Source organism: Kribbella sp. NPDC056951 (assembly GCF_042674205.1).
GTDB lineage: Bacteria > Actinomycetota > Actinomycetes > Propionibacteriales > Kribbellaceae > Kribbella > Kribbella yunnanensis.
Map to the genome: position 1 here is coordinate 112,688 of NZ_JBHUQZ010000001.1, position 57,472 is coordinate 170,159.

52 protein-coding genes (2 of these 52 cut by a window edge) are annotated in these 57,472 nt (G+C 67.5%); 34 read left to right on the forward strand and 18 right to left on the reverse strand.

Annotation, left to right across the window (positions count from 1 at the left end; translation table 11 throughout):
• Positions 1-992 carry the end of a BTAD domain-containing putative transcriptional regulator gene (locus ACFTSF_RS00570; protein ID WP_380151790.1) on the forward strand. Its footprint begins 1,678 nt before the window's first position, so only the last 992 of its 2,670 coding nucleotides appear in the window; the start codon falls outside the window, past its left edge; the stop codon is at positions 990-992.
• On the opposite strand, the gene ACFTSF_RS00575 is transcribed toward ACFTSF_RS00570, so the two are convergent.
• On the reverse strand, positions 989-1,120 hold the full coding sequence (locus tag ACFTSF_RS00575) for a hypothetical protein (protein WP_380151791.1): 132 nt from the start codon (positions 1,118-1,120) through the stop codon (positions 989-991). The genes ACFTSF_RS00570 and ACFTSF_RS00575 overlap by 4 nt on opposite strands.
• A 207-nt stretch (positions 1,121-1,327) precedes the next feature.
• Here ACFTSF_RS00575 and ACFTSF_RS00580 point away from each other — a divergent pair, with 207 nt between their 5' ends.
• Positions 1,328-2,302 (forward strand): helix-turn-helix domain-containing protein, encoded by a 975-nt coding sequence (locus ACFTSF_RS00580; protein ID WP_380151792.1) that lies wholly within the window; start codon positions 1,328-1,330, stop codon positions 2,300-2,302.
• A gap of 21 nt (positions 2,303-2,323) precedes the next feature.
• Here ACFTSF_RS00580 and ACFTSF_RS00585 read toward each other — a convergent pair whose 3' ends face one another.
• The gene (locus ACFTSF_RS00585; RefSeq protein WP_380151794.1) at positions 2,324-5,908 is read right to left on the reverse strand and encodes a S8 family serine peptidase; all 3,585 of its coding nucleotides are present in this window, start codon (positions 5,906-5,908) and stop codon (positions 2,324-2,326) included.
• 153 nt (positions 5,909-6,061) lie between these two features.
• Here ACFTSF_RS00585 and ACFTSF_RS00590 point away from each other — a divergent pair, with 153 nt between their 5' ends.
• The 7 genes from ACFTSF_RS00590 (at position 6,062) to ACFTSF_RS00620 (ending at position 13,236) form a co-directional block, all read left to right on the forward strand.
• On the forward strand, positions 6,062-6,838 hold the full coding sequence (locus tag ACFTSF_RS00590) for a PrsW family intramembrane metalloprotease (RefSeq protein ID WP_380151795.1): 777 nt from the start codon (positions 6,062-6,064) through the stop codon (positions 6,836-6,838).
• Positions 6,839-7,146: 308 nt separating this feature from the next.
• On the forward strand, positions 7,147-7,770 hold the full coding sequence (locus tag ACFTSF_RS00595; protein WP_344160867.1) for a PAS domain-containing protein: 624 nt from the start codon (positions 7,147-7,149) through the stop codon (positions 7,768-7,770).
• Positions 7,754-8,881 (forward strand): aminotransferase class I/II-fold pyridoxal phosphate-dependent enzyme, encoded by a 1,128-nt coding sequence (locus ACFTSF_RS00600; RefSeq protein ID WP_380151796.1) that lies wholly within the window; start codon positions 7,754-7,756, stop codon positions 8,879-8,881. Before ACFTSF_RS00595 ends, ACFTSF_RS00600 begins: the two co-directional genes overlap by 17 nt.
• Positions 8,878-9,981, forward strand: a complete 1,104-nt coding sequence (locus ACFTSF_RS00605; protein WP_380151797.1) for an ornithine cyclodeaminase family protein — start codon at positions 8,878-8,880, stop codon at positions 9,979-9,981. The genes ACFTSF_RS00600 and ACFTSF_RS00605 overlap by 4 nt, the downstream gene beginning before the upstream one ends.
• 211 nt (positions 9,982-10,192) lie before the next feature.
• Positions 10,193-11,455 carry an extracellular solute-binding protein gene (locus ACFTSF_RS00610; protein ID WP_380151799.1) on the forward strand — a complete coding sequence of 421 codons (1,263 nt, stop codon included), beginning with the start codon at positions 10,193-10,195 and terminating at the stop codon, positions 11,453-11,455.
• 3 nt (positions 11,456-11,458) lie between these two features.
• Positions 11,459-12,415, forward strand: a complete 957-nt coding sequence (locus ACFTSF_RS00615; protein WP_380151800.1) for a carbohydrate ABC transporter permease — start codon at positions 11,459-11,461, stop codon at positions 12,413-12,415.
• Entirely contained in the window at positions 12,412-13,236 is an 825-nt protein-coding gene (locus ACFTSF_RS00620) for a carbohydrate ABC transporter permease (protein ID WP_344160882.1), read from the forward strand. The genes ACFTSF_RS00615 and ACFTSF_RS00620 overlap by 4 nt, the downstream gene beginning before the upstream one ends.
• Positions 13,237-13,239: 3 nt before the next feature.
• Here the strand turns inward: ACFTSF_RS00620 and ACFTSF_RS00625 are convergent, their stop codons facing one another.
• Positions 13,240-13,941, reverse strand: a complete 702-nt coding sequence (locus ACFTSF_RS00625) for a GntR family transcriptional regulator (protein ID WP_344160885.1) — start codon at positions 13,939-13,941, stop codon at positions 13,240-13,242.
• A gap of 126 nt (positions 13,942-14,067) precedes the next feature.
• On the opposite strand from ACFTSF_RS00625, the gene ACFTSF_RS00630 reads away from it, so the two are divergent.
• On the forward strand, positions 14,068-14,985 hold the full coding sequence (locus tag ACFTSF_RS00630) for a glycoside hydrolase family 16 protein (protein WP_380151801.1): 918 nt from the start codon (positions 14,068-14,070) through the stop codon (positions 14,983-14,985).
• Positions 14,986-15,243: 258 nt separating this feature from the next.
• Here ACFTSF_RS00630 and cysS read toward each other — a convergent pair whose 3' ends face one another.
• Positions 15,244-16,671 carry a cysteine--tRNA ligase gene (gene cysS, locus ACFTSF_RS00635; RefSeq protein ID WP_380151802.1) on the reverse strand — a complete coding sequence of 476 codons (1,428 nt, stop codon included), beginning with the start codon at positions 16,669-16,671 and terminating at the stop codon, positions 15,244-15,246.
• An 81-nt stretch (positions 16,672-16,752) separates the two neighbouring features.
• On the opposite strand from cysS, the gene ACFTSF_RS00640 reads away from it, so the two are divergent.
• The 3 genes from ACFTSF_RS00640 (at position 16,753) to ACFTSF_RS00650 (ending at position 19,149) form a co-directional block, all read left to right on the forward strand.
• On the forward strand, positions 16,753-17,250 hold the full coding sequence (locus ACFTSF_RS00640) for a SigE family RNA polymerase sigma factor (RefSeq protein WP_380151803.1): 498 nt from the start codon (positions 16,753-16,755) through the stop codon (positions 17,248-17,250).
• A complete protein-coding gene (locus ACFTSF_RS00645) occupies positions 17,247-17,918 on the forward strand; it encodes a hypothetical protein (RefSeq protein WP_380151804.1) in 672 nt (223 codons plus the stop codon). The genes ACFTSF_RS00640 and ACFTSF_RS00645 overlap by 4 nt, the downstream gene beginning before the upstream one ends.
• Before the next feature lie 112 nt (positions 17,919-18,030).
• Entirely contained in the window at positions 18,031-19,149 is a 1,119-nt protein-coding gene (locus ACFTSF_RS00650; protein ID WP_380151805.1) for an endonuclease, read from the forward strand.
• A gap of 142 nt (positions 19,150-19,291) precedes the next feature.
• Here ACFTSF_RS00650 and ACFTSF_RS00655 read toward each other — a convergent pair whose 3' ends face one another.
• A complete protein-coding gene (locus tag ACFTSF_RS00655; RefSeq protein WP_380151806.1) occupies positions 19,292-21,745 on the reverse strand; it encodes an AAA family ATPase in 2,454 nt (817 codons plus the stop codon).
• A gap of 187 nt (positions 21,746-21,932) precedes the next feature.
• Here ACFTSF_RS00655 and ACFTSF_RS00660 point away from each other — a divergent pair, with 187 nt between their 5' ends.
• The 11 genes from ACFTSF_RS00660 (at position 21,933) to ACFTSF_RS00710 (ending at position 33,458) form a co-directional block, all read left to right on the forward strand.
• Positions 21,933-22,991 carry a hypothetical protein gene (locus ACFTSF_RS00660; protein ID WP_380151807.1) on the forward strand — a complete coding sequence of 353 codons (1,059 nt, stop codon included), beginning with the start codon at positions 21,933-21,935 and terminating at the stop codon, positions 22,989-22,991.
• A gap of 93 nt (positions 22,992-23,084) precedes the next feature.
• Positions 23,085-24,128, forward strand: a complete 1,044-nt coding sequence (locus ACFTSF_RS00665; RefSeq protein ID WP_380151808.1) for a hypothetical protein — start codon at positions 23,085-23,087, stop codon at positions 24,126-24,128.
• A complete protein-coding gene (locus ACFTSF_RS00670) occupies positions 24,129-25,175 on the forward strand; it encodes a hypothetical protein (protein ID WP_380151809.1) in 1,047 nt (348 codons plus the stop codon).
• Positions 25,172-26,221, forward strand: a complete 1,050-nt coding sequence (locus tag ACFTSF_RS00675; RefSeq protein WP_380151810.1) for a hypothetical protein — start codon at positions 25,172-25,174, stop codon at positions 26,219-26,221. Before ACFTSF_RS00670 ends, ACFTSF_RS00675 begins: the two co-directional genes overlap by 4 nt.
• Before the next feature lie 99 nt (positions 26,222-26,320).
• A complete protein-coding gene (locus ACFTSF_RS00680; RefSeq protein ID WP_380151811.1) occupies positions 26,321-27,367 on the forward strand; it encodes a hypothetical protein in 1,047 nt (348 codons plus the stop codon).
• Positions 27,367-28,425 (forward strand): hypothetical protein, encoded by a 1,059-nt coding sequence (locus ACFTSF_RS00685; RefSeq protein WP_380151812.1) that lies wholly within the window; start codon positions 27,367-27,369, stop codon positions 28,423-28,425. The genes ACFTSF_RS00680 and ACFTSF_RS00685 overlap by 1 nt, the downstream gene beginning before the upstream one ends.
• Before the next feature lie 43 nt (positions 28,426-28,468).
• The gene (locus ACFTSF_RS00690) at positions 28,469-29,488 is read left to right on the forward strand and encodes a hypothetical protein (RefSeq protein WP_380151813.1); all 1,020 of its coding nucleotides are present in this window, start codon (positions 28,469-28,471) and stop codon (positions 29,486-29,488) included.
• Positions 29,488-30,510 carry a hypothetical protein gene (locus ACFTSF_RS00695; RefSeq protein WP_380151814.1) on the forward strand — a complete coding sequence of 341 codons (1,023 nt, stop codon included), beginning with the start codon at positions 29,488-29,490 and terminating at the stop codon, positions 30,508-30,510. The genes ACFTSF_RS00690 and ACFTSF_RS00695 overlap by 1 nt, the downstream gene beginning before the upstream one ends.
• Before the next feature lie 2 nt (positions 30,511-30,512).
• Entirely contained in the window at positions 30,513-31,523 is a 1,011-nt protein-coding gene (locus ACFTSF_RS00700) for a hypothetical protein (RefSeq protein ID WP_380151815.1), read from the forward strand.
• On the forward strand, positions 31,523-32,563 hold the full coding sequence (locus ACFTSF_RS00705; RefSeq protein ID WP_380151816.1) for a hypothetical protein: 1,041 nt from the start codon (positions 31,523-31,525) through the stop codon (positions 32,561-32,563). The genes ACFTSF_RS00700 and ACFTSF_RS00705 overlap by 1 nt, the downstream gene beginning before the upstream one ends.
• A gap of 118 nt (positions 32,564-32,681) precedes the next feature.
• A complete protein-coding gene (locus tag ACFTSF_RS00710) occupies positions 32,682-33,458 on the forward strand; it encodes a siderophore-interacting protein (protein WP_380151817.1) in 777 nt (258 codons plus the stop codon).
• On the opposite strand, the gene ACFTSF_RS00715 is transcribed toward ACFTSF_RS00710, so the two are convergent.
• A complete protein-coding gene (locus ACFTSF_RS00715; RefSeq protein WP_380151818.1) occupies positions 33,455-34,171 on the reverse strand; it encodes a hypothetical protein in 717 nt (238 codons plus the stop codon). The two genes, ACFTSF_RS00710 and ACFTSF_RS00715, sit on opposite strands and share 4 nt — an antisense overlap.
• A 16-nt stretch (positions 34,172-34,187) precedes the next feature.
• Here ACFTSF_RS00715 and ACFTSF_RS00720 point away from each other — a divergent pair, with 16 nt between their 5' ends.
• The 5 genes from ACFTSF_RS00720 to ACFTSF_RS00740 all read left to right on the forward strand — a co-directional run bounded on the left by ACFTSF_RS00720 (position 34,188) and on the right by ACFTSF_RS00740 (position 39,706).
• Positions 34,188-35,087, forward strand: a complete 900-nt coding sequence (locus ACFTSF_RS00720) for an aminoglycoside phosphotransferase family protein (RefSeq protein ID WP_380151819.1) — start codon at positions 34,188-34,190, stop codon at positions 35,085-35,087.
• 12 nt (positions 35,088-35,099) lie between these two features.
• Positions 35,100-35,558 (forward strand): group II truncated hemoglobin, encoded by a 459-nt coding sequence (locus ACFTSF_RS00725; protein ID WP_344160939.1) that lies wholly within the window; start codon positions 35,100-35,102, stop codon positions 35,556-35,558.
• 97 nt (positions 35,559-35,655) lie between these two features.
• On the forward strand, positions 35,656-36,810 hold the full coding sequence (locus tag ACFTSF_RS00730; protein WP_380151820.1) for a glycine betaine/L-proline ABC transporter ATP-binding protein: 1,155 nt from the start codon (positions 35,656-35,658) through the stop codon (positions 36,808-36,810).
• Between the two features lie 65 nt (positions 36,811-36,875).
• Positions 36,876-38,753: an ABC transporter permease subunit gene (locus ACFTSF_RS00735; protein ID WP_380151821.1), complete on the forward strand. Its 1,878-nt coding sequence runs from the start codon at positions 36,876-36,878 to the stop codon at positions 38,751-38,753.
• Positions 38,750-39,706, forward strand: coding sequence for an ABC transporter substrate-binding protein (locus ACFTSF_RS00740; protein WP_380151822.1), 957 nt, complete (start codon positions 38,750-38,752; stop codon positions 39,704-39,706). Before ACFTSF_RS00735 ends, ACFTSF_RS00740 begins: the two co-directional genes overlap by 4 nt.
• 333 nt (positions 39,707-40,039) lie before the next feature.
• Here ACFTSF_RS00740 and ACFTSF_RS00745 read toward each other — a convergent pair whose 3' ends face one another.
• Positions 40,040-41,389: an FAD-binding protein gene (locus ACFTSF_RS00745; RefSeq protein WP_380151823.1), complete on the reverse strand. Its 1,350-nt coding sequence runs from the start codon at positions 41,387-41,389 to the stop codon at positions 40,040-40,042.
• Positions 41,390-41,558: 169 nt separating this feature from the next.
• Positions 41,559-41,846 (reverse strand): hypothetical protein, encoded by a 288-nt coding sequence (locus ACFTSF_RS00750; protein ID WP_344160954.1) that lies wholly within the window; start codon positions 41,844-41,846, stop codon positions 41,559-41,561.
• Positions 41,847-41,977: 131 nt separating this feature from the next.
• On the opposite strand from ACFTSF_RS00750, the gene ACFTSF_RS00755 reads away from it, so the two are divergent.
• Positions 41,978-42,574: a ParA family protein gene (locus ACFTSF_RS00755; protein WP_344160957.1), complete on the forward strand. Its 597-nt coding sequence runs from the start codon at positions 41,978-41,980 to the stop codon at positions 42,572-42,574.
• 93 nt (positions 42,575-42,667) lie between these two features.
• On the opposite strand, the gene ACFTSF_RS00760 is transcribed toward ACFTSF_RS00755, so the two are convergent.
• From ACFTSF_RS00760 to ACFTSF_RS00780, 5 genes are all read right to left on the reverse strand, one after another.
• A complete protein-coding gene (locus ACFTSF_RS00760; RefSeq protein ID WP_344160960.1) occupies positions 42,668-43,879 on the reverse strand; it encodes an ROK family transcriptional regulator in 1,212 nt (403 codons plus the stop codon).
• A gap of 19 nt (positions 43,880-43,898) precedes the next feature.
• Positions 43,899-44,741 (reverse strand): oxygenase MpaB family protein, encoded by an 843-nt coding sequence (locus ACFTSF_RS00765; RefSeq protein ID WP_380151824.1) that lies wholly within the window; start codon positions 44,739-44,741, stop codon positions 43,899-43,901.
• Positions 44,742-44,767: 26 nt separating this feature from the next.
• Complete coding sequence (locus ACFTSF_RS00770) at positions 44,768-46,417, reverse strand: PHP domain-containing protein (RefSeq protein WP_380151825.1); 1,650 nt, start codon at positions 46,415-46,417, stop codon at positions 44,768-44,770.
• Positions 46,418-46,626: 209 nt separating this feature from the next.
• Positions 46,627-47,190, reverse strand: a complete 564-nt coding sequence (locus ACFTSF_RS00775; protein ID WP_380151826.1) for a GNAT family N-acetyltransferase — start codon at positions 47,188-47,190, stop codon at positions 46,627-46,629.
• A 25-nt stretch (positions 47,191-47,215) separates the two neighbouring features.
• Entirely contained in the window at positions 47,216-48,529 is a 1,314-nt protein-coding gene (locus ACFTSF_RS00780) for an XRE family transcriptional regulator (protein WP_380151827.1), read from the reverse strand.
• 229 nt (positions 48,530-48,758) lie between these two features.
• Here ACFTSF_RS00780 and ACFTSF_RS00785 point away from each other — a divergent pair, with 229 nt between their 5' ends.
• A complete protein-coding gene (locus tag ACFTSF_RS00785) occupies positions 48,759-48,932 on the forward strand; it encodes a hypothetical protein (RefSeq protein WP_380151828.1) in 174 nt (57 codons plus the stop codon).
• Between the two features lie 375 nt (positions 48,933-49,307).
• Here ACFTSF_RS00785 and ACFTSF_RS00790 read toward each other — a convergent pair whose 3' ends face one another.
• Positions 49,308-50,333, reverse strand: coding sequence for a GNAT family N-acetyltransferase (locus ACFTSF_RS00790; RefSeq protein WP_380151829.1), 1,026 nt, complete (start codon positions 50,331-50,333; stop codon positions 49,308-49,310).
• Positions 50,334-50,371: 38 nt separating this feature from the next.
• On the opposite strand from ACFTSF_RS00790, the gene ACFTSF_RS00795 reads away from it, so the two are divergent.
• Positions 50,372-50,956: a hypothetical protein gene (locus tag ACFTSF_RS00795; RefSeq protein ID WP_380151831.1), complete on the forward strand. Its 585-nt coding sequence runs from the start codon at positions 50,372-50,374 to the stop codon at positions 50,954-50,956.
• Here ACFTSF_RS00795 and ACFTSF_RS00800 read toward each other — a convergent pair.
• Positions 50,949-52,403: an MDR family MFS transporter gene (locus ACFTSF_RS00800; protein ID WP_380151832.1), complete on the reverse strand. Its 1,455-nt coding sequence runs from the start codon at positions 52,401-52,403 to the stop codon at positions 50,949-50,951. The genes ACFTSF_RS00795 and ACFTSF_RS00800 overlap by 8 nt on opposite strands.
• Before the next feature lie 72 nt (positions 52,404-52,475).
• Between ACFTSF_RS00800 and ACFTSF_RS00805 the strand changes: the two genes are divergently transcribed.
• A complete protein-coding gene (locus ACFTSF_RS00805; RefSeq protein WP_380151834.1) occupies positions 52,476-54,563 on the forward strand; it encodes an NACHT domain-containing protein in 2,088 nt (695 codons plus the stop codon).
• Here the strand turns inward: ACFTSF_RS00805 and ACFTSF_RS00810 are convergent.
• Positions 54,541-55,683, reverse strand: coding sequence for an MFS transporter (locus ACFTSF_RS00810; RefSeq protein ID WP_380151835.1), 1,143 nt, complete (start codon positions 55,681-55,683; stop codon positions 54,541-54,543). The two genes, ACFTSF_RS00805 and ACFTSF_RS00810, sit on opposite strands and share 23 nt — an antisense overlap.
• 55 nt (positions 55,684-55,738) lie before the next feature.
• Between ACFTSF_RS00810 and ACFTSF_RS00815 the strand changes: the two genes are divergently transcribed.
• Complete coding sequence (locus tag ACFTSF_RS00815) at positions 55,739-56,491, forward strand: AraC family transcriptional regulator (protein ID WP_380151836.1); 753 nt, start codon at positions 55,739-55,741, stop codon at positions 56,489-56,491.
• On the opposite strand, the gene ACFTSF_RS00820 is transcribed toward ACFTSF_RS00815, so the two are convergent.
• Both ACFTSF_RS00820 and ACFTSF_RS00825 read right to left on the reverse strand, forming a co-directional pair.
• Complete coding sequence (locus ACFTSF_RS00820; protein ID WP_380151837.1) at positions 56,464-57,069, reverse strand: TetR family transcriptional regulator; 606 nt, start codon at positions 57,067-57,069, stop codon at positions 56,464-56,466. The genes ACFTSF_RS00815 and ACFTSF_RS00820 overlap by 28 nt on opposite strands.
• Positions 57,062-57,472, reverse strand: the final stretch of a protein-coding gene (locus ACFTSF_RS00825; RefSeq protein WP_380151838.1) for an AMP-binding protein. Its footprint extends 1,155 nt past the window's final position; only the last 411 of its 1,566 coding nucleotides appear in the window; its start codon lies off the right edge, out of view; its stop codon occupies positions 57,062-57,064. Before ACFTSF_RS00825 ends, ACFTSF_RS00820 begins: the two co-directional genes overlap by 8 nt.

Here is a 57,472-nt window from a genome sequence, read left to right on the forward strand (position 1 = left end):
AGGTCGACGACAGTCAGGCTCTGTGGCGACTTGCCGACCACTACCGCCGGGGCGCAGTCGAGGCGGACCGGGTGATTGCTCCGGAGCGCTCGCCGGTGAACGGCGACCAGATCGGTCCGTTGGGTTTGAAGGACCGCGACGAGGCCAGTGCGTGGGTCGATGCCGAGGCCGACAACTTGCTGGCCACTCAGCGGCTGGCCATGGAACGCGGCTGGCACGACATCGTCTGGCACCTTGCCTACGGGTTGGTGGTGTTCCAGAGCTGGCGTGGGCAGGACACGTTGACTGCGGAGATGTGGGCGAACGCACTGACCGTCGTACCGGAGTTGGATGACGCGGCGGATCAGTCGATGGTCCACCGCTACTACGGCCGCAGCCGCGGACTGTTGGGGGAGCGTGACGAGGCGTTGTCGCATCTGGAGCAGGCCCTGGTCTACGCAGCCCGCAGCGGTCGGCCGACCGAGCATGCGGCCTGTTTGCAGATGCTGGCCGGCGCACTGTGCAACCAGGACGACTACGAGGCCGCACTGCCCTATGGGCTTGCTCAGCTGGAGCTGTACAAGACGTTCGGCAAACAGCGCTGGCTTGCTGACTCGTACAACATCGTCGGCTGGATCCACGCCAAGCTCGGCCACTACGAAGAGGCGCGGGCAGCCTGCCTGGCGTCGCTTGAGATCTTCGAGCAGACCGGCGACCACGACAGCCGGGGTGATGTGCTGGACTCGCTCGGCACGGCAGCGCTGGCGGCCGGTCGGTTCGACGAAGCACTGGTCGCGTTCGAGGACGCGCTCAGGTCGTACGAGCAGGTCGGCAACGTGCGTCAGATAGCCGAGACCCGGGACCACATCGGCGACGTGCACCACGCCCGCGGCGACCTGGCTGAGGCACGAACGGCATGGCAGGACGCCCTGACGGCGTACAGCGATCAGGGTCGTGAGCAGCAGGCCGAGAGCGTGCGAGTGAAGCTGACCGCTCTCGACGCCGAGCGCTAGACGCGATTGCGGCGGTGGCGGCCGGTGGGTGCGGTCGGGCGGAGGTCGGGTGCGCCGAGGAGCATCCACAGGGCTAGCAGGGCCGCGCTGATGAGACCGGCGATGCCGGCCAGGTCGGTCAGGCTCATGAGTTTCTCTTTCCGATGGCGGGACGACTCGGGCGGCGGCGAGGTCCGCATACAACTGACGGGAAGTGACGTGAGCTCACTCTTCTCGTGATGGCATAGGAGTGCCGTGGCTGATCGGTGTCAGCAAAGATTTGATCAAAGCCGCGCGGAAAACGGTCGCCGTGGGCGTGGGTGGACTGGTTAGCTGGGATCTGCGGAGGTGAATCGATGCAGGACGGCTTGTTGCTCGACGCCCGGGAGGAACGGGCATACCGGCTGCTCGTCGGCTTGTCGGCCGCGCGTTCCGTCGAGCTGGCGGAGGTGGCCGAGCTGTCGCCGCAGGAGGCCGTCGAGGTGCTGCAGCGGCTGCAGGCGAAGGGGCTGGTCGCGGTCAGCCAGTCCGCTGACGAACCGGTGTTTCGCGCGCTGCCGCCGGATGTCGCGCTCGGGACCACGCTGTTGCGTCGCCAGGAGTCCCTCGAAGCGGCTCGCAAGACGGTGGCCGTGCTGAGCGAGGAGTTCCGGGCCAGCGCGAGCCGGCGCGACGCACACCATCTGGTCGAGGTCGTCGTCGGTGCCGCGGCACTGCGCGAGCGGCTCCGGGACCTGCAGGAGTCGGCCCGCGAGGAGATCCTCTGGTTCTGCCGAGCGAACCCACTGGCCATGCAAGGAGCAGAGAACACCGAGGAGTACGGCGCTCTGTCCCGCGGCGTGCGCTATCGCGCGATCTACGAGCGGGCGCTGCTCGAGACACCCGGTGAGCTCGACACCATCGCCGAGGGCATCAGCTGGGGTGAGGAGGCCAGGACACTGCCCACTCTGCCGGTCCGGCTCGCCATCGTGGACCGTGCCACCGCAGTCTGCCCGCTGGTCCGAGACGACGAGCTAGGCATCGGCGAACCCACTGCGGCGGTGATCAGTCGCGGCCAGCTGCTCGACGCAGTCCTGGCGCTCTTCGAGAGTCACTGGGAGATGGCCACTCCGGTGACGATGCACACGGCCGAGCAGACTGGGGTTCTCGACGACCACGAGCGCTTCCTGCTCTCACTCCTCGTCGCGGGCGTCCCCGACAAGTCGATCGCCTCGCAGCTCGGGATCAGTCGCCGTACCGTCCAGCGCCGCCTGGACCGTCTCATGTCGCTCGCCGGTGTGGACACCCGCACCGGCCTGGCCTACCAAGCCGCCAAACGCGACTGGCTCTGACCAGGCCGGTTGCGAGCCTGACTACTTGATGCCGTACGCCTTGATCACTGTCTGAGTGATCTTGGTGCCATTAGTACCGGTTGCCTGGATCTTCAGGGACACCGTGTTGCGGGCGCCGGTGACGACGGCGAGGTACTGGCCGAAGGCGCCGACCACGGGGAGCCGCTGCCAGGACTTACCTTCGTCGTACGACGCCCACGCCTGCAGACCCTTCGTCTTGGGCGCATCGAAGCCCAGGACGTGCGTGCGCGGTGCGCGGCCGTTCAGGTCGGTGGGTGCCTTGTAGCCGACCTGCAGCAGCGACAGCGGGGTTGCCTTGTCCTCTGCGGTCTTGGCCGAGCGGAACTCCCAGCTGGTCTGAGTACGCGTGCCCCAGAGCCATTCACCCTCCGGGTCGTCCCGCTCGGTGCTGAGGTCCAGCCGGTACGACGCGTCGCCGCTGGAGGTGATCACGTCCTGCCACGCATCAGGCAGGTCGGCGATCTTCGTACCGTTCCGCGACAGCACCGCGGAGGCCGCAGTGGTCTCGCCGACCGTGTAGTGCCCGTCTGAGTCGACGAAGGACGGGATGCGCAGCGAGAGCCGGTCACCTGTCCTCGTGGAGACCACACCAGGCGCAGCGGCCGGCCTGACGACCGGACCGAACCACGTCTCGTTCGACGTACCGGTGCGGTAGCTCTTGGGCTGCTCGGCCATGCCGCCGCGAAGCGGGTTCATGTTGTCCCAGGTCCAGAGGTGGTGGACCCGGTGCTGCCAGAGCGAGTCACCGGAGGTCACCCACTCCTCACGGACCTTCGGCGTCTGGACGAACCGCTGGTAGTCGTTCCACGAGTAGTCCTGCCACGGACGCCAGCCGAACCGCTGCTCCTTGGCCCAGCCGAAGCCGCCGTTGTCGTTGTAGCGCGTGGTGACGCGGGCGGAGTTCTGCGCGGTCACCTGGTAGGTGATCTTGCTGGGGATCGATCCGGTCGACACCTGCTGTACGTCGTACAGATACGGGCTCGACGTGGTCAGCGTGACATCGATGCTCGCGTGGCCGCGCCGGGCGCGGTCGATCAGCTTCTGACCGTTGCCGGCCGTGGTGACCATCGCCGGGATCGGTTCCCGATCACCCAGCGGTCGCCAGACTGTCCATGCGCCCTGTCCGGCTGGCCGGACCAGGATGATCGCAGCCGCTCCAGCGGCAGCCGCTGCTGCGATCTGGTCCTGCTCACTCACGTCGTCCCGAGTGGGCTCGACCACCAACGCACCCTTGGCTGCCTTGAGCACGAGCGGGAACCGACGCTTGCCTTCGTACGACGGCGACTGGTGCAGCAGGTTGATGTCGACGCCGGGCAGCGAGGTCTGAACCATCGGTGCAACCAGTTGCCAGCGCGACGAGAACTCGAACTTGCCGTCGGCGACCGGCTTGGTCGGCGTCACGTTCACCTGCTGCACCGTGCTGAAGTGCATCACCCCGTGGCTGATCGAACGGCCGTTGGGGTACTCGCGATGCACGTAGTAGCTGAGGATCGACTGCTGCTCGGACGGCTTCGGCGTCTCGATCGTGATCGGCACCGCCTTGCGCGCGTCGATGACGATCTCCCTGTCCTGGTCGACCAGGACGTTCGGATCGGTGAAGAGACTGACCTGCTCGCGCTCCGGGTCGTAGTTCTCGACCAGCGAGTGCAGCAGGTACGTGCCCTCTTCGATCTCAGCCTGGTAGGTCTGGCCGTCGCCGATCCACGCCAGTACGTCGGAACGCGAGTTGCTGCCGTAGAGCGAGATGACCGGGACTCCGGTCGGCTTGCCGTCCAGTCCGACCGCCCGCAGAGTCACCGTGTGCTTCGGACCCTGCTTGAACGCGCCAACCGCAGTGTGGGTGAGCACTCCGCCCGGTCCGGTCGCTGTCACCCAGCCACTGTGCAGACCGCGCTCGAGCTTCGCGGTGTCCAGGTTCAGTGAGACGTCGGTGCTTCCGTGCGCCGGGACGGTCACTGTGGCGGGGAGGCCGAACGCATCGGTCTCGGCCTTGCCGTTGTCGAGGTTGGTGACGGTTGTGGACAACGCCAGCGTGATCGGTGCGGCGCTGTCGTTCCGGTAGGTGATCTGCTTGCTGGTTCCGGTCAGGCCGAAGTCGGCCACACCGGTGGCGAACACCTGCTGGGCAACCGCACGCGTCAGGTCGACCCGCCCGGCACCCTGCTGGTAGGCGGTCTGGTTTGCCTGCGTCTTCGAGGTGCTGGCCAGCGCGTTCTTGAGCTGGTCCGCCTTCCAGTCCGGGTGCTGCTGCGCGAGCAGCGCCGCAGCACCGGCCACGTGCGGCGTGGCCATCGACGTACCGGAGGCGGCTGTGTAGAGGTTGTCCACCGGGTTGCCCATGGCGGTGCCGGCTGCGCGGGCCGCAACGATCTCCACACCCGGTGCGGTGATCTCCGGCTTCAGTCCGCCGTCATCGATCCGCGGTCCGCGGCTGGAGAAGTCGGCCAGCTTGTCGGTGCGGTCGACGGCTCCGACAGTGAGCGCAGAGGCCGCTGAGCCCGGCGTACCGACCGTCTCTTCGCTCGGGCCGTCGTTGCCGGCCGCGACGACGAACAGCGTGCCGGTGCGGGCTGAGATGTCGTTGACGGCCTGGCTCATCGGGTCGGTCCCGTCGGTGGGCCCACCGCCGAGGCTCATGTTGACCACCTTGGCGCCTTTCGCGGCCGCCCACTCCATGCCGGCGATGATCCACGAGTCGTACCCGATGCCGTCGTCGTTGAGCACCTTGCCGATCAGCAGGTCCGCCTGCGGCGCGACGCCCTTCCGGGTACCGCCTGCGCCCGCGCCCGTGCCGGCGATCGTCGCGGCGACGTGCGTGCCGTGCCCGAAGTGGTCGACCGGTCCGGTCGCGCTGTTGGAGAAGTCCTCGGACTCCTTCACCTTCCCGGCCAGATCGGGGTGCTGCGCATCCACACCCGTGTCCAGTACGGCGACCTGTACGCCGGAGCCCTGGTAGCCCGCCTTCCACGCATCCGGCGCACCGATCTGCGGCACGCTCTTGTCCAGCGTCGGACGCACCTTGCCGTCCAACCACACCTTGCTCACACCGCTGCTGAGCGACCGTGCGCCAGCAAGTGACTTCCACAGCTGCGGGAGCTCACCCTTGGCCGCCGACACCGCAGCGCCGCCGATCGAGTCGAGCTGCCGAGTGGTCGTCGTACCGGCGAGTGCGGAGGAGGCGCGGGCTCCCCCGGCGTACTTGACGATCAACGGGAGCTGCTGTGCGGACGAGTCGCCGTACCCGTCCCGGATCAGCTCGTCCACGTCGAACAGGTCGACGTCGAGAACGCCGGTGGAGATGTATGGGACTGCGTCACTCGGCAGCACGCGCAGTCCACCGTCCGCCTCGACGGTGTGGAAGGCCACGCGTTCGCGGCCCGGTCCGGGCTGGACACTGGCCGCCTTCTTGCCGTTACCGGCGTCGGTGACCGAGACGACGTCACCGGTGATCAGGGTGACGGAGCTGGTGGTGGGCTGGACACTTCCGCGCCGGGGTGGTGACCCCGCGCTGGCAGGCGCCACCGTGACCGCGCCGAGGGTCAGCACCGCGGCGAGGGTGACCGCAGGGATCCGTGGTGAGGGCATGGGCAGGTCTCCTCGTTCGGAGTTCAGTAGTTCACAGGCGTGGGGACGGCCTGTTCCGTTGAGTTTGCAATCTCGTCACGGTGATCCGCTCTGTCCATCACTGCCGCCTGTGCGACATGGCGCAAGGACGCCAGCAACCGGCACCATCAGCACATGAGTGCGATTGCGGTCCGCAAGTGGGCATGGTTGGGGACTCTGCTGGTCGGGGCGGCGCTGTACTTCGCCGTCCTCGCAGTGCTTGCCGACACCAACAATCCGAACCTGTTCCCGACGATGATCCTGCTCGGGGCACTGGTCGTCCCGCTGACGTTCGTGACGTTCGCAGCGGGCCGGTCCGGGCGGTGGCTGATCGACGGGCCGACGCTGGGCGGGTGTCTGCTGTTCGGCGGAGTGGTGGGCGTAGTGGTCGCCGGACTGCTCGAGTACGACGCCATGCGCCGCCTGGGCACGTTGCCGATGCTCGGGGTCGGGCTGATCGAGGAGGCGGCCAAGCTGGTCGTCCCGGCCATCCTGGTGGTGTTCTTCGGGCACCGCTACCGCAACTCGATCGGGCGCGGCATCGTCATCGGAGTCGCGGTCGGCACCGGGTTCGCCGTACTGGAGACCATGGGCTACGCCTTCGTCGCCCTGCTGCAGTCCGGCGGGAACGTAGGCGCTGCCGAGCAGACCCTGTTCGTCCGCGGCCTCCTGTCACCGGCAGGCCACGCCGCCTGGACCGGTCTGAGCTGCTGGGGTCTGTGGCGCTTTGTGAGCGCCCCGAGCGGCAAACACCTCGCCGGGTTCGCCGGCATGTACGCCCTCGCCGTAGCCCTCCACACCGCCTGGGACGGCATCGGCGGCGTCGTCACCTACGCCGTGGTCGGCGTCATCTCCATCACCCTCCTCCTCATCGGCCTCCGCCGAGCCCAACGAGCCGACGCGACCGCCTAACCTCCCCCGCCCAGCCGATCCGCCTCCCACCCGGCGATCCGCCGAGAGTGAGGACCTTGCAGCCGACTGAAAGCAGTCTGCCGCCGGATATCGATTACCTGCCGCAATCTCCCTTCACTCGCCGCCAGCCCGTCGGTTCTCGCCCGGCGACCGAAGCCACCGTGCGAGTGTGAGGAGTCGGTCGGTGAGTGTGAGGACCCGGTCGTGGTTAAGCGTTTTCCGGCGGCACGGTGGGCACAGTCGATGCACGCCGGATGGCGGTGCGGGAGGGGTCGACAGGTCGTCCAGATTGGACATATTGTCCAGGTGTGACGCCTGAGCAGATTGCGCCTGTCGGTGAGGTGCTGGCGCGGTTGTTGTCGCCACATGCCGAGGTGGTGCTGCACGACTCGGTGACGGATCGGATCGCGATGATCTGGAATCCGCTGTCGGGGCGGGAGCCTGGGGATCCGTCGTTGCTCGGCGAGCTCGATGAGCTGGCCGAGAGCGGGCGTGATGCGTACGGGCCGTATCCGAAGGTGCTGCCGGATGGGCGTCGGCTGTCGAGTGTGAGCGCCGTACTGCGAGACGAGGACGGTACGGCGGCCTACGTGCTGTGTGTGAATGTGGATCGGACTGCGTTCGAGACTGCGAGTCGGTTGCTGGCTGCTTTTGCCGCACCGGCGTCCGGACAGCCGCGGGTGTTCTTTGAGCACGACTGGACCGAGAAGCTGAATGAGCTCGTGGCCGGCTACGTGCAGGAGCGCGGTGTGCCGGTGGAGCGGTTGAGTCGGGCTGACCGGGTGGAGCTGCTCGGTCGGCTGGATGTGGCTGGAGTGCTCAGTCAGCGGCGGTCGGTGCCGACGGTGGCGCGGGCGCTGCAGGTGTCGCGGTCTGCGCTCTACCAACTGCTTGCCGAGGCCCGGAAGGAGCCGCATGCCGACCCTGCCTGATTTCCGGCTGGAGACCCATTTCGCGCGCTGGGAGTTCACTGCGCGGTACCACCTGACTGCATCGGATGCGCAGACGCTTCCGATGTCCGAGCTGCTTGCACTGGCCGATGACGACGGTCGCGAGCGGTGGGAGTCGCTGGCGCTCGGCTATACCGAGGTCCGCGGAATGCCTGCGCTGCGGGAGGCGATCGCGGCGACGTACGACGTAGCTCAGCCTGAGGACATCCTGTGCTTCGCGGGTGCGGAGGAGGGGATCTACCTCGCCATGCGCACGCTGCTCGAGCCTGATGACCACCTGGTTGTGCTGACGCCGAACTATCAGGCGGCCGAGACTGTGCCGTCGTCGGTCGCGCAGGTGACCGGAGTCGCGCTGCGGCCGGAGGATGGGTGGGCACTGGATGTGGATGCGATCGAGCGGGCATTGCGTCCGAACACGCGGATGGTCTCGGTCAACTTCCCTAACAACCCGACGGGGGCGGTTGCTGCGGCGGACGCTTGGCAGCGGCTTGTGGAGCTGTGTGCGGAGCGCGGCATCCTGTTGTTCTCCGACGAGGTCTATCGCGGGCTCGAGCTCTCGCGTGATCCGTTGCCTCAGGCAACAGACTTGTCGGGTACGGCGATCTCGCTGAATGTGATGTCGAAGGCGTACGGGCTGCCCGGGCTGCGAATCGGCTGGATCGCGTGCCGGGATCACGCCGTACTGGACCGGCTCGAACGTGCCAAGCACTACACGACGATCTGCAACTCGGCGCCTAGTGAGGTGCTGGCGCTGATCGCTTTGCGGGCCCGCGATCGGTTGCTCACGCGGAACCGCGGGATTGTCGCTGCGAACCTTCCGGTCTTCACGGAGTTCTTTGGCCGCTACCCCGACCTGTTCGAGTTCACCGCGCCGGATGGTGGCTGCGTGACCTATCCGCGCTATCTCGGGGCGGACGGCGTGGAGGCGATGTGCGAGGCGCTGGTGGAACAGGCCGGCGTACTGCTGCTGCCCGCGAGCATCTACAGCTCCACGCTGACCGAGACACCTGCTGACCGGTTTCGGGTCGGTGTGGGTCGACAGAATCCCGAACCGGCGCTGGCTGTTTGGGCGGACTGGTTGGAACGGCGATGACGCTGCCGGTGTTTGGGCTTGACGCGATCAGCCAGGTCGCGAAGCCGGCGGTGGTGTTCGATGCGGTGCGGTCGGCGCTGATCGCGCATGCGGAGGGATGGACGTCGGTACCGGCACCGATGGTGCTCGAGTTCCCGCAGTACGCCGGGGACACGCACGTGAAGGCCGGTCACGTGGCCGGTACGCCGTACTTCGTGGTGAAGGTGGCGAGCACGTTCGGCTCGGTCAACAACGGGCTGGTGCTCGCGGTCGACGCGACGAACGGTCAGCCAGCCGCGGTGCTCGCTGACGAAGGCAAACTCACCGCATGGCGTACGGCGGCCGCCGGTGCGCTGATCACTCACGCGATGACACCAGTCGGGGTCGACGAGTTCGCCGTACTAGGCACAGGTGAGCAGGCACTCCTCCAGATCCTGTGGCTACACGAGCTACGACCGCTCCGTCGAGTGAAGGTCTGGGGCCGCCGCCCAGAAGCCGTCGACCGCCTCTGCACCCAACTGCAGTCCGCCGGCCTACACGCCACACCCGACGGCCTAACCGGCGCGCCCTGTGTAATCACCACAACAGCCGCGCGCGAACCACTCCCGCTAGCTGCCTTCCGAGAAGCCATCCACATCACCGGCATCGGAACCGACATGCCAGGCAAAGGCGAACTCCCACCCGCCCTGTTCGCCAACGCCTTCGTCGCCACCGACGACCACGCCCAATGCCTCCACCACGGCGACCTCGCCAACGCAGTCCAAGCCGGCGTGATCGGCGAAGAGGACGACGTCGCCGCAGGAGTAATCCTCCGCGACGGAATGCCCAGCCGGGCCGCCCCACGCCCACCTGCCCCACCTGCGGCGGCCCCGCCCGCGGTCGCCCCACCCCTGCCCACCCTGCCCGCGTCGGACCCGCGCGAGGTGAGTTCGCGCGGGTTGAGTTCGCGCCGAGACGCCCCGCCTACCCCACCCCCACCCCCAGCCCCGGCCTCGACGCCGGGTGCGCGTCCCCTCTCCACCACCCTCCCCCGCAACCACCGTTCGATCGCGGATCTCACGGGGGTGGGAGCAACTGATGCCGCCGTTGCGGGAGCGATCCTCAGGCAACTGGTTCGTTAATTGGCATCAGCAGGTTCGTAAGTGGACTGGTTGCATCATGTGCAACCAGCGCTGCGTCACTTGAACCGGTTTAGCCCTCCAAGTCCGCACATTCCACCGGGTACACGCTCTCACGGAATAGTAACGGACGCTTCTGAACTATTGACCCGTCAGTCACGCCTGGGGAATTCTCGGGGCCTCTGCAGGAACAGGTTCATACCAGGGGTGATCCATGAAGTTCCGTTCGCTTGCCGTGGCCGCAGTCGCGGCCCTGTCGCTCACCGCCCTCGCGGCGTGTGGGTCCGGCGACAAGAACGCAGCAAGTTCCGGGCCGAAGACCATCGACGTGTGGCTGATGAAGGGGAGCGTCTCGGACGACTTCCTGAAGCGGTTCACCGATGATTTCGCCGCCAAGCACACCGACGTCAAGCTGAACGTCCAGATCCAGGAGTGGAACGGGATCGGCCCGAAGATCATCGGTGCGCTGGCCAGCAAGGACGCGCCGGACGTGATCGAGGTCGGCAACACCCAGGTCGCGCAGTACTCGGCCTCCGGTGGCGTCCGCGACCTGACCGACAAGAAGGCCGACCTGCAGGGTGACGACTGGATCGAAGGTCTGGCCGGCCCGGGCAACTACGAGGGCAAGCAGTTCGGGATCCCGTACTACGCGGCGAACCGGGTCGTGGTCTACCGCAAGGACCTGTTCGCGGCGGCCGGGATCAAGACCCCGCCGAAGACGCGCGAGGAGTGGCTGGCGGCGACCGCCAAGCTGAACACCGGCGGCAACCAGGGCATCTACCTGCCCGGCCAGAACTTCTACGTGCTGTCCGGCTTCATCTGGGACGAGGGCGGCGACCTCGCGGTCCAGGAGGGCGACAAGTGGAAGGGCGCACTCGGCTCTCCCGAGGCGCTCAAGGGGATGGAGTTCTACCAGCAGATCCAGGCGCTCGGTAAGGGCCCGAAGGACTCCGACGAGGCCAAGCCGACCCAGACCGACGTGTTCGCACAAGGCAAGGTCGCGCAGATGATCGCCGTACCGGGTGCGGCCGAGCTGATCGCCCAGGCGAACCCGGCGCTCAAGGACAAGCTGGGCTTCTTCCCGATCCCGGGCAAGACCGCCGACAAGCCGGGTGCGGTCTTCACCGGCGGCTCGGACCTGATCGTGCCGGAGGCGTCGGACGCCCCGGACGCGGCCTTCACCTTCATCAAGGAGCTGGCCGGCGAGAAGTGGCAGGTCGACCTGGCCAAGTCGATGAAGTACGTGCCGAACCGCAAGGCGCTCGCGTCCCAGGTCACCGGTGACGAGGGCACCAGCGCGATGGCGGCCGGTGCGGCCAACGGCAAGGCGACGCCGAACTCGCCGAACTGGGCCGCGGTCGAGGCCAAGAACCCGATCAAGGAGTACCAGACCAAGGTGCTCACCGGCGGTGACCCGGCCGCGGCGGCCCAGGCGGCCGACGCGATCATCACCGAGGCCCTGAACAGCGGAAAGTAGACCGTGGCTGTCGCTCTCGCCGAGCGGACCGCCCCCGCCCCCGAGCCGGAACCCCCGGCCCGGGCCCGGCGGGGGCGCCCCCGTGTGCTCCCCTATCTGCTCATCGCGCCGACCGTCCTCGGGATGGCGTACCTGCTGATCTACCCGTTGATCCGCAACCTGGTCATCTCGTTCCAGAAGTTCGGGATCGCGCAGCTGATCCGCGGCGGTGCCGAGTTCGTCGGCATCGACAACTACCGGGAGATCTTCACCGACGACAAGTTCTGGTCGGTGGTCGGCCGGACGTTCGCGTTCACCGCGATCAACGTCGTACTGATCATGGTGCTGGCCACGCTGGTCGCGCTGCTGATCGATGCCCTGGGCAAGTGGATGCGCTTCCTCGTGATGGGCGGTCTGGTACTGGCCTGGGCGATTCCGGTGCTGGCGGCAACCACTGTGTTCCAGTGGTTGTTCCAGTCTCAGCTCGGGGTGGTCAACTGGGTGCTCGTCCAGCTCGGGTTCACCCAGTACGACGGCTATGCGTGGTTCGCGGACGGTACGTCGACGTTCGCGATCATCGTGATCATGATCGTCTGGCAGTCGGTGCCGTTCGCGGCGCTGACCCTGTATGCCGCGATCACCACGGTGCCGAAGGAGATCTACGAGTCGGCGTCGATGGACGGCGCGGGCCCGATCCGGATGTTCGGCCTGATCACGGTTCCGATCCTGCGGCCGATGTTCGGGCTGATCCTGTGCCTGGAGGTGATCTGGGTCTTCAAGAGTTTCGTGCAGATCTGGGTGATCAGCCAGGGCGGACCGGGTGACGCGACCCTGACGCTGCCGGTGTTCGCCTACCAGATCGCGCAGTCGCTGAACCGGTACGACCTCGGTGCCGCGATCTCGATGGTCACCGTGCTGCTGCTGACCGTCGTACTGCTCGCCTACTTCCGGCAGCTGTTCAAGGAAGAGGGTGAACTGTGAAGCCGAAGCGGATCGTCCTCAACGTCATCGCGCTGGGAGTCTTCGCGTTCGCGGTCTTCCCGGTCTACTGGATGGTGCTGACGGCGTTCAAGCCGACCAAGGACATCCAGGCCGAGACCCCGTCGTTCTTCCCGACGAACGTCACCTTCAGCCACTTCAGTACGGCGGTCAACGCCGACGGCTTCTGGTTGTTCTGGCGGAACTCGGCGTTCGTCGCCATCACCGGCGTACTGCTTGCTCTCGTGGTCGCGTGCCTGGCCGCGTTCGCGGTCGCGCGGCTGAAGTGGAAGGGCCGGCAGGCGTTCATCGTGATGGTGTTCGTCGCGCAGATGACGCCGTGGGAGGCGTTACTGATCCCGATGTACGTGATCGCGCGGGACACCGACATGCTGGACAAGCTGCCGATGCTGACGCTGATCTACTTCATGATGACGTTGCCGTTCACGATCGTGACGCTGCGCGGATTCCTGAACGCGATCCCGGCCGATCTCGAGGAGGCCGCGCAGGTCGACGGGTGCAACCAGTTCCAGGCGTTCCGGCGGATCGTGTTCCCGCTGCTAGCACCGGGACTGCTGTCCACGTCGTTGTTCGGTTTCATCACCGCGTGGAACGAGTTCGCGTTCGCGAACCTGCTGATCATCAAGGAGCAGGACCAGCGCACGCTGCCGGTCTGGCTCTCGTCGTTCAGCAACACCTTCGGCACCGACTGGGGCGCGACGATGGCCGCGGCCACGTTGTTCATGCTCCCGGTCCTGCTGATCTTCCTGGTCCTCCAGGGCCGGGTCACCTCCGGCGTCGCTGCCGGTGCAGTCAAGGGCTAGCTCTCAGTCGAAAGTCAGCCGCGTCGTGATCCGGTACCGGTCTCCGCGATAGATGGAGCGCGTGTACTCGATCACGGCGTGGTCTGCGTTCCGCGTGGTGCGCTCGAAGAGCAGAGCCGGAGAGTGCACCGGTACGCCGAGCAGTTCGGCTTCGTCAGCGTCCGTCACAGTCGGCTCCGCAGTCTGTACGGCGTCCTTCGGCGCAACGTGGTACCGCGAGCGCAGCAGCCCGTAGAACGAACCGAGCTCGAAATCGCGACCGGTGATACCGGGAACGAACACGGCCGGGATGCGGATCCGCTCGATGCACATCGGCGTACCTTCGACGAGCCGCAGCCGCAGTGCGGTGACCAGGTCGTCGACCGGGGACATCTCCAGCTTGTGGCCGAGCCGCGCACCGGCCGGACCGACCTCGAAGCTGAGCAGCCGGCTCGGCCACGGCGACCCCTCCGCCAGCGGCGCCTGGTAGTCGCCGGACGCGGTCGGCTCGAGCGCCTGCTGGATCTTGCGGGCACTGGTGAAGGTGCCGCGACCGTGCTCGCGGATGACCAGACCGTCGCGCGCCAGGTCGTCGAGAGCCGCTCGCAACGTCGGCCGGGAGACGCCGAGCACCTCGCTCAGTGACCGCTCCGACGGCAGCGGCTCACCGGGGTTGCGCTCCTCGATCAGCCGCAGCAGCTGGTCCCGCGCCTCGGTCCGTCTCATGACGAAACCTTACCAGTGGTAAACCACGTTCCGAGATTTCCGAACCTGCTTTACGCATTGACTTTACCAATTGGATAGACCAACCTACGGAAAGATCACCCCGCCCCGAGAAGGAGGTCCACTCCGATGACTCGATCACGTACGAAGCGAACGACCGCCGCCCTCGTCGTACTGGCTGCTCTGGCCGCTGGAACCACGGCCACCACCGCACGGGCCGGTACGACGGCCTGTGGTGCGCTCTTCGACGACTTCAACTATTCGTCGCGGACCGACCCGAACTTCACCGGTCACGACTGGAGTGTCCGGACCGGCGCCGGCGGCCCCGGCATCCCGGACACCTGGACTGCCGCGAACGTCAGCTTCCCGACCGTCGACGGCCAGAAGTCGCTGCAGCTCAAGGCCACCACCAACGGCACGACCGGCGGCACCACGCAGGCGCAGGTCCAGCAGAACCGCCTGCGCTTCTTTGAGGGCACGTACGCGACCCGGTTCAAGTTCAGCGACACCCCGGTCAGCGGCAACGACGGTGACCACGTCAACCAGACCTTCTACACAATCTCCCCGCTCGACTACGACTGGGAACCGACGTACTCGGAGCTCGACATCTCGGAGTACCTGCCGAACGGCGGTTGGGGAGAGACCGGACCGGTCAACTTCATCACCAGCTGGAACACGTACCAGGCGGATCCGTTCGACGGCTGGCGCAAGACCACCGTGCGCAACTGGAGCCACGCCGGCTGGCACACGCTGGTCACCGTGGTCGCGGGCGGGCACGTGAAGTACTACATCGACGGCGCGCTGGCTGCGGACCACACCACGGACGACGCCGGCCGCAACGTCTACCCGCGGCGGCCGATGACGCTCAACTACAACCAGTGGTTCATCGACCTGGACGCCCACACCGGTGGAACCAGCTCGTATGTGCAGTCGGCCGACTGGGTCTACTACGCGAAGAACGAAACTTTGACGCCTGCCCAGATCACCACTCGCGTCAACAACTTCCGCTCTGCAGGCACAACGCACCAGGACACCATCAGCTGCTGAGTCAGCAACCGGGTCATTGTGTGAGATGGCTGCTTTGGGCATGGACAACCTGTGCCGGACTGAGTACGGTCCGTAAACGGCGTCCGCACCACGCCACGACGGAGGACGCCTCCGTACTTGATCGGTGAGGTACCGCCCGCCAGTGGCACCTCACTGGTGGATGGGCAAGCAGCCCGCGGTGAGAGCCGTGGCCTGATGGGGGCCCACCCACCTAGGTGGGGCGGCGAACGACACTCACTCGTTCACCGCCCCACCGACTCAAACCCGGTCCCAGACCGGGCCTTCCGGCGTGTCGGTGACCTGAACGCCGAGCCTCTTCAGCTCATCCCGTACGGCGTCCGCCCGGGCAAAGTCCTTCGCCGCCCGAGCGAGCTCCCGCTCCGCCACCAGTTTGTCCACCGCGGCCGTGTCGACGTCCGCCGTACTGGTGACGTCGAGGTCGCCGGATGGCAGGCCCAGGACCGCGTAGCTCGCAGCGACGATCAGCGCTTGACTCGCCGTCGACAGCGCCGAGTCCCGCAAGGCGTCCTGCAGTACGGCGAGCACCCGCGGCGTGTTCAGGTCCGTGCTGATCGCTTCGTCGATCTGAGCGAGTACGGCGCGAGTCGCGTCGTCGCCGGCCGCGGCGTACGCCTGCTCAGCGGTCTCGACCTCCGGCAGCGGTCCAAGGGCTTTGACCCGGCGAACCAGCTTCCGCAGCGTGGCTTGGGCGCTGTCGAGCGCAGGCAGCGTGAAGTCGAGCTGGGTGCGGTAATGGCCGCCGAGCAGGAACAACCGGAACGCCTGTGGGTGATAGCCCTGATCCCGCAGCTCACTGATCGTCAACGCCTTGCCGGCCGACTTGGCCATCTTGGCTTCGCCTAGCCGCAGGAACTCGTTGTGCATCCACAGCGGTACCCATGGCTTGCCGTCGCCGAGGTAGGCCTCGCTCTGCGCGATCTCGTTGACGTGATGCAGCTGCCGGTGGTCGACACCACCGGTGTGGATGTCGAGGTGCTCACCGAGCAGCTCCATGCTCATCACCGAGCACTCGAGGTGCCACCCTGGTGCGCCCCAGCCCCACGGCGAATTCCACCGCATCGCTCGGATCTGACCTGGCGCCTCGGCCCGCCACAGCGCGAAGTCGGTCTTCGCTCGCCGGCCCGGAACCTGTTCGACCCGGGCCCCTTCGAGTTGACCACTCGCGTCGACGAGACCCAACGCGCCGTACCCGGGGTCCTTGGACGTGTCGAAGTACAGACCGGAGGGGATCTCGTACGTGAAGCCGCGCTCGACGAGCCGCTCGGCGAACGCGATCATCTCGCTCACGTAGTGCGTGGCCCGCGGGTAGTGCTGGGCGGGCAGGATATTCAGCGCGGCCAGATCGGCGAAGAACGCCTGGGTGTACGTCTCGGCGAGCTCCTCGACCGTACGGCGTTCCCGTTCCGCGGCCACCTCGAGTTTGTCCTCGCCCAGCTCGGCCTCGGCCACCGCGTGACCGACGTCGGTGATGTTGATGACGTGCTCGACCTGCCAGCCCTTCCACAGCAGGGCTCGCCGCAATGTGTCGGCGAAGGTGTAGGCGCGCAGGTTGCCGATATGCGCGTAGCTGTACACGGTCGGCCCACAGCTGTAGAGGCGAACCAGGCCCTGGTCAGCTGGTGTGAAGGTCTCGATCCGGCGCCCTAGGGAGTTGTACAGCTTCATCCGCGGATTTTAGTGCCCCCAACGGTCGGGCACTCTGGATCGTCTTGGTCTTCGAAAGCTGAACCGAGAGAACGGGTGCGGATGGCTGACTGGGAACGAGCCTTCGAAGAACTGCTGGCTGGTCGGGGCGGTGCTCTGCGCGCGTACGCGTACCTGCTGACCGGTGAGTCGGCCGCCGCCGCGGATCTGGTCCAGGACGCCTTGCTGAAGGTCTTCGGCCGGCTGCGCGTCGGGAGCGACGTCGTCCAGCTCGAGGGCTATGTACGCCGGGCGATGCTGAACCAGTTCGTCGATGGCCGCCGGCGGGCCGGACTGTGGAGAGCCAAGCGACACCTGCTGGTCCACCCCGCTGAGCACCACGACGAGGACCGGCTGCTGACTGACGTCGTACGGCAGGCCCTGGCCACGCTGTCACCCAAGCAGCGGGCGTGTGTGGTGCTGCGGTACTACGAGGACCTCACCGTCCCCGACATCGCGGAACAGCTCGGCTGCGCACAAGGCACGGTCAAGCGACACCTGGCCGATGCCCACGCCAAGCTCGCCACCCGGCTCGCCGTACCCGAGGAGACGATGAAATGACCGATCTGAAAGAGCTACTCCGTACTGCGGCCGCCGAGGCTGAGAACGTGAGTGTCGACGGCAGTGCGCTGCTCCCCCACATCCGTCGTCGCAGGCGCGTCCGCTCGGCCGCTGTCGGCGTGGGTGGCGTCGCGGTGGCGACCACGCTCGCTATCGGTGCGTACGCCGTACTGCCTGGACCTGCGGTTGTGGAGCAGCCGCCGGTGAGCGGGGGACCCACCAAGCCGACGGGCGGTCCGACGTCCGCGAAGAGTGGTGACGGGCTGCGGTGTGGCAGCAGTGTCGTGGTGACGGATCGGTCCGGCACGTCCGAGCTGTTGGTCTCGCAGAGCATGATGCAGGAGACGATGAAGCGGGAGGGTGCCGGCTGGCGCGGAACCCTGTCGGTCAAGGTGACCAACACTGCCAAGGTGACGCTCTACGGAGGGAACCCGCCGCAGGACTACCTGGTCGCGCAGGAGAAGGGCAAGGCCGGCACTGTGCTCGGGCGGGCGAAGGTGACGCTCGCTCGGGATAGCACCGTGTTGCAGCCCGGTCAGTCCAAGTGGAAGGACGACGTACCGTTCCTGGTGACGAGCTGTGACGGGAAGCGGATGCCGGGCGGGTGGTATCTCGTCTACCTGGACGGGAAGTCGAAGGTGGCGGTCGGGCGCGTGCACCTGAGCTGACCCCGGCGGTTTGCCGGATCGTCCGGCAATCTTCAGGCGGTAAGACGTTTCGCGGCAGTAGCCGGGCGGGCAGGATGACAGGCGACCGATCCCATCCGCCCTGGGAGTCGCTGTGCAACGCTCGCTCCGCCCGGTCCTGATCCTCACCGCCGTCCTCGCGCTGCTCGGCTTCGGCATCACGCCGTCGACCGCCGCGACGCCGATCACCGTCGCCACGGCGATCGGAAGACAGGACGGCTCCACCGCTTCCGTCACCGGGTACGTGGTCGGCCAGCCGACCGCCACCAGCACGGTGGTCCGCAGCAACTTCCCGAACGACTACGCCCTCGCCCTCGCGGACTCCGCGAGTCAGACGAGCACCGGGTCGATGCTGTACGTGCAGATCCCGGCCGCGTTCCGCGCGTCGTACGGACTGCAGAGCAACCCCGGGCTGATGGGGAAGCAGATCACCGTCACTGGCACGCTGGCGGCGTACTTCTCGCACGCGGGCCTCAAGGACGCGACCGCCTTCACCGGCGGCGGCGGGTCGACGGATCCCGGCGACCCGTCGGACTACTACGCCCCCGCCGCAGGCAAGACCGGCGCAGCGCTGAAGGCCGCCCTGCACACGATCATCGCCGACCAGACCAAGCTGTCCTACGACCAGGTCTGGAACGCCCTCAAGGACACCGACCAGGACCCGGCGAACACCAACAACGTCATCCTGCTCTACTCCGGCCGCTCCCAGAGCAAGTCCACCAACGGCGGCGGCGTCAACGACTGGAACCGCGAACACGTCTGGGCCAAGTCCCACGGCGACTTCGGTACGGCGACCGGCCCCGGCACCGACATCCACCACCTCCGCCCCGAGGACGTCTCGGTCAACTCAGCCCGCGGCAACCTCGACTTCGACAACGGCGGCACCACCGTCACCGAATGCCCCGGCTGCACCGCCGACGGCGACTCGTTCGCCCCGCGAGCGGCAGTCCGCGGCGACGTAGCCCGGATGATCCTCTACATGGCCGTCCGCTACGAAGGCGGCGACGGCTGGCCGAACCTCGAGCCCAACAACTCCGTCAACAACGGCAGCGCCCCCTACATAGGCAAACTCACAGTCCTCAAAGCCTGGTCCGCCGCCGACCCACCCGACGCCTTCGAAAAGCGCCGCAACGAAGTCATCTACACCACCTACCAACACAACCGAAACCCCTTCATCGACCACCCCGAATGGATCACGTCGATCTGGCCCTGAGCCCAGTCGCCAGCACGGTGTTGCCGATCGGGAGGGCTGGCGTTGCCCGTCGAGTTGGGGGGTTGCCCCTTGAGATTCTCGATGGGCAACCCCCGAGCGGGAGGGAGAACCCGTCTGTTGGGGGGTTGCCTATCAAGGCGGGTCAGCGAGTGAGATGCGTGCTGCGGTCCGGGGTTTTGGGGGTGGGGCGGCCGTTCGTTGTTGGTGTCGGGTGGTTGGTGGGTTGGGGGGTGGCGTGGGTGAGGCGGGTTTGGAGGTAGGTGCGGAGGCCTGGGTCGGCGAGGGTTAGGTGGGTGGGGGTGGCTCGGAGGAGGCCTTGGGTTAGGGGGCGAGTGGCGGCGGACTCGACTGGCCAGCGGGAGGTTGTTGCGGGGGGCAACGGGATGCCGGTGGTGGTTTGGGCGGCTTGGGCGAGGAGGGATTTTTCGGCGGGGGTGCAGTTGTGCCAGGCGGCCTCGTAGAGGGGGCGGGAGGACTCGTTGTGGCGGGTGGTGGCCTGGTGGGCTACGGGGGTGGTGAGGCCGGTGGTGGGGTCGGCTAGGTCCAGGGCGGTGGTGGCGAGGGCGCGGAGGCGGGCTGGGTTGCCGTTGGCGGCTTGGACCAGGTGGTCTACGGCTTCGGGAGTGTGCGGTACGGCGGCCTGGCGGAGAGGCTCGGCGAGGGCGGGGCGAAGTTCGGCGTCGGTGAAGGGTTCCAGCTTGCGGAGGTCGAACCGGGTGACGACGTCGGTTTCGATGCCGGCTTGTCCGCCGGAGGCTTCGAGGAGGCGGCTCGTGGTTTGGTTGCTGCCGGCGGCGATCAGGAAGACGGGCTGACGGTTCTGTTCCAGGCGGGCGGACAGTTCGGTCAGGGCGACCAGGTCGCGGTCGGAGGCGTTGTCGAGGTTGTCGACCATGAGCAGGAGCGGTTCGCCTTTGGCGGCTGAGATGGCGCCGAGGCGGTCGGCGAGTTCGTTCAGGGTGCTGCCGACCTCGTCTGGTTCCTCGGACTCGTGCTGTTCTTTCGCGACAACCTGGAACGCGCCGGGCACACCCACCCGCACCTCGTTCCCCGCCTGCGGCCGTCTCGTCCGGCCGGCCAACTGGTCGAGATCTTTCTTCAGCGTGCGCGCCGCACCGGCACCGAAGTGTTCCCGCACCGTGTCGAGGTCCTGACTGATCGCCCGAATCAGCCGGTTCTCCAACGGCTCCCGCGACGACGCCTCCACCCGCACGGCAATCCACCCTTCGCGAGCCGCCAGCCCCTGCGCCCGATCCAGCTCGCGACTCTTCCCCATCCCGGGCTCTCCCGTGAACAGCACCGTCGTCCCACCCGGCACCCGCTGATCCAACGAGATCGCCCGGCCCTCCCCATCCTTACGATCCACCGTGTACGACGGCGCCCGCGTCGTACCGAGCACCCGTCCTGCCGTCCAACCGGGTCCGGCTGCGCTGGCCTCCAGGGAGGAGGTGCTCGCGAGGGAGGGGATTTGGGGTGCTGGTTGGGCGAGGGTTTTGTTTAGCCAGGAGTGCATTCCGGGGTCGGTGACTGTTGGTTGGTCGGTGGTTTCGCGGATTAGGCCTCGGGCGACCAGTTCTTGGCGGGCTTCGTCTAGTTGTTGCCATTGGCCCGGAATGTCGGCGAGCGGCACACCGGCAGCGACCGCCGCCAGCACTGCCTTCTGGGGGTTGGTGCTTTTGTCCCAGCGGGCTTGGTAGAGGACGGCGGAACGGCTGTGCACCCGCTCGATCGCCGCCGCGGCACCTCCAGCCGTGATGCCATCCGGCGAGAGTGCCGTATCAGCCAAAGTGCGCAGCCGGCCAGGATCACCGTTGGCTGAGCGCACCAACGAAGACACACCGGCTTGCTCATAAGGGATTCCGGCCCGGTCCAACGGCACAGTGAGAAGAGACGTCAGCTCGGGGTCGGACAGCGGAGCGAGCTCGCGGAGCTCGAAAGGCATTCGTTGGGAGGCGGCGAGCAGACGGCTGGTTGTCATCGTGCCGCCGGCTGCGACTAGCCAGACCGGGCGTCCGCTGTTCTGCAAATGCTCGGCGAGCTCGCTCAACCCAGCCAGGTCGTACGGCGACGCCGCGTCGACGTTGTCGACCATGAGTAGCACCGGGCGATCCGGCGAGAGTTCGCCGAGCCGGTCGGCGACGTCGTGCAGTGTCGTTCCGAGGTTGTCCAACGGCGTCGCATCCCACTGCTTCTTCGTGACGAACTGAACCGGCCCGCCACCGATCCGCACCTCGGCCCCGTGCTGCACCTTCCGCTGCCGCTGAGTCAGATCCCGGACCGCTCGACGCAGCTTCCGGACCCGGAACCCACCGAACTCCCGCCGCAACTTCCCAAGATCCGCACCGATAGCCCGAGTGAACCGGTGCTCCAACGGTTCCCGCGCCGACGCCTCGACGCGGATCGCCGTCCAGCCGTGCCGCTCAGCCAACTCGGCCGCGTGATCGAGCTCGCGGGTCTTCCCCGCCCCAGGCGGTCCCGTGAACAGGATCGCCCGCCGTTCGGGCAGCACCGGCGCGAGCGTGACCGCCCGCCCGAGCCGGTCGGTCCGCGCGACCGCGTGCGCCGGAAGCCGCGGCGTACCGAAGACCTGGCTCATGCTGCCCAGCCTGCGGACCGGACCCGGTCGCCACATGACCACCGGGTGAACACCGACCCCGGATCGCCCGAACAGCACCTGTCGACAGCCCACGGAGCACGAGTACTGGTCTACTCGCCGACACCATCGCGCAGACCTGTCCCAATTCTCTTGGTATGTCGCCAGTGAGACCCGCACTGTCGATGTCATGGCAACCAAACGAGTAATGGCGGCGCTCCTCGCAGCGCCCCTGGGGGCGCTGTTGCTCGGCGCACTTCCCGCAAACGCGAGCCCGGACCCGAAGCTGAGCGTCAGCGACGTTCAGCTGAGCAAGACGGCAGTGTCCGTCTCCGGCTTGGCCGTGACGAAGGTCGATGTGACCGTCAAGGCCGGCTACAACTCCGACGACCCGCAGGACGAGAACACGGTCCTCACGGTCTACCTCGACCGCACTGCCGGTTCGGGGATCGACAGCATCGGCACGGTCGCGCTCAAGCGCACGGCCGGGACCCTGAAGAACGGTACCTGGACCGGCGTCCTGAACGTTGGTTCCGCCGCGAACGGCACCTTCAAGGTGACCGGCGTCGGTGACGGCGTGTACGGCGACATGGGCGGCGGCATGCCCGACGACCCGACCGCGTTCGACGGGCCGAGTCTCGCGGTGACCGGTACGCACATCCCGAAGGTCAGCCACGTGCAGACGCCGGCCGTCGTACCGGCCGGCAAGCCGTACTCGATCAAGTGGATGGTGACCGACACCGCGACCGGTAAGCCGTATGGCACCCCGGTTCCGCTGGAACTGGGCAACGGCTTCTCCTGCCAGGAGACCGCCACCCACGGCGTCACGGTGAAGACCGATGCGGCCGGCAACTACATCGAGAAGTTCACGGCGGCCGAGCAGGGCGACGACATCTGCGGCTCGATCCGGGTCGACCCCTACCCGACTACCGCCGACCGGTTCTACGCGAAGCGGTCCGGGGTGCTGTCGGCGGTCCCGTCGAAGACGAGCGCCAAGGTCGGCACGAACGTTCCGGTCAACGGCACGCTCACCGGCTATGCCACCGGTTGCCGCGTGTACCTGCAGAAGCTGAGGGGTGCGAGCCAGTGGCGCGATGTCGGCAGCGCCTTGGTGCGCAGCAGCGGCCGCTTCACGTTGACGGCGACTCCGGCGGTCAAGGGCAAGATCTACTACCGGGCGCATCTCCCCGAGGGCTGCGGCGGCTACATCGAGCTCATCAGCAAGACCTTCACCATCACGGGCCTCTGACCCGTTGTCCGAACGGCCGCCCCGGGTGCTCCCCACCCGGGGCGGCTGCATTCTGGTCTAGTGGGTGGTCGGGGGTGGCCGCACGCTGTACCCATGACCAACCGACGACTCCTCGCCGCCCTCGCCGCGGTTCCGCTCGCCACCGCGGTGATCGGGACAGCACCGGCGTACGCCGATCCTGATCCGGACCTGACCGTGAAGAGCGTCGAGATCGACGCGAAGAACGTGTCGGTGCACGGGGTCGCGATCGCCCACGTCCCTGTGACGGTGCGGGCCGGTTTCGCGAACCATCCGGAGAGCTCGCAGGTGCGGCTGAACGTCTTCCTCGAGCGGACCAGTGGGCCCGGCCCGCTGACCACCATCGTGTCGACCAGCTTGAAGCGGACGGCCGGCACGATCAAGGACGGCACCTGGACCGGAACTCTCAACATCGTCTCGACCGCGAACGGCACCTTCAAGGTCAGCAAGGTCTACACGGACTGGTGGGTCGAGCCGGGCGCGGCCTGGGAGCCGACGCCGGTCGTCAACGGCCCGAGCGTGGACGTCGAGGGCGGGCACTACCCCAAGGTCACCGCCACGGTGACCCCGAAGGTGGTGCCGGTCGGCAAGCCGTACTCGATCAAGTGGGCAGTGACCGACAACTTCACCGGCAAGCCGTTCAACGGAATCTCGATCACGGCCGATGTCGACAGCGAGTGCGGCCCGGACAAGACCGCGCTGGTCAAGACGAACACGTCCGGTGTCTACACCAAGTCATACAAGGCGACTGACGCGAGCAGGGCCAACTGCTTCGACGTGTACGCCGACCCGTACGCGACCAGCGGCCTGCACTTCAAGGTTCCGCGGCTGTCCGGTATCTCGGCGATTCCGTCGCGGACCAGCGCGAAGGTCGGGTCTATCGTGCCGGTCAACGGCTCGATCACCGGTCCGCCGGTCGGCTGCAAGGCGAACCTGCAGCGGCTGTACGGCGCCAGCCAGTGGCGCACCGTCGGTACGGCGACTGTCCGCGCCAGCGGCCGATTCACCCTGAACGCCCAGCCGGCGTACCGGGGGAAGATCCCCTACCGCGTCCTGATGCCGTCCTGCCTCAACTACGTCACAGCCTCCAGCAAGTCGTTCACCATCACGGGAGTCTGAATGAAGAGACAGTTGGTAGCCACCCTGCTCGCGGTCCCGTTGGCCGGAGCGGTTCTGACAGCTGCACCGGCGAACGCGGAGCCGCCGGACATCACGGTCGACTCGGTCCTGATCAATCGCCCGAGCGTCGCGGTCGCCGGTCTGAACACGGTGCCGGTGACGATCACGGTCAAGGGTTCGATCACCGACGGCGACCCGTCCCGCACGGACACTCCCCTGTACGCCGACCTGAAGCGGAGCGGCAGTGTCCCGGCGAATATCGACTACCTGTGGTCGGACTCGCTGAAGATGGTGTCGGGCAATGAGACGAACGCCGTCTGGCAGGGGAAGGTGAACGTGCCGTCGACCGCGAACGGCTCGTTGAAGATCACCGGCCTGAACATCGGCACCTTCGACCCGGCGTCGGGCAGCAACATCCCGCCGACGCCGGTGAACGGGCCGGCGATCCAGGTCACCGGGGTGCACCAGCCGAAGTTCACCGCGGCCCCGACGCCGTCGATCGCGAAGCCGGGGACGGCGGTCACGATCCGCTGGCAGGTCACGGACTCGGACACGAAGAAGCCGTACGGCACCAGGCTCCGCGTCATCGTTGCTGATGACAACGGGTGTGTCGAGCGGGTCGGCGGGGCGGGCAGCGTGCTGACCGACACCAACGGCGTCATCCTGAACAAGACGGTCTCCGACGACGCCATCCACTGCCTGCTGATCCCGGGCAGCCAGGCGCCGATCGGCGGTACGTCGATCCTGCTCCGGCACCCCGGTGTGGTCACTGCGGTCCCGTCGCGGACCAGCGCGCCGGTCGGCACGATCGTGCCGGTGAACGGCGTCGTGAAGGTCGCTCCGCTGTACTGCCCGGTCAACCTGCAACGACTGTACGGCGCGACCGCGTGGCGGACCGTAAGCACCGTCAAGACCGATTCGCGCAAGCGCTACACCCTGAAGGCGCAACCGGCGTACAAGGGCCGGATTCCCTACCGTGTGCAGTTCCCCACATGTTCGAACTATGTGACCGCGGTGAGCCCGACATTTTGGATCATTGGTACATGAAGACTCGTAACATTTTGACGACTCTGGGCGCTGTGACCCTCGCGGGCGCGGCGCTCAGCGCCGTACCGGCTCAGGCCGAGCCGCTCGACCTGCAGGTCGAGTCCGTGAAGTTCGACCGTGCGTCGGTCGCCGTCTCCAGCCTGAACACGGTTCCGGTGACGATCACCGTGAAGGCCACCTACAAGCTCGGCGTGGCGAACCAGCCGATGTACGTCGAGCTGAACAGCCACGACTCCAAGCGCACCGACGGCACCCAGGTGTTCTCGGAGCCGCTGAAGCTGATCTCGGGAACGGGCAAGGACGGCACCTGGGAAGGCAAGGTGAACGTCCCGTCCACGGCTGACGGCCGCCTCGACGTCGACGGCGTGTACGCCGGTGTCCTGAACCGGTCGCTGAAGGCCAAGACCCCGGACAACGACCCGGTGACCGGAGTGTCGCTCGCCGTCAACGGTCTGAACATCCCGAAGATCACCCGGAAGCTCAGCGTCAGCCCGGTGCCGTTCGGCAAGTCGTACTCGATCACCTGGCAGGTCCTGAACTCGACGACCGGCAAGCCGTACGGGTCCCGCCTCAAGGTGCTGCACCCCAAGGGTGACGCGTGCCTGGAGGCCAAGGGTTCCGCGGGTGCGCTGCTCACCAACGCCGCCGGCGTGATCGTCACGAAGCACGCGCCGGCCGAGGCCGACAAGCTGAACTGCCTGCTGATCCCGGGCACGCAGGCTCCGATCGACCACCACATCCAGCTCGTGCCGCGGCCGGGCATCGTGGCCGCGACGCCGGACAAGACCAGCGCCAAGGTCGGTACGACGGTCTCGGTCAAGGGCAATGTCGCCGGTATCACCTACGGCTGCACGGTCAACCTGCAGAAGCTGTCGGGTGCCACCGCATGGCGCACGCTGCGTAGCGCCAAGCTCTCGGTGAGCAGCCGCTACACGCTTCCGGCCGCGATCACCGCCAAGGGCAAGGGCACCTACCGGGTGCAGTTCCCCAAGTGTGACAACACGCTGGCCGGTGTCAGCCGGAGCTTCACCATCACCGGAGTCTGAGTTCTGGTCCACTCGCTCCGCCCGATAGCGCACTTGTTGAGCGCGCGTGTAGGCGGAGTGGGTGGTCCGGCAGCACCCTGAGGTATGCGGATAAGACGAGTGGTTGCGGCGCTCCTCACGGCGCCGTTGGTGGGTCTGGCGCTCGGCGCCTCCACCGCGCAGGCCGATCCGGACCCGAACCTGACAGTGACGGCGGCCCGGATCATCAGGACGACGCCGGTCGCGGTGTCGTCGCTCAACACCGTGCCGGTGACCGTCGAGGTCGACGCGAAGTACACCTGGCCGGACGCGGGCCCGGACACGACGCTGTTCGGGATCCTGGAGCGCTCCGCCGGTTCGGGCCAGCTGAGCTACCTCTTCACGACCCCGCTCAAGCGGTACGCGGGAACCACAGCGAACGGTCAGTGGCGTGGCATCGTGAACGTGCCCTCGACGGCGAACGGCAAGTTCGAGCTCACCGGGGTGATGGTCGGGCAGTACTGGCCGGGTAGCGGTGACATGACCGACCCGACGCCAGTCCCGGGCGTGCCTCCTACGCTGACGGTGGTCGGCACCAACCAGCCGAAGATCACCGCGCGGGTGATTCCCGACCCGGTGCCGTTCGGCCAGGGCTATTCGATCCGGTGGTCGGTCATCAACGGCCAGACCGGTAAGCCCTACGGCTCCCGACTGAAGGTGGCGCTGGAGAACGACAGCAGCTGTGTGGAGAGCTTCGGCGGTTCGAACGCGCTGACCGACACCAACGGCTACGTCACCAAGTCCTACCCCGCCAGCATGGCCGGGTTCCTGAACTGCCTGCTGCTGCCCAGCAACCCGTCCCCGCTGGGCTGGCTGTCGATCGGCATCAACCGTCCCGGCATCGTCACGGCGACCCCGTCGAAGACGAGTGCTCCGGTCGGCTCGATCGTGCCCGTCAACGGTGTCGTCATGGGCGCCCCGACCAACTGCCCGGTCTACCTGCAACGCCTGTACGGCGCGACCGCGTGGCGCAACGTCGGTACGGCGAAGGTCCGGCAGGGCAGCGGCAAGTTCGTGCTGAACGCACAACCGGCGTACAAGGGTCTGATCTATTACCGGGTGTCGTTCCCGGCTTGCTACAACTACCGGGCCGGCGTCAGCAAGACCTTCACAATCAGGGGTCTGTGATGCGCCCGCGGATGATCGCAGCGCTCCTGGTGGCGCCGCTGATCGGTCTGGCGCTCACCGCGCCCGTCGCCCAAGCGGCTCCGGATCCGAACCTGACAGTCACGGCAGCCCGGATCCCCAGGACGACGCCGGTGCTGGTGTCGTCGCTCAACACGGTCCCGGTGACCGTCGAGGTCGACGCGAAGTACACCTGGCCCGACGCGGACCCGAACACCACGCTGTTCGGGATCCTGGAGCGCACCGCCGGTTCGGGGCAGGTGAACTACCTCTTCACGACCCCGCTCAAGCGGTACGAGGGAACCACGGCCAACGGCAAGTGGCGTGGTGTCGTGAACGTGCCCTCGACGGCGAACGGGAAGTTCGAGCTCACCGGGGTGATGGTCGGCCAGTTCTCGCCTGGTAGCGGTGACATGACCGACCCGACGCCAGTCCCCGGCGTGAAGCCGACGCTGACCGTCACCGGATCGAACCAGCCGAAGATCACCGCCCGCGTGATCCCCGACCCCCTGCCGTTCGGCAAGGGTTACTCGATCCGCTGGTCGGTCATCAACGGCCAGACCGGCAAGGCCTACGGCACGAAGCTGCGCGTCTGGCTGGCCAACGACAACGGTTGCGTCGAGAGCTTCGGCGGTCCCGTCTACCTCACCGACACCAACGGCTACGTGACGAAGGCCTACCCGAGCTCCCTCGCTGAGTACGGCAACTGCCTCCTGCTCCCCGGCAACCCGGCCCCCAACGGCGGCCTGAACGTGCGGCCGAACCGCCCCGGGATCGTCACGGCGGCCCCGTTCGAGACAAGCGCTCCGGTCGGCAAGATCGTCCCGGTGCACGGCCAGGTCGCCGGTCAGCCGTTCGGTTGCCCGGTCCACCTCCAACGCCTGTACGGCGCGACTGCCTGGCGCACGGTCAGTTCCGCGAGAGTCCGGCCGGCCAGCGGCGTATTCACCCTGCAGGCACAACCGCCGTACAAGGGCCTCATCTATTACCGGGTGTCCTTCCCGGCCTGCTACAACTACCGGGCCGGCGTGAGCAAGACCTTCACGATTCGCGGGACCTGAGTACTGGTCTAGTGGGGCGCGCCCCAGCCCCCATCCTGGACCCATGAAGAACCGACGCTTGCTGGCGGCGCTGGTCGCGACGCCTTTGACGTTTATGACACTGGGGACGGCGACGGTCGCGCAGGCGGCCGGGCCGGACCTGAAGGTCGGATCGCTGGTGTTGAGCCGCGGGAGTGTCGCGGTCTCGTCGCTCAACACCGTTCCGGTCACGGTCACGATGACGGGCTCGGCCAAGCCGAGTGACTACGACACCTTCTACGTCGAGTTCACCGGTGGGCAGCGCGACCTGTACTCGATGCCGATGAAGCTCATCAAGGGCACGCTCGACGACGGCACCTGGCAGGGCGTGGTGAACGTGCCGTCGACGGCCAACGGCACGATCAAGGTCACCCGGGTGATCGCGGGCTCCTTCTTCTTCGGGTGCACGCAGTGCACTTTCGACTATCCGGTGCCGGTCAACGGGCCGACGCTGGCGGTGACCGGGGTGCACATCCCGAAGATCGTCGGTACGTCGACGCCGAAGGTGGTGCCGATCGGCAAGCCGGTGGCGATCACCTGGACGATCACGGATTCGCAGACCGGTAAGCCGTACGGCACCAGGATCAAGACCTGGCCGGGCAAGGACAACACGTGTACCGAAGGAATCCCCGACGTCGTACTGACTGATGTCAACGGCCGGCTGACGCTCCAGGACAAGTCGAACTACGGCCTGTACTGCCTGCGGATCCCCGGCAACCCCGGTCCCATCGCCGGCGACGCGATCCTGGTGAAGAGCTCGACCACCGTCGCGGCCACGCCGTCGAAGACCAGTGCGCCGGTCGGCACGATCGTCCCGGTCAACGGCACCGCGCCGTACGCGGCCGGCTGCACCATCAACCTGCAGCGTCTGTATGGCGCCTCGCAGTGGCGCACGGTCGGTACCGCGAAGGTCCGCACCAGTGCCCGGTTCACGCTCAACGCGCAGCCGGCGTACAAGGGCAACATCCCTTACCGCGCTCAGCTTCCGGCCTGCTACGACATCGTCGCGGCCACCAGCAAGCCATTCACGATCAAGGGGATCTGATGCGAGTACTTGCGGCACTTCTGACCGCGCCATTGCTGGGCGTGGCATTGAGCAGCGCGCCGGTCGCGCAGGCCTCGCAGGTCAAGGTGGTTGCGGCGAAGGTGACCTTGAGCCGTACGACGGTCGCCGTGGCCTCGCTCAACACCGTGCCGGTCACCGTCACGGTCGAGGGTTCCGGCCATGGTGAGTCCGTCTACGTGCGGTTCAAGCGGGTCAGCGGCAGCGGTCCGGAGGACGAGTTCTTCTCGATGCCGCTGAAGCTTGTCGACGGCAACGGAAATCCCGGTCTCTGGCGGGGGACGCTCAACGTGCCGTCCACCGCCAACGGCACCATCGAGCCGGACGGCGTCTACTCGGGCGAGTACATCTACGGCGCCGAACCCGGCGAGCCGGACCCGGTCAGCAGCCCGCCTGTCCTGACGGTGAACGGCACCCATGTGCCGAAGCTGACCGCGCTGATCACGCCGAAGGTCGTGCCGTACAACCAGCCGTGGACGATCCGGTACACGGTCACCGACTCGCAGACCGGCAAGCCCTACGGCACCAAGCTGAAGCTGTGGGTCCGCGAGGACAACCGCTGCGTCGAGAGCCTCGGCAACGAGACCAGCCTGACCGATGCCAGCGGCAACATCACCCTCAAGTACGGCGCCTCCCCGAACGGCGACTGGCTGCATTGCATGATGCTCCCGGGCAAGCCCGCCCCGGTCGGTGGAATCGCCGCCCTGGTCAAGCGCCCGGCCGCCATCTCGGCCACCCCGTCGAGGACGAGCGCGCCGGTCGGAACCATCGTTCCCGTCAACGGCACCGTCACCCACGGCGGCGGGTGCCCGGTCAACCTCCAACGCCTGTACGGCGCCAGCGCGTGGCGCACGGTCGGCACCGCGAAGGTCCGTGCCAGCGGCCGGTTCACGCTCAACGCTCAGCCCGCCTACAAGGGCAACATCCCGTACCGGGCCCAGCTCCCCGCCTGCTACAACAAGGTCGCCGGCGTCAGCAAGACGTTCACGATCAGAGGAGTCTGACGATGAAGAAGTTGCTCACGGCAATGGCTGTGCTACCGCTCGCCGGGGCCATGCTGGCGCCGACGACGGCATCGGCCTCGCCGGATCCGGATCTGACGATCACCAGCATGACGATGAACAAGACGAGTGTCGCGGTCAACGGCCTCGCCACCGTGCCGGTCACCATCACGCTGACCGGTAGTTACAAGGAGGATCCGGATCACGTCCTGACCGCCGTCCTCAAGCCGCAGGGTAAGCCCGCGGCGGACAACCTCTTCGCGGAGTTGCAGCGGGTGTCCGGTACCGACGAGCACGCCACCTGGCGTGGTGTGGTGAATGTGCCGTCGATGGCGAACGGGACGATGAAACTGGTGGGGGCGGTCCCGACGAGCTACGCCAACTGGCTCTACATCCCGTGGGTGACCGAGACGCCGTACGACGGCGCGGAGCTGGCCGTACAGGGGACGCACATTCCGAAGGTCACCGGCGTTCAGGTGCCGGACCCGGCGCCGTACGGCAAGCCGTTCAAGATCAAGTGGACGGTGACCGACACGGCCACCGGCAAGCCTTACGGAACCAAGGTCCGGATGGCGTTCGGCGGTGGCGAGTCCAAGTGTTACCTGGGTGACCCGGTGCTGACCGGCACCGACGGCGTGCTCTACACGGGAGGCGATGGCGAATACACCTGTCTGCACTTCCCGGCCGCCCCGGCGCAGTACTACGGCATGGTCGTCCGGACGAGTTACGCCCGGTCGGTCTCGGCGACACCGTCGAAGACGAGCGCGCGGGTCGGAACCATCGTTCCGGTCAACGGCACCTCGGCCCCGCAAGGCAACTGCACGGTCAACCTGCAGCGTCTGTACGGCGCAAGCCAGTGGCGGACCGTCAGTTCCGCGACGATCCGGACCAGCGGGCGATTCACGGTCAACGCACAACCGTCGTACAAGGGGAAGATCCCGTACCGCGTCCTGGTCCCGTCCTGCTGGAGCTTCGTGGCCGCCTCGACCAAACCGTTCTACATCCAGGGAGTGTGATGAAGGCAGTCCGTGCAGTACTCACGGTGTCGCTTGTCGGTGCGGTGCTCGGCGTCGCCCCGGCCGCGCACGCCGAACCGGGTGACGTGGTCACCGGCGTCCGGCTGAGCAGGACCAGTGTGGCGGTCTCGTCGCTGAACACTGTGCCGGTCACTGTCGAGGTCGACGCCAAGTTCCCCGGCGAAAGCCCCGATCAGACCCTGCATGCGATCCTTGAGCGCGTTGGTGGCACCGGTCAGTTGGACGACCTCTACTCGGCCAAACTGACCCGGTACGAGGGCACGACCGACAACGGCAAGTGGCGCGGTGTGCTGAAGGTACCGTCGACCGCCAACGGCACCTTCCAGGTCCGCTACGTCATGACCACCGGCGATCTGTACTTCGAGACGGGCGACGAGCCGGCGGATGTGGTGAACGGTCCCAAGCTCACCGTGACCGGCACCAACCAGCCGCGGATCACGGTCAAGCAGCTCAACGCACCGAGCCCGGTCAGCAAGCCGTACACCTTCCGCTGGTCGGTGATCAACGACCAGACCGGCAAGCCGTACGGCAGTCGGATCAAGGTCACCCTCGATCAGGACACCGGGTGCAAGTTCGGCGGCCCGACGACGATCCTCACCGACACTGCGGGCTACGTGACCATGACGTACGCGGCCGAGCGGACCAGCGTCCCACTGACCTGCCTGACCATCCCGGGCGGTGACCCGTTCCCGATCGCCAAGGGCTGGGCCAACTCCCCGAGGCGGATCCCTACCGTCTCGGCGAAACCAGCCCGGACCAGCGCTCCGGTCGGCACGAAGGTCGCGGTCAACGGCAACGTCACCGGTAGTTCGAACCGGTGCCCGGTGCACCTGCAGCGGCTGTACGGCGCGAGCCAGTGGCGAACGGTCAACTCCGGGCAGGTTCGCGACGTCAGCTACCGCTACACGCTGACCGCCCAGCCGGCGTACAAGGGCAATATCCCCTACCGGGTGTACTTCCCGGCCTGCTACAGCATGACGGCCGCCACCAGCAAGAGTTTCACCATCCGCGGAACCTGAGTTTGTGAGCAGTTGGGGTGCGTGGGCTAGCCTGAGTTAGGTAGACCTAACTTTTCGCTGCGAGAGGATCACAGTGGCCAGCCCCGCACCCCGCCGTAACCGCACGTGTAAGCGGGCCGTGGTCCGTCGTACCGAGCGGATCACTCCCCACATGATCAGGGTCGTGTTCACCGCCGACGACTTCGTCGACAACGGCACCAGCGACCACTACGTGAAGCTGTTGTTCGGCAAGCCCGGCGTCGAGTACGCCGAGCCGCTCGACATGGGCGTTGTCCGGGAGACGCTCCCGTCCGACCAGTGGCCGACGATGCGGACCTACACGGTGCGCACCTTCGACGAGGCCACCAAGGAGCTGACGATCGACTTCGTCCACCACGGTGACGAGGGCATCGCCGGCCCGTGGGCCGCGGCCGCCCAGCCGGGTGACGTGGTTTGGTACAACGGCCCGGGCGGTGCCTACGCGCCGGATGCATCGGCCGACTGGCACCTGCTGGTCGGTGACGAGAGCGCCCTGCCAGCCATCGGTGCGGCCATCGAGCAGCTGCCGACGGGCGCCAAGGCGGTCGTGTTCGTCGAGGTGGAGGACGAGACCGAAGAGCAGAAGTTCAGCGATGTCGACGTGACCTGGTTCCACCGCGCTGGGGGTGCCGCCCGCGGTGACGCCCTGGTCGCGGCGGTCGAGGGGCTCACGTTCCTCGAGGGTGACGTGCAGGCGTTCGTGCACGGCGAGGCCGGGTTCGTGTTCCGGATCCGCAAGCACCTGTTCACCGACCGCGGCCTGACGCGCGACCGCGTCTCGGTGTCCGGCTACTGGCGTGTCGGCAAGAACGAGGACGGCTGGCAGGCCGAGAAGGCCGAGACCGCCGCCAAGGAACGCGCGGCGGCCGGCAACTAGGCCGTCGTACGGCGGCGGTCCAGCAGCTCGATCAGGATCGCCGCCTGGTTCGTCGGCAACACCCAGTCGTCCCCGGACGCCTGCAGGATCACGGCCGGCCCGGGCGTGCCCACGACCGTCAACGCGATCGGGAACTTCAGCCGCTCCGCACCACTCAGCGTCGCGTCGAACGTCCCGGTGATCGCACTCAACGGGTACCGCCGAATCTGCTCCTCACCCCGCGCAGTCGGCGAACTCCGGATCTCGACACTGGCCGCGCCGAGCAGGACGGTCGCGAGCGGCGTACCGCGCAACTGAAAGACCAGCTCGTACGGCGATTCCGCCAGCTCGGGCACGACCGGAACGAGCAGCGCCAAGTTCGCCCGCCTCGCGAGCAGCAACCCGATGAGCAGCCCGGCGATCGCGGCCGGAAGCGCAAGAATCGCCGGCCACCACACCCCGATCACCAGCGGGTACAGCGACGCGACCAACCCAGTCACCGCGCCGAACATCCCGCCGACCCCGGCCCACCACCGCGGCAGATACCGATGCTTAGGCAGCAGGAACAACCCCACCCCAAGCATCGCCACCGGCACCACACACCCGATCCACGCCGCGGCCGGTCCGCGCGAACTCACCCACGCCACGATCGCCAACAGCGCCACGGGGATCCCGACGTACACGATCCCCACAACCCGCTGCACCCGCCGGTGCCTTCGCTCCACCTCAGTCACGGGAAAACCCAAGCACATGAACGCTTCAACACCTACTGTGCCGAGGGTGATCGTGATTCCACCGCAGCTGATCGAGTCGCATGAGGACGAGTCCCCCGAGTGGTTGGCCGGGCTGCCGGCGCAGCTTGACGAGTACCTGGATCGCTGGAAGCTCACCCGTACCGGCGACTTCCTCAACGGCGCCGCCTCACTCATCGTCCCGGTGGTTCGAGTGGACGGAACACCGGCGATGCTCAAGTTGCAGCCACAGAACGAAGAGAGCGAAGCCGAGGCACTCGCCCTCCGCACCTGGTCGCCCGATGACGTGGTCACCGTCCTCGAGGACGATCCGGCGACCGCCACCCTGCTGCTCGAACGCCTGCACGACCGCACACTGAACGCCGTACCGGATCACGTCGAGGCGACCCGCATCCTCGCCGAGCTGATGGCCCGCCTGAACCTGGTCCCGGCGCCACCCGAGGTCCGCAAGCTCGCCGACATTGCGGCCGAGATGATCGAGGACGCGGCCGACCTCAAGCTCGCCGACCCGGAGGAGCAGCGACTCCTCCAGCGGTACGCCGATCAGGTCCGCGAAGTGATGAGTGAGCCTGGCGACCGCCTGCTGCACTGGGATCTGCACTACGGCAACGTGATGGCGTCCGACCGGCAGCCGTGGCTCGTGATCGACCCGAAGCCGCTGGCCGGTGATCCGGCGTTCGAGCTGTTCCAGGCGCTGCACAACCGCTGGGACGACCTGGTGGCGACCGGCAACCTCGACCAGGCGATCCGCGACCGCTTCGACCTGATGCTCGAGATCACCGGCATCGACCGCGATCGGGCCCTCGCCTGGACCGCCGGCCGCGTCCTGCAGAACACGATCTGGGACGAAGAGTTCGACCCGACCCAACTCGTCATCGCCACGGCCCTCAAGCTGTGATTACATAATTACATGACGACTCCGACGCTCTACGAATGGGCCGGCGGCCACGAAGCGCTGCGCCGCCTCACCGAGGTGTTCTACGACCGCGTCCTCGACGACCCGATCCTCGCCCCGGTCTTCGCGCACATGAGCGACCAGCACCGCGAGCATGTGGCGCTGTGGCTCGGCGAGGTGTTCCGCGGCCACAACCGCTACACCGAGGAGCTCGGCGGCTACCCCGCGATGCTGTCCCACCACATCGGCCTTCAGCTCACCGAAGAGCAGCGCTCCCGCTGGGCCGCACTGATCGCCGCGAGCGCCGATCCGGCCGGGCTCCCCGACGACCCCGAGTTCCGCTCAGCCTTCGTCGCGTACGTCGAGTGGGGTACCCGGATCGCACTGGCCAACTCACAACCCGGCGCCACCCCACCACCGAAGGCGCCCGTCCCCCACTGGGGTTGGGGCGAAGCGCCGCCGTACCAGCCTTAAGTAACGCCGTAGCTGACGAGACAAACACCCCAGGAGGACACCTCGGGACTGGTCGTTGGATACAGTCGCGGTTCACGACAAATCTCGGGAGGGACCCGTGACCGCTCAGCTCGAGTATCCCGAGATCGACGATGACAACGCGCTGCTGTCGATCCAAGGCCTCTGGAAGGTGTTCGGCCCCAAGGCCCAGCGCGTACCCCGGCGGCCGGAGCTCGCCTCGCTGGACCGCGCCGCGCTGGCCGCCAAGACCGGCTGTACGGCGGCGGTCCGCGACCTGAGTTTCAACGTGGCACCCGGTGAGGTGTTCGTGGTGATGGGCTTGTCCGGCTCGGGCAAGTCCACGCTGGTCCGCTGCCTGACCCGGTTGATCGAGCCGACCGCGGGCAGCCTGATCTTCGAGGGCGAGGACCTGCGCGCGGCCGACGAGAAGCGGTTGCGGGCGCTGCGCCGGAGCAAGTTCTCGATGGTCTTCCAGCACTTCGGCCTGCTGCCGCACCGCAAGGTGATCGACAACGTCTCGTACGGCCTCGAGGTCCGCGGCGAGAGCAAGCCCGATCGCCGCCGCCGGGCCCAGGAGGTCATCGACCTGGTCGGCCTGGCCGGCAACGAGCACAAGTACCCGGAACAGCTCTCCGGCGGTATGCAGCAGCGCGTCGGCCTGGCCCGCGCGCTCGCCAACGACCCGGACGTGCTGCTCTTCGACGAACCGTTCTCCGCGCTCGACCCGCTGATCCGCCGCGAGATGCAGAACGAGGTCGTCCGCCTGCACCGCGAGGTCGGCAAGACGATGGTCTTCGTCACCCACGATCTGTCCGAGGCCCTCAAGCTAGGCGACCGCATCCTCCTGATGCGCGACGGCGCCGCCATCCAGCTCGGCACCGGCGACGAACTGGTCGGCGCCCCCGCCGACGACTACGTCCGCGACTTCGTCCGCGACGTACCGAGAGCCGACGTACTGACCCTCCGCTGGATCGCCCGCCCCCCGCGCGACGGCGAACCCCTCGACGGCCCCGAACTAGGCCCGGACACCCTGGTCCGCGAAGCAACCCGCCTGGTCCTGGAGTCCGACCGCCCCGTAAAGGTGGTCTCGGAAGGCCAGCTGCTAGGCGTCATCAGCGACGAAGAAATCCTCGCCGTAGTCGCCGACCCGGCCGACAAGCACTGGTCCGCACGCCCAGCGGACTCCCGCCGGGGCGACTCGCGCTCGGCCGACCGCCCGGGCGGCTCCTCTCCCACCAGCTCCGCTTCCTGATGGCGGCTATTACCAGCGACGTGCAGGTGGAGGTACGTCGCCCTCGGCGCAGCGTGATTATCGGCGTGCTGCTTGTGGTGTGGGTGGCGGCGTACTTCCTGCTCAGCGGGATCGACACCCTGCCCCTCGGCGGTCAGGAGACGACCGGATTCCACCGCTGGCTGACCGAGAACCGCGACTTCGTCGGCCAAGGCAACGTCGTCTTCGACGCGATCCGGACCGCCGTCGGCCAACTCGTCGTACTGCTCCAAGACCTCGTATCCCAACCGTCATTCGGCCGACCGGTACCGGTCGTCGGCTGGCTCGGGGTCGTGGCGATCTCGGCGTACCTGGCCTGGGCCTTCGGGAACTGGAAGGTCGCGCTGCTGACCGCCGCCGGGCTCCCGTTTGTCGGGCTGCAGGGGCTGTGGCAGGAGAGCATGGACACGCTCGCCCTGACCATCGCGGCCGTCCTCCTCTCCCTCCTCGTAGCGATCCCACTCGGCATCTGGGCCGGTCTCTCCAACCGAGCGTTCAAAGTCGCGACCCTCGTCCTCGACCTGATGCAGACGCTGCCGACGTTCGTCTACCTCGCGCCGCTGACCTTGTTCTTCGCGATCGGCCCAGCCGCGGCCACGATCGCGACCCTCATCTACGCCGCACCTCCAGCCGTCCGGCTCACCGCGCACGCGATCCGCTCGGTACCACCCGAGAGCGTCGAGGCTTCCCGCTCACTCGGCTCGACCCGCGGTCAGACGCTCACCAAGGTCCTGCTGCCGATGTCCCGCAGTACCGTCGTCGTCGGCATCAACCAGACCATCATGGCCGCGCTGTCGATGGTCACCGTCGCCGCGCTGATCGACGCGCCCGGCCTCGGCCAGACCGTCCTCAAAGCCCTGCAGACACTGGACGTCGGTGTCGCCTTCAACGCCGGTCTGGCGATCGTCGTGATCGCCATCGTCCTCGACCGGGTCACCACCGCAGCCGGCGACCGCCCTTGGCGGACCGCGAGCGTGCGCCGAAAAATCCTGCTCGGCGCGGGCGGAGTCGGCGTACTGGTCGCGATCTGGTTCTCGCGCACCTACGTCTGGGCCGCGGAGTTCCCGTCCGAGGTCGGCATCGGCTCGCGGATCGCGGTCGTCACCGCCGACGTGACCACCTGGGTGCAGGACGTCTTCGGCGGTTTCACGTACGGCGTTCGCGACGCGGTCACCAAGGGTGTGCTGAATCCACTCGAGGCGCTGCTCACCGGATCCCCGTGGTGGCTGGTCGGCGCGGTCGTTGTCACGCTGGCCGCGATTCTCGGTCGCTGGAAGGCCGCCGTACCGGCTGTTGTCTGTATCGGCCTGCTGGTCGCGACCGGGGTCTGGCAGGACAGCATGATCACGCTGGCCTCGACCCTGCTCGCCACGGTCGTCGTGGTCGCCGTCGGCCTCGCGCTCGGCGTCTGGGCCGGCCGCAACCGCCGGGTCGACCTGGTCATCCGGCCGATCCTCGACGCCGGTCAGACGATGCCGCCCTTCGTGTACCTGGTCCCGTTCCTCGCGCTGTTCGGCACCAGCCGGTTCACCGCGATCGCGGCCGCCGTCGTGTACGCCGTACCGGTCACCACCAAGATCGTTGCTGACGGCATCAAAGCGGTCCCGGTGGCGACCGTCGAGGCGGCGAACTCGGTAGGCTCCAGCAACTGGCAGGTGATCAGCAAGGTGCAGCTCCCGGTCGCCCGCCGGGCGATCACCCTGGCCGTCAACCAGGGCCTCATCTACGTACTCGCGATGGTCGTCGTCGGCGGCCTGGTCGGTGCCGGCGCCCTCGGCTACGACGTCGCGGCCGGCTTCGCGCAGAGCGAGCTGTACGGCAAGGGCCTGGCCGCCGGCCTGGCGATCGTCCTGCTCGGCGTCCTGCTCGACCGCATCACGCAAGCGGCAGCTCCCAAGCCGCACGGAAAAGGAGACAAGCAGTGAAGAAACTCCGGTACGCCGGTGTCCTGACCGCCGCGGCACTGGCCCTGGCCGGCTGCGGCGGCGCGAAGGTCGGTGAGGATCCGAAGCCGTCCGCCGGTGCCAAGGAGTGCGGCAGCTTCAACCTGACCGTCAGCCCCTGGGTCGGCTACGAGGCGAACGCCGCCGTGGTCGCCTACGTCGCCACCAAGGACCTCGGCTGCAAGGTGGTGAAGAAGAACCTCAAGGAAGAAATCGCCTGGCAGGGCTTCGGCACCGGTGAGGTCGACGTGAACCTGGAAAACTGGGGCCACGAGGACCTGAAGAAGAAGTACATCGAGACCGACAAGGTCGCCGTCGAGGCCGGCTCCACCGGCGTCAAAGGCATCATCGGCTGGTACGTCCCGCCGTGGATGGCCGCGCAGTACCCGGACATCACCGACTCGAAGAACCTGAACAAGTACGCCGATCTGTTCAAGACCTCGGAGTCCGGCGGCAAGGGCCAGTTGCTGGACGGCGACCCGTCGTACGTGACGAACGACGAGGCCTTGGTGAAGAACCTTTCGCTGAACTACAAGGTCGTGCAGAGCGGTAGCGAGACCGCGCTGATCCAGGCTTTCCGTGATGCGGAGAAAACCAAGAAGCCGCTGCTGGCTTACTTCTACGAGCCGCAGTGGTTCTTCAACGAACTGAAGCTGGTGAAGGTCAACCTCCCGGCGTACAAGCCCGGCTGCGACGCGGTCCCCGCGAAGATCGCCTGCGACTACCCGCCGTATGACCTGGACAAGATCGTCTCCAAGAAGTTCGCCGACTCCGGCAGCCCCGCGTACGACCTGGTCAAGAACTTCAAGTGGACCAACGAAGACCAGAACGCGGTCGCCCGCATGATCGCCGTCGACAAACTGTCCCCGGACGCAGCCGCCGAGAAGTGGGTCAACGCCAACCGAGCCAAAGTAGACACCTGGCTGGGTAAGTAGCAGTCACCCCGGAGCGAGGTGGTCATCCCCCTCGCTCCGGGCACGCGCGCTCCTTCGTCGCGTGCTCCGCCCGTGCGCCCCACCCACCCGTTCACGCGGCTGCCGCCGCTTCCCCTCGACAGCAGTTCCGCCGACGGCTCATTCGAGTCCGCCGCCGCTTCAGCCCGCTCCTGCGTCGCGTGCAACGCGGCTAGCGGTTAGGTGGTTGGGTGGGGTGGGTTCGCACGGGTGCCGCTCGGGTGGCTGGCGGGGTGGTTTGTGGCGCACGTGTGTGTCGGCCGGTGGCTGGCGTGGTGGTTGGTGGCGCACGTGGTGAGCCTGAGCACGTTTGCGTTAGAACATCCCAGGTCCCGGCGTGAGGATGCCCGCTGGGTCGTACTTGCGCTTCAGCTTCTGCAACTGTGCCCACCGGTCGCCGTAATGCTGCGCCCAATCGGCCTTCGTGAACGGAGTCGACTCGATCGGGTACCGAGTGCCGCCAAGCGCCCGCGCTCGCTCGAACAACCGCTGGTTCCGCTTGAGCATCTCAGCCGCAAACTCCGGCCCCGCACCCTTCGCACCAGCCGTCATCAACGTGAACAGATACACCCAGTCACTCCCATCAGCAACCGGCAGCCGCAGCGACGGCCGAGTGAGCTTGCTCCGGCGATGGGCATATAGCAGCACAAATCCGCCAGCCCCGACATCCTTCGGCGTCAGGTTGCCGACCACCTCGGTGACGTACTGCTCGACCGACCGCTCAGGCAACCACAGCGTCATCCACGGCTTCGCGAGGTTGTCCCAGTCCAGCGCCTCGCGGAGCTGCTCGACAGCGTCGTCGATCCGAGTCACATGCGGGAGGAAATCGTTCGTGCTGACGATGGCGTCAGACGGGGGCTTGGTCAGGCCGCGCAGGAGGTGAGCGTCCACAGGCGGCTTGGCCGTGGGGTGGAAAGTGAAGGCGTTCAGGTGGCTGGTTTCGCCGTGCTCTCCTGGGCGCCACCAGTCGCCGTAGATCTCGCTGATCTCGGACCGCTTGATCAGAGTCTTGAAGTCCTGGAAGAAGTCCTTCGAGCTGGTGTACGCGAGTTCATGACCGCGCACCTTCTCCGGCGCCGGACCGAGCCGAACAGTGGCCTTGGTGATGATGGCGAACTGACCGAGCCCACCCAGGACCGCCTCGAACAGCTCCCGGTCCGCAGTCTTGGAGCAGCGCTTCAGCTCACCTGTTCCAGTGACCACCTCGAGTTCGAGCACACTGTCGATCTGCCCGCCGGACTGGATCGCCGGCGGGATCCCACCGAGCGACAGCGTCCCGCCGAAGGTCAGCCCAAGGAACCCAGTCAGCGCCGGCGGGGTCAGCCCGCGCGCATGCGCGGCGTTCGTCAGCGCGAGCCAGTCGGCCCCGGCATCCACGACCGCCCGATCAGCGTCGATCCGGTGGATCTTCCGCAGCGCCCGCATGTCGATCAGCAGCCCGCCGACCAACCCCTGGCCGTCCGTGGTGTTCGCCAGCCCCCGCGGAGCCACGCGAACCCGGTGCTGCACGCAGTACTTCACCATCGCCTGGATGTCCCGCACCGACCCTGGCACGAGGACCGCTTGCGGCACCTTTTGCACATATCGCCCCGCGTCCTGAGACACGGCTTCCCGACTCCCGGCATCCAGGAGCACCTCGCCGTCCAGCGGTGGCAACGGTTCCACGTTTCCACCCTCAGTGGCCCAAGACCGCCGTACCGGATCGAATCCAGTCACCAGTATTCCGAGTCCAATCGCTCCGAGCAGTGCCCGCCGAGTCCCCATCCACGCCTCCTGCCGGTCTACCTCGCCACGCTAACCGGTGATCAGCTCAGCACACCCGGTGACCGCGTGGCTAGCCGATCATCTGGTCCGCGACGAACTGACTCCACGCCACCGGATCCGGATTCCCAGGTTCGGCGAACCATCCGTCGACCACCTGACGGGCGGTATTCGGCGGCAGGTGCAGCTGGCTGTGCACCACCTCTTGCCAGGTCGCGCCGGACAAGCCGTAGGTCTCGTTGAGCTTCGGTGTCATCCGTTCGAGGGACTCGGCGGTGGCCTGGTCGAGCTCGCCGATCAGCGACAGCACGTAGCTGTCGACGAGCTTCAGGAAGGGACGTCCGGCGTACCGATCGGGCACGGCTGGCTCCTCGGTGACAGGTTGAAGTTGGGTTGAGCTTGTTCAAGGGGGCCGTCGGCAATTATCACGGGTCTGTGGGGCAACGCCGACGACACGCCGGATTTTCGGCGAAACACGGTAGCGTCGGGTCCATGATCATCGTGACAGCTGCACTGAAGGGCGGGGTCGGGAAGACAACCACGTCGGTGTACTTGGCCGCGCTGGCATCTTCCAACCGTCGCACAGCCACTCTCGTCGACGCGGATCCACAAGGCAGTGCTGCCGATTGGATCGATGCCTCGGACGACGGACACCTGGACCGGATCGAGATCGCCGAGGCGCCGACGGAGCGGTTGCTGAGCAAGGCGCTGGACAAGGTGCCACCGGAGGGGATCGGCATTGTCGACATGCCGCCGTCCCACGAGCGGCTGCTGAACAAGGCCCTCGAGCGAGCGCGGATCGTGGTGATCCCGACTCGGGTCGGTGGCGTCGAGACACCTCGGGTGAAGGCGGTGCTCGAGCTGGTGCCGGACGGTGTGCCGTCCGGTGTGGTGATCTGCTCGGCGCGGACCTACACCCGGGCCTACCAGGACCTGATGGAGCAGTACGCGAAGGAGGGCATCCCGGTCTGGGGTTCCATCCCGGAGCGCGTCTCCATCACCGCCGGCCCCGACGGCCCACTGGCCGCCGACGGCCTCGAGGCCTACAAAAAGGTCTGGCGCAAGATCCTCGCCGCCGCCCGCACCTGACCGCGTTTGGTGGGTGCACCCACCAGCTTGGGGGTTCCCCGCCCGGATTCCAGGGTGGGAACCCCCAACGCGGTGGGGTCACCCACCAAATGGTCAGCGTTCGAGGGGTGGTTCGCCGCGGACGTAGGCGCGGATGACGGTGGCTGCGGCGCCGCGGGCCCAGTCGTCGAAGGTGTGTGAGCGCAGCATCAGGCGGCAGTCGCCGGCCGCTCCGAAGGCGTGCTCGCCGAACGCCTGGCGCATCCGGTCCTCGTACAGGTCGTACTCGGCCACGCCTTCGCCCGCGATCACCACGAGCTCGGGGCCGACCAGGTTGACCATTGCGGCCAGGGCCGAACCGATCACCTCACCGGCCCGGTCGAACGCGGCACGCGCATGCTCGTCACCCTCATGCGCCAGCTTGATCGCCCCGGCCAGATCCAGCTTCGGCTGTTTGGTCGTCGCCCGGATCCGGGTCAGGATCGCGTCCGACGACGCCACGGTCTCGACACAACCCCGTCGGCCGCAGGTGCAGACGAGGTCACCCGGGGCGAGCGGCAAATGCCCGAGCTCGCCCGAGACGCCGTACGCGCCGGAGACGACCTCGCCGTTGATGTAGAGCCCGCACCCGATGCCGGAACCGATCGTCACCACCGCGAACGAGTCCGCATCCACCCCGACCCCGAACCAATGCTCGGCCACGGTCAGCGCGCGGACGTCGTTCGTCACGACGATCGGGAGCTTGAGTTTCCGCCCGAGAAGCTCGGCCACCGGTACGTCGCGCCAGCCCATGAACGGCGAATCGCGGACCACGCCGTGCCGCTCGTCGACATCACCCGACACGGCGACCCCGATACCGATCACCGGACCGACGACGTCGACACCGGTCTTCAGGGTGCCGATCAGCTCCTTGGCGAGGTCGGCCAGTTGCGCGATCACGGTCTTCGCGTCGGTGCTGTCGAGCGGCCTGTGGCAGACCTTCCGGATCCCGGCGGTGAAGTCCGTGGTCACGCCGATCAGGTCGGTCGGCGTCACCTTCAGCCCGATCACCGACACACTGCGCGGTACGACGGTCAGCGGGCTCACCGGCCGTCCGATGCCGATCTGCCCGCCGACGCTGTCCAGCTCGACCGGCGACGCCGCCTGGTCGGTGACGAACCCGGCCTCGATCAGCGGTGCGACCGCCTTGGTGACCGCGGCCTGCGAGAGTCCGGTACGACGGGCAATCTCCACCCGCGGGATCGGCCCCTGCGTCAGGATTCTGGTCAGCACCTCAATTCCCGCGGGCGTGGCCAGCGGGAGAGGGCGATAGGGACGCAGCGGCACGAGAACAACCTACCGGCGACTACACCGTTACGTCGGTTTCTCCCAACGTCGGAGACGTCAAAGCCCAACGGATTGTCCGGGTCAGGCCATCACCGGCCGCCCGGACCAGAGTTTGTTCTGTCAAAGGCAGGTACGGCAGACGCAGCGGCCAGCGTGCCCACCACGGGAGCATGCCGACCGCGGCGGCTGTGAGGACGCCGTACGCCGGTCGTGCGGCCCAGGGCACGGGCGGGTGCACGAGGATGAACCGGGCTGCCTGTCGTGCCTCGGTCGTTCCGCGCAGTTCGGGCTGGTAGTCCGCGAGTGTTCGGCGCAGTTCGGCCACTGTGGTCGGCGGGTCGATCACTCCGAGCTTGCCGGCCACGAACGCGGTCTCTGCGACGTACTGGTCCTGGTCGGCGGCGTTGAGCGGATTGGCGCCGTACATCTGGTGTGCGGTGAGGAAGCTGTCCACCTCCGCCACGTGCACCCACTTGAGCAGATGCGGATCGGAGGCTCGGTAGTTCGCGCCCCGGACGCGCTCATGCACCGACTGCACCCGCGCGATCGCCGCCTCCGCGTCCGGGACAGCGCCGTACGTCGTGATGGCGAGGAAGTAGCTGGTTCGCTGCAACCGTCCCCACGGGTCGCCGCGGTACCCGGAGTGTGCCGAGACGGCCGCCATCGCGAGCGGATGCAGCGACTGCAGGAGCAGTGCGCGCAGACCGCCCGCGAACATCGACGCATCCCCGTGCACTCGCTGGATCGGGCTGTCGGGTGTGAACCAGCGCGGACCGGGTGTCTTGTGCACCCGGTCGCGCTCAGCTTGTGGATCCGGCCCAGCCACCTTCGTGAGGATCATCCGAGCCAGCTGGTCTCTCATACGACCAGTCTGCCCACCACTCCAAGCTATACAACGTCAACGAAGATCGGGTTCGTGTAGAGCCAGGTGTCCAGCCACGGGTCGCCGTCGTTCGTCGGGTGCTGGATGGGGCCGGCCGGGTCGATGCTGCTGCCCAGGTAGCCGGCTCCGTGCCGGTTGCCGTCGCTGCCGCGCACCCGGACGTAGTGCGAGCGCTCGGCGCGTCCCAGCGGGATGCATAGGTCGTAGGTACCAGTCCGGCGCTGTACGTCGACCTGCTCGACGACTCTGGTGTCGGGAGCCTTCCAGGTGTCCCGGTCGGCGACTTGGCCGGTCACCGCGCCGCGGATCACGTCTACGTGCGCGAGCCGCGGCAGTACGCCGTGGAAGTTCGGCCGGGTCGCACTGGTCACGGTGATCCGCAGCTCGAGCCGCTCATGTCGCCGTACCCGGAGACGTCCGCCCAGCGTCACCCCGCGCTGCCGGGAGCCGGCAGGAGCGAGCCGTACGTCGATGCCGTCGACCAACTGGCCGTGGTCGACCCACACGCGGCCGGCGCGCAGTGCGGCCATCACCTCGAGGTAGCCGTACCGGGAGACACCCACGTGGGTCCGGCTGAACTGGCCGGGCCAGAAGTCGCTGCCGGCTTGCGGGGTGTCGGTGTTGGTCGGTGAAGGCTTCCAGCCGAGGCTGTCGAAGTTCTGGCCAGGCGGGAAGACGCCGTCGGTCCACGTGTCCCAGATGGTCCGGTGGTTGTCGCTGTTCGACGTGATCGAGAACAGCCGGCCCTCGGCGAGCAGGCTGTCCCACAGTCCGCCGACAGTCGCGGTCGCCCAGTCGAAACCGCCGTACGTGCGGTATGCGTCGAGCGGGTAGCCGGGGAAGCTCGCAGCGCTCGGGGAGTTGACGTACTCACCGCGCTGCGCGTTGGTCGCACCGCGGAACTTCACCCAGGCCGGTTCCGCGTCGCCCTGCGAGCCCGGCGCACCCTCCATGCCGATGCAGACGCCGGTGTCGCGCCAGCCGCGGATCTCGTGCGGTGCGTCGATCCCGAGGCGCAGTGGGTGGTTCGCGAGCACCAGTACGTCGTCGACGTACCCACTGGCCTTCTGAGCGGCCAGCCACTGCAGACCCTTGATCGCGTGCTGCTCGTTCTCCGGGGTGTTGCCGGAGCGGTTGGTGAGCTTGCCGTCGTACTCGCGCTCGAACTGCTGCAACAGGGAGACGTTGTTCGCCCCGGGAGCGACCAGCAGGGTGCCGTGCTCAGCCGCCGGGATGTACCACTCCAGCCCCTGGAAGATCAGCATCCGCGGGTTCTCGGCCCGCGCCTTCACGACCTCGGCGTTCTCGGCCGCGGCGCCCTTGTCGGCGTGCCCGAAGTTGCTGTGCTCGGTGAACGCCATCCAGTCCAGCCCGAACTGCGCCCCGCGCTGTGCGAGCTGGGTGAAGTCGTACTTCGCGTCGTGGCTGTAGCGGCTGTGTACATGGTGGTCACCGACCAGGTAGACCAACTCAGGATCGCTATGCGTCGACGGAGTGGTGGTGGCGGCCGCTTCGGTCACCCCGGTCGCGCTCACGGTGAAGGCGGCACCGAGCAGTCCGGCGCCCCGGATCAGATTCCGTCGCGACACCCCCTGCGGATCCAGGGTCGCTTCCGGTACGTCGGTGTCCGCCCACTCGGGGAGTTGCTGCTGCATGGGCGACACCCTGCAGGTCCGGACAAAATCCCGTCAAGGCTCCAGATGACCCTGCGGTGAACGATCGGCGTAGGGAAGTGTCTCTCGATCCCACGCCTACTGCGCTGCACTCGGCACGGCACCTCGCCGCACTGGAGGAAAGGCCACGATGGAAAAACATCGAGGCCTCCCCTCCAGCACGCCGAGCTACCGCCCCGAGCACATGCTCGCTACGGCGTGGAATCAAGAGACACTCCCCACTCGTTCTCCAGGATCGAGTACAGCAAGGAATCCCGCCAGGCACCGTTCGTGAACACATGGTCACGCAGATGACCCTCGTAGCTGAATCCGACCCGCTTCACGACCGCGATCGAGGCTGCGTTCTCCGGGCCGATGGCGGCGGTCACCCGGTGCACGCCGAGGGTGCCGAACGCGAATCCGACCATCACCTTCGCGGCGTCGGTCGCGTAGCCGTTACCCCAGTGGTCGGCATGAACGGCGTACCCGAGTTTGGCCGACCAGGGACCACTTGCCGGGGTACCCGGAGCGATCCGCGCGAAACCGACCACACGGTCGTCGTCCTGGCGGGCGATGGCGAGCATGTAGTCGGGGCGGTCGGTGCGGGCCGAGCGCTCGAGAATGCCTTCCAGCATCTCGGTCGCCTTCGCCCGGTCGTAACTGTTGAATGCCATCCAGTCGGTGACACGGTCGTCACCGGAGATGGCCAGGTAGTCGTCGAGATCGTTCGCGCGGAACTCCCGCAGGAGGATCCGCGCGCCGCTGAGAGGCTCCATGGGGCGATTGTGGGAGCGGCCGGGGTCAGCGGTTGAGCGTCTGCATGGGCGTCCGGGTGAAAGTTTCGATCTCCTCCTGCAGCTCCCGCGCGTCGTCGGCGCGACCGGACTGGCGCAGTGCCTGGTGAACCCGGCGGGCCGAGTGCACGACGCCGTTGATCCGACGCTCGGTCGGCAGGTCGAGCACGGGTGCGATCGCATCCGCGGCGCCGTCCAGCTCACCGGTGGCGATCCGGCTGATCGCCATCGCGGCGTGGCTGCCGGCGGCGTCGCCGAAGGCCCACTCCGGGTGGTTCTGGTCGGAGTAGGCGTCGACGGCCTGCCGCGAGTACCGCTCGGCCTGCTCGCCTTCACCCGGAAGCCACGCGAGCGCGTCGGCCGCGTAGTACAGCTGGCGGTTGCGCCCGAAGGTGCACAGGCCGCCCATGTCGTCGAGGTCGTCGTTCTGGACGTTGTCCCAGGCGTCCTCGGCGCGCTCGAGCGCGGCCCGGGTGGCCTCCGGGTTGCCGAGGGCGGCCCAGGCGCGGGCCTCGCTGACAGGGAGCCAGACGCTGGTGGTGCTGTTCGCCTGCTCGGCATAGCCGGCGCCCAGCTGGGCGTAGCGGACGGAGTCGTGCGGGTTGCCGGCCCAGTACGAGACGAGGGACTGCAGGCCGCGCACCCAGGCGCGCAGGCCGTGGTGGTCGGCGTTGTCGGCGCACAGGAACGCGGTCCGCGCCTGCGTCAACGCCGCATGCGGGTTCCCGAGGTCGTGCGAAGCCTTGGCGAGCAGACCACCGGTCACTCCGCCGAGGAAGTACAGCTGCCGCAGGTGCTCCGGGCGTTGCCGGCTCTCCAGCAGGGCGAAGACCAGGTCCTGCGTCTCCACCAGCTGACCGAGGATCTCCGGCAGAGGGCGCTGCGGGTAGGCCTTCGCGACGTGGCGAACGTCGTCGTACACCTGTTCCATGGCCTCGCTTCCGAGACCGGACTGGGCCGCAAGGGCAAATGCCCTCGCTCGGCTGGCAGCCATGTCGAGAACCTCCATCTCGTTACCTGTCGTGATCCGTCCACCCGTGGCAGCCACCGGCACCATCTGCCCGCCCGCGTGGTGCGGAGCCGCCTGCTCGGGGACGTACGGCGCGAGGAGCTCCTCGACCGGCTTTCCGAACATGCGTTGCAGGGTGCGCCGGGTCTGTGGAGTGGTCCCTGCCCGCTCGCCCGATGCGAGACGCCGCAGGTGCCGCTCGGTGATGGTTCCACCCAGCTCGACGAACTCGGCGACGATCTCGGAGTAGGTCTGGTTCCGGCGCTGGATCAAATGCGCCAGGACCGTCTTAGGCGCCAACCTCGCCGCCATCGTTCCTCCCGTTCACGTCAGAACAGACGTTGTCTCGACTCATGCCCCACGACAAGGTGCTGTCCTCCAGATGTCCGCCAGAGGACCGGAAGAGGTCCGGCAAAGGTCCTCTTCAGGTCCTAGAGCGGTCACGTTGGGCTCGTGCACCATTACTGCCATGACAACCAGTAAGTCCAACTGGTTGCAAGGGCTCAGAGTTACGGGGTGAGAGGTAGTGAGCATCGCGGAAATGACCGCGCGACAGCATCGTCGCCGGGTTCGGGTGTGGTTCGGTGAGCATGTGATCGCCCAGTACGTCGCGGAAGCGCCGCTGGCGGCCCGCTACGAGCAGGCGATGCGGCGCCGTTTCGCCGGCCTGAAGGTCACCAACGACCTGCTCGGTCCGCTCGACAGCACGGACTGATTCAAACAACTGTTTACGCTTCCGGGTCCTCCTCAGACCCGGTCAGCTGCACCCTGGAGTCTCCTCACGTTCAGGGTTCAGCTCTTCTGGAAGGTTCGGGACCCTCCTCAGTTCCGAACGAAACCCAGGTGCGGTCCGGGGCACTCCTCAGCCCCGGACCGCACCGCCCAAAGCCCGGCTGGGCTTGGCGGCTGAGTCCCTGTATCGCCGCCGCCCAGCCGTTCCAACCACCACCTCACCTCCTGGCCGACACCTCGGGCCAGGCCGGGGCTGGGTGTCCTGGGCGGTAGGACACCACCGGTGGTTCCTGACACCTCACCAGGAACCACCCCCCGAGGTGGCCGGCTCCGCTGTGTGACCGCCGCGCCTGGGCGGTCACACAGCGGAGCCTCTGTCATGTCCGATGACATACACGGCGAACGGCGCATCCGGCTGCACCTCCGGTACGCCGTCCACCCACCCCTCCGCGGTGATCTCCCCCGCATACGTCATCCCGAGCCGCTCCATCACCGCGCGAGACGCCGTGTTGTGACGCTCGGTGAACGAAATCACCGAGCGTGCCCCCAACGTCCCGAACGCGAACTCCAACCCGGCCCGCCCGATCTCGGTAGCCAACCCCCGCCCCCGCGCCGCCTCCACCAACGCCCACCCCAACTCCAACCGATCAACCGCCCACTCCGCCCCAACGAGCTTCTCGATCGCGACGGCCACCGGTGATCCCGCAGTCATCCGGGATAACCCACCCCGCCCGGCGAGTTCCCCACTCGCCCGCTCGTACGCGATCCACTTGCACACCGAATCGCGCTCCCAGGCGGCCTGCATCTCCGCCGCCCGCTCCGCAGCCACCTCCGGCGACCACTCCTCGTCGTACCAGTGCGCCACCCACGGATCAGCGAATAGCCGCACCAGGTCCGCTACATGTCCGCCCAGGACCGCACCCGGTCCACTGACCGGCTCGAGCCGCAACCGCTCGGTCAACCGCATCCGCACGACATGCGCCACGATGTCCCGCAACCGCCGGTCCCCATCGGTCCGCCCGACCATCAGCAACTCCAGGTCGTCCACCCCGACCCACGCCGACGCGTCGTGCTTCCCCACCTCCAACCGCGGCCGCTCCAGCTCCCCGTCAACCACGACCAGGTAGTCAAGCTCCCGCCGTACCCGCCCCTCCCACTCCCATTCCCAGTCCGCAACCACCCCGAGAACCTCGCGAACCACCCACCCCGTCTCCTCCTCAACCTCCCGAGCCAACGCCTCCTCCGGCGTCTCCCCCACCTCGACATGCCCACCCACGATGTCCCAGATCCCCGGCAACAACCGCCGATCCGCCGATCGCCGATGCACATAAACCCGCCCGCGCCCGTCCCGGATCAGCGCACCCACACAGTCCACGTTCCGCATACACGAAACCTAGACCGCTCATCTGACAGAGTTCCCCCGTGCGGAACAGACCCCTGGTGGCAGGACTCGTGGCGATCAGCCGCTGGAGCAAAGTCGGCACCATCGCGGTGCTCGTCGTGCTGTTGACCTCCGGCGTGATCGGGCACCAGTACGTGAAGCCGTTCGTCCGCTGGCTCGGCGCGGCGGTCGGCCACGACGAGCTAGTACTGCGCGCACTCGGCTGGGCGTGGCTCGGCGTACCACTCGTGGTCATCGCGCTGCTGGTCAGCCTGCGGGTGCGCGTGGCCCCCCGCCTGCGGTTGTTCCTCGCGTTCACAGCCCTCGCCCTAGCGGCGTCCTCAGCGATGTTGGTGGGCAGCCGCCGCGGTCAGTCGCAGCAGAAGGTGTTCGGCGACGTCTACCCCGACGCCCAACCACTCGGCTACGGCTGGGGCGCCGCCGGACTCTCCATCTTCGCGATGTTCGTCGTCGCCGCCCTCACCTACATCATCGCCGGCAAGCTAGCCGGCACCCCGCTACCCCATCCAACCCACCAGCGAATCGGCCGAGCAGTCGTCGCCATGTGCGTCGTAGTCCTCCTCGCCGGCCTATGGCTAGCCCTGACCGGCCCACTCCCTAACTAGAAGCGAGTGGCTGTTCGGGGATGCGGTTGGGGATGAAGGCTACGGCGACGATGAGGAGTACGGCGGCGGCCGCGGCGCCGTAGAAGACGTCGTGGATGGCTGGAGCCAGTACGGCGGGTGGGAGGTTCTCGAGGTCGGCGTGGGCACCGCCGAGGCGGGCGGCGATCTCGCCGTTGGCTACTGCGCCGAAGGTGGCGACGCCGACGGCGCTGCCGACCGAGCGGGAGAACATGTTGGCGCCGGTGACCACGCCGCGGTGCTGCCAGTCGACGGACGACTGGGCCGCGACGACGGCCGGTGCTGACGAGAAGCCGAGGCCGACGCCGATCACGAAGCAGGCGGCGGCGAGCTGCCAGACGCTGCTGGTTGCGCCGACCGTCAGCAAAATGCCCGCGCCGAGTACGACGAAGGCCGACCCGAGCAGCATCGTCCAGCGGAACCCGAGCCGCAGGTAGATCCGCCCGGACAGCGAGGCGGAGATCGGCCAGCCGATCGTCATCGCGGCCAGCGCGAAGCCGGCGATCAGGGCGGAGGTCCCGAGCACGCCCTGCGCGAAGACGGGCACGTACGTCGACAGTCCCATCATCAGCAGGCCGATCAGGAACGCGGTCGCGTTGGCCGAGTTGAGCACCCGGCGGTTGAGCACCCACGGCGGCAGGATCGGTTCGGCCGCTCGGCGTTCGACCAGCGCGAAGGCGACGATCAGGATCACCGCGACCGCCAGGATCGCGATGCTGACCGGCGAGTCCCAGGCCCACATCACGCCACCCTCGAGCAGGCCGAGCAGCAGCAACGAACCACCGACGGCCAGCAGTACGGCGCCCGCGTAGTCGATCTGGTGTTTCGTCTTCTCTGCCGTCTTCTCCTGGAACCGTTTGCGCAGCACGATCGCCGCCGCGACACCGAGCGGCACGTTCACGAAGAAGATCCAGCGCCAGGAGATGTAGTCGGAGAAGACACCACCGAGCGTCGGCCCGACGAACGACGAGATCCCCCACACGCTGGCCAGATAACCCTGAACCTTGGCCCGCTCGGCGACCGTGTAGATGTCGCCGATGATCGTCATCCCGATCGGCTGGATCGCACCTGCGCCCAGCCCCTGGATCAGCCGGAACGCGATCAGCGCAGGCATACTCCAGGCGAACCCGCACAGCACCGACCCGACCACGAACAGGGTGACCCCGAGCAGGATCATCGGCTTCCGCCCGCGCAGGTCGGCGAGCTTGCCGTAGATCGGTACCGAAACCGCCTGGGCCAGCAGGTAGATCGAGAACAGCCAGGGGAACTGCGTGAACCCGCCCAGGTCGTCGACCACCGAGGGAACGGCCGTGGCGAGGATGGTCGCGTCGAGGGCGACCAGCCCGGTACTCAGCATCACCGCGAGCAGAATCGGGCCGCGTTCCGACCTCAGCCCGACACTCGCGCGGTCGACCCGCTCAGTAGTCATGACAAAAGCCAACTTACGTGATCGTTGAACAATTCCTGCAGGCTTGATCCAAGGACCGATACGCTCCGGGGCGTGAGGATCCGTGACACCGTGCTGCGTGCCGCCGTGATCGTGCTGACCGCCTCGCTCAGCCTGGTCCTGCTCCCGATCGCCATCAACGTCGGCACCGGCGGTACGGCGCCCGCCTTCCTCACCCCGTACGTCGCCTGGACGTGGCCGGCGATCGGCGTCCTCTGGCTGATTCTCGTGCTCACGGCCTTGGCCGAGGTCCGCAGCCGCCAGCGCCCGGTCATCTCCAGCCGCTCGGCCGACGTACCGCGCAACCGGCAACTGTTGCTCCGCAGCGTCGACACCTACCTGAACCAGCGGGTCGCCGTCTCCCTCGCGGCCCGGACCCGGGTCGCTCTCGCCCTCGAGGAGCGTCCGTCCGCAGTCGTCCGCCCGTACGACCTGTTCGTCCAGCCGATCGACAGCGAACCGCGGCAGCTCCCCGAGAACGCAGCCATCGCCGAGGTCTTCGACGAGCTCCAGGACTCGATGCTGATCCTGGGCGCACCCGGTGCCGGCAAGACGACCCTGCTGCTCAGCCTCGCCCGCACCCTCGCCGGACAGGCCGCGGCCGACGACCGCGCCCCCATCCCGGTCCTGGTCGACCTGGCGAGCTGGACAGCCGCACCGTCGCACCAGAAGGACGACCACCCGAGGGACACCCCACTGCTGGCCGGGTTCGTCCGCTGGCTGCTGAATGAGCTACGCCTCCGCTACGGCATCCCACCGGCCGTCGGCCGCAGCTGGTTGCTGCGCGGCCACCTGGCGTTGCTCTTCGACGGTCTGGACGAGATCGACCGCGCACACCGCGACAAGCTGGCAAGCGTCCTGCTGGATCTGCAGAAGCACTACACGATCCCCAAGCTCGCCGTCACCTGCCGCACCCACGACTACGAGCAGCTGAGCCACCAGCTGATCCTCAACGGCGCAGTACACATCAGACCGCTCACCAGACAACAGGTCCTCGAGTACTTCGAAGCAGTCGGTCCCGAACTCGACGGAGCCCGCGCAGCCATCGAGTACGACGACGAACTGTGGGATCTGGTCACCTCACCCCTGATGCTCAACGTCCTCCTGCTGGCGTACCAAGACCGTGGCCCCGAAGACGTCGCGGCCGACGACCTGGCCGACGTACGGCGGGATCTGTTCGACACGTTCATCGTCGAGGTACTGGCACGGCACCGGTCCACAGAGCGCGAGTACGGCGCCGGTGCCGCCGTCCGCGCGTTGCGAACCCTCGCCTGGCGAACCAGTAACCGGCACGGCGCTCAGACGGTGGTGCCTCGCTGGCCCACTGCCGAGGGCCAGGACGGCGTCATGCATGCCGACGTGCTCTACCTGCTGCATATGGTCGGCCTGCGCGCTCTGCTCAGTGGGCTCGTGGCCGGGGCGACCCTGGTGACCACAGCCCAGTACGGCGTCCTGGCCGGCCTGACCGTCGCCGTTCTGGGTGTCCTGCTGGCAGTCCGCTATCCAGCCGCCCGCGACATCGTCTCGCTCCACTCCGACGACCGACGGCATCGTGTTGTGCTGCTGCTCGGTCTGCTCGTCGGGGCGCTCACGAGCGTCGTCCTGCTGGTCGCCGCGATGGGACTGATCGATTTGCTGCCGGCCAGTGTCGTCACCCCAGGGGGCTTCCCGCCCGGCTTCGTCATCGGTCTGTTCGTCGCCTGGGGTATCCGCACCCTGAACTGTCCGCCGTCCTGGCCGTACGAGCTGCCGCCGAAGCCGCACTTGCGGCTTGTCCCGTGGCCGCTGGGCGGCGGCACGGCAGGGATCGCGCTGGCCGCGGCCTTGGGAGCCGACTTCGCTTCACCCGACGGCCAGGTCCTGCTCGGCCTGCTCTTCGGGCTCGTTGGTGGAGGTCTCTTCGGGAGCCAGACAGGGCGTTCGGGTTGGCTCTACCGACTCCTCTTCGACACCATGCTCTGCTGGAACGGCGACCTGCCCTGGCGTCGCCGGCCCTTCCTTCAGTTCGCCGCCGACCGATACGTGCTCGCTCGCACCGCCCCCGGTGAGTACTCGTTCATCCACCTGCTCATCCGCGACCACCTGGCTGAGTGCAACCCGGACGACTTGGCGGCCAAGGTCATCCGGCGGCAGAACCGCTGACCGGCTCCCGCAGCAGGTAGCCCAGCAGGGCGCACGCCAGCGGTAGTGCGATCAGTGTCGTCAGCGCGGTCTGCAGCGACGTGTGTTCGGCGAGAGTGGCGAGGATCGGGGTGCCGATGCCACCGATGCTGACAGCGAGGCCGAGTGTCATACCGCCGGCAGTGCCGACGCGGGTGGGGAGGAAGTCCTGGCCGAGGGTGACATGCAGCGAGAACGGGATCGCCATGGCGATGGCGGTCAGGGCCAGGAAGGCGAAGAAGGCTGGTCCGGGGACGAAGACCAGGGCAGCAATCGCTGGTACGGCGATCGCGTACGACGCCCGCAGGGTCCGGATCCGACCGAATCGGGTGGCGAACCGGCCGCCGAGCAGGGTCCCGAAGGCACTTGCCGCGAACAGGATGAACAGCGCGATCCCGCCGGTCGTGGTACCGCCGCCGACCCGTTGACCGGCGTACAGGGCGATGAAGGTGCCGAGCCCGACGAACACGATCGACCGGCAGACCATGATCGCCGACAACCGCACGAACGACGGCCAGTCGTCCACGCCCCGGACCTGAAGGTTGCTGGCAGCAACCAACGCGGCGGACCTCACCGCCAGCCGGGTGATCACCGCACCGAAGAGCGCGGGGACGATCAGCACGGGCGTCCACCGCAGTCCACCGGCCGCGACGATCGGTGTCACGAGAGCCGGTGCCAGTGCGAACCCGACGTTCCCGCCGACCGAGAACCAGCTCATCCCGACATGGCTCCCACCGCTGACCGCCCGCGCCATCCGAGCGGCCTCGGGGTGGTACGCCGCCACACCGAGCCCCGACAGCGCAGCCGCGAGCCACGCCAGCCAGTACGCATCGCCGACCCCGATCAACCCGATCCCGAGCCCGGCCGTCGTCATGCTCACCGGGATCAGCCAGGTCAACGGCCGCCGGTCCGTCAACACCCCGAAAACCGGCTGCACCACGGACGACAGCAGCGTCGCGGCCAACGTGATCCCGGAAACTGCGACGTACCCGAGCCCGCGTTCCGCCACCAGAAACGGCACCAGAGCCGGTACGGCGCCTTGGTACACATCGACACACGCATGACCGACAGCCATCAGCCCGATCGGTTGAATTCTCCTCACACCAACGATCGTCGGCCCTGAGGCGGCTGTCCGGCTTCCGATAAAATGCCAACCTATGCCGGAAATCCGCCACTCTGACGCCTCGACCGGAATCCTGCCGATTCCCGCCGGCGGCGAGGTCGACGCGCACTGGCACGACCAGCACCAGATCGTGTACGCCGGCCAAGGCGTCCTGTCGGTGACCACGGACGCCGGCAGCTGGATCGCCCCAGCCAACCGAGCCATCTGGATCCCGGCCCGCACAGTCCACGAACACCGCGCGTACGGCGACACCGCCCTACACACCATCGGCCTGACGGACAACCCGCTAGCCCTCGAGGCACCATCCGCCCTCGTCGTGAGCCCATTGCTGCGGGAGCTGATCCTCACCTACACCTCCGGGGACGAGGGTGAGGGACGCGCCGCCCCCGCCGACTCCACCGAGCGGGCGCGGCTGCGCGCGGTGCTGCTGGACCAACTGAAGCGCTCACCCCAGCGCCCTACCTACCTGCCCGCTCCGCGCGACCCCCGCCTGGCCGCACTCTGCGAACTCCTGCACAACGACCCATCCGACAACCGCACCCTCACCGAGCTCGGCGCTCACGTTGGCGCGAGCGAACGCACCCTCAGCCGACTCTGCCGCTCAGACCTCGGCATGACCTTCCCGCAGTGGCGCACCCAGCTCAGACTGCACACCGCGCTGAGACTGCTCGCAGCCGGCGACTCAGTGACTCGAGTAGCCCACCAAACCGGCTGGGCGTCGACCAGTGCGTTCATCGACACCTTCAAACGGTCCTTCGGTCACACCCCAGGCGCCAGCAGAGCCTGATCGAGGATGCGGCTCCACTGCCGCACAATCCCGCGCCGCCGCGCACTGTCATCCGACAGCAGATCAGCCAGCCCCAGCCCCCGAGCCATATCCAACACCCCCTGCACCGTCTCCCGTACGCCGGGAGTCCGCTCCGAAACGTCCAGTACGTCGAGCAGCGCCCGGTGCGCTCGCCGCCCAACCCGCTCTTCCAGCCGAACGATCTGCGCCCGCAGCGCCTCTTCAGTCGACGCCGCCACCCACAAATGCAGCGCAGCCCGGAACAGCGGCCCGGTGTAAACATCCACCAACATGCTCACGATCGCCTCAGTCCGCCCCGGCCCGGTAGGCAACACAGCAGCCCGGATCTCCGCCAGCCGCACCTCGGTCATGTACTCGACCGCAGCCGCGAACAGATCCGCCCGCGTCGGGAAGTGGTGCTGGGCAGCACCACGCGACACCCCGGCCCGGGCCGCGACCACGGCCACCGTGGTCGCGGCGTACCCGACCTCGGCGAGTGAATCGACCGCGGCCTCCAGCAACCGCTGCCGGGTGGCCCGGCTGCGGTCCTGTTGGGGTGCTCGGAGTGCATCACTCACGGGCGGCCTCGCGCGCTCTGAGCTCACGCCGCAGGATCTTCCCGGAGGCAGCCTTCGGTACCGCCTCGATGAACTCCACCTGCCGCACCTTCTTGTACGGCGCCACCCGCGCGGCGACGTACTCGAGCACGTCGGTCTCGGTCAGCCCCGACCCCGGCATCGGTACGACGAACGCCTTCGGGACCTCGTTGCCCTCCAAAGCGACCCCGATCACCGCCGCATCCGCGATCCGCTCGTCGGTCAGCAGCACGGCCTCCAGTTCGGCCGGCGCCACCTGGTAGCCGTGGTACTTGATCAGCTCCTTGACCCGATCGACGATGTGCAGGTAGCCGCGCGCGTCCATCCGCCCGAGATCGCCGGTGTGCAACCAGCCCTCGCGATCGATGGTCGCGTCGGTCTCGCC

Coding starts and splice junctions, on each gene's coding strand:
- ACFTSF_RS00625 (WP_344160885.1), bottom strand. CDS start 13,941: ATGAGACGGACCGAGGCGCGGGACCAGCTGCTGCGGCTGATCGAGGAG.
- ACFTSF_RS00580 (WP_380151792.1), top strand. CDS start 1,328: ATGCAGGACGGCTTGTTGCTCGACGCCCGGGAGGAACGGGCATACCGG.
- ACFTSF_RS00770 (WP_380151825.1), bottom strand. CDS start 46,417: ATGCAGCAGCAACTCCCCGAGTGGGCGGACACCGACGTACCGGAAGCG.
- ACFTSF_RS00800 (WP_380151832.1), bottom strand. CDS start 52,403: ATGACTACTGAGCGGGTCGACCGCGCGAGTGTCGGGCTGAGGTCGGAA.
- ACFTSF_RS00590 (WP_380151795.1), top strand. CDS start 6,062: ATGAGTGCGATTGCGGTCCGCAAGTGGGCATGGTTGGGGACTCTGCTG.
- ACFTSF_RS00605 (WP_380151797.1), top strand. CDS start 8,878: ATGACGCTGCCGGTGTTTGGGCTTGACGCGATCAGCCAGGTCGCGAAG.
- ACFTSF_RS00690 (WP_380151813.1), top strand. CDS start 28,469: ATGAAGAACCGACGCTTGCTGGCGGCGCTGGTCGCGACGCCTTTGACG.
- ACFTSF_RS00665 (WP_380151808.1), top strand. CDS start 23,085: ATGACCAACCGACGACTCCTCGCCGCCCTCGCCGCGGTTCCGCTCGCC.
- ACFTSF_RS00585 (WP_380151794.1), bottom strand. CDS start 5,908: ATGCCCTCACCACGGATCCCTGCGGTCACCCTCGCCGCGGTGCTGACC.
- ACFTSF_RS00630 (WP_380151801.1), top strand. CDS start 14,068: ATGACTCGATCACGTACGAAGCGAACGACCGCCGCCCTCGTCGTACTG.
- ACFTSF_RS00640 (WP_380151803.1), top strand. CDS start 16,753: ATGGCTGACTGGGAACGAGCCTTCGAAGAACTGCTGGCTGGTCGGGGC.
- ACFTSF_RS00705 (WP_380151816.1), top strand. CDS start 31,523: ATGAAGGCAGTCCGTGCAGTACTCACGGTGTCGCTTGTCGGTGCGGTG.
- ACFTSF_RS00720 (WP_380151819.1), top strand. CDS start 34,188: ATGAACGCTTCAACACCTACTGTGCCGAGGGTGATCGTGATTCCACCG.
- ACFTSF_RS00700 (WP_380151815.1), top strand. CDS start 30,513: ATGAAGAAGTTGCTCACGGCAATGGCTGTGCTACCGCTCGCCGGGGCC.
- ACFTSF_RS00785 (WP_380151828.1), top strand. CDS start 48,759: ATGACCGCGCGACAGCATCGTCGCCGGGTTCGGGTGTGGTTCGGTGAG.
- ACFTSF_RS00675 (WP_380151810.1), top strand. CDS start 25,172: ATGAAGACTCGTAACATTTTGACGACTCTGGGCGCTGTGACCCTCGCG.
- ACFTSF_RS00775 (WP_380151826.1), bottom strand. CDS start 47,190: ATGGAGCCTCTCAGCGGCGCGCGGATCCTCCTGCGGGAGTTCCGCGCG.
- ACFTSF_RS00645 (WP_380151804.1), top strand. CDS start 17,247: ATGACCGATCTGAAAGAGCTACTCCGTACTGCGGCCGCCGAGGCTGAG.
- ACFTSF_RS00755 (WP_344160957.1), top strand. CDS start 41,978: ATGATCATCGTGACAGCTGCACTGAAGGGCGGGGTCGGGAAGACAACC.
- ACFTSF_RS00695 (WP_380151814.1), top strand. CDS start 29,488: ATGCGAGTACTTGCGGCACTTCTGACCGCGCCATTGCTGGGCGTGGCA.
- ACFTSF_RS00655 (WP_380151806.1), bottom strand. CDS start 21,745: ATGAGCCAGGTCTTCGGTACGCCGCGGCTTCCGGCGCACGCGGTCGCG.
- ACFTSF_RS00790 (WP_380151829.1), bottom strand. CDS start 50,333: ATGCGGAACGTGGACTGTGTGGGTGCGCTGATCCGGGACGGGCGCGGG.
- ACFTSF_RS00685 (WP_380151812.1), top strand. CDS start 27,367: ATGCGCCCGCGGATGATCGCAGCGCTCCTGGTGGCGCCGCTGATCGGT.
- ACFTSF_RS00765 (WP_380151824.1), bottom strand. CDS start 44,741: ATGAGAGACCAGCTGGCTCGGATGATCCTCACGAAGGTGGCTGGGCCG.
- ACFTSF_RS00575 (WP_380151791.1), bottom strand. CDS start 1,120: ATGAGCCTGACCGACCTGGCCGGCATCGCCGGTCTCATCAGCGCGGCC.
- ACFTSF_RS00725 (WP_344160939.1), top strand. CDS start 35,100: ATGACGACTCCGACGCTCTACGAATGGGCCGGCGGCCACGAAGCGCTG.
- ACFTSF_RS00660 (WP_380151807.1), top strand. CDS start 21,933: ATGGCAACCAAACGAGTAATGGCGGCGCTCCTCGCAGCGCCCCTGGGG.
- ACFTSF_RS00780 (WP_380151827.1), bottom strand. CDS start 48,529: ATGGCGGCGAGGTTGGCGCCTAAGACGGTCCTGGCGCATTTGATCCAG.
- cysS (WP_380151802.1), bottom strand. CDS start 16,671: ATGAAGCTGTACAACTCCCTAGGGCGCCGGATCGAGACCTTCACACCA.
- ACFTSF_RS00610 (WP_380151799.1), top strand. CDS start 10,193: ATGAAGTTCCGTTCGCTTGCCGTGGCCGCAGTCGCGGCCCTGTCGCTC.
- ACFTSF_RS00815 (WP_380151836.1), top strand. CDS start 55,739: ATGCCGGAAATCCGCCACTCTGACGCCTCGACCGGAATCCTGCCGATT.
- ACFTSF_RS00600 (WP_380151796.1), top strand. CDS start 7,754: ATGCCGACCCTGCCTGATTTCCGGCTGGAGACCCATTTCGCGCGCTGG.
- ACFTSF_RS00670 (WP_380151809.1), top strand. CDS start 24,129: ATGAAGAGACAGTTGGTAGCCACCCTGCTCGCGGTCCCGTTGGCCGGA.